General features: G+C 69.7%; 54 protein-coding genes and 1 riboswitch (1 of these 55 running past the window's edge). Of the genes, 29 read left to right on the top strand and 25 right to left on the bottom strand.

Annotation, left to right across the window (positions count from 1 at the left end; all coding sequences use genetic code 11):
• Nucleotides 1-926: 926 nt before the first annotated feature.
• Nucleotides 927-1,595 carry a hypothetical protein gene (locus tag SM452_RS23695; RefSeq protein ID WP_396884520.1) on the bottom strand — a complete coding sequence of 223 codons (669 nt, stop codon included), beginning with the start codon at nt 1,593-1,595 and terminating at the stop codon, nt 927-929.
• Nucleotides 1,596-1,855: 260 nt separating this feature from the next.
• Here SM452_RS23695 and SM452_RS23700 point away from each other — a divergent pair, with 260 nt between their 5' ends.
• Together SM452_RS23700 and SM452_RS23705 are read left to right on the top strand one after the other, a co-directional pair.
• The gene (locus tag SM452_RS23700) at nt 1,856-2,185 is read left to right on the top strand and encodes a hypothetical protein (RefSeq protein WP_396884521.1); all 330 of its coding nucleotides are present in this window, start codon (nt 1,856-1,858) and stop codon (nt 2,183-2,185) included.
• Nucleotides 2,186-2,251: 66 nt separating this feature from the next.
• Nucleotides 2,252-3,058: a hypothetical protein gene (locus tag SM452_RS23705; RefSeq protein ID WP_396884522.1), complete on the top strand. Its 807-nt coding sequence runs from the start codon at nt 2,252-2,254 to the stop codon at nt 3,056-3,058.
• Between the two features lie 134 nt (nt 3,059-3,192).
• On the opposite strand, the gene SM452_RS23710 is transcribed toward SM452_RS23705, so the two are convergent.
• Nucleotides 3,193-3,594, bottom strand: a complete 402-nt coding sequence (locus SM452_RS23710; RefSeq protein WP_463840723.1) for a hypothetical protein — start codon at nt 3,592-3,594, stop codon at nt 3,193-3,195.
• Nucleotides 3,595-3,973: 379 nt separating this feature from the next.
• Here SM452_RS23710 and SM452_RS23715 point away from each other — a divergent pair, with 379 nt between their 5' ends.
• Complete coding sequence (locus SM452_RS23715) at nt 3,974-4,342, top strand: cyclic-phosphate processing receiver domain-containing protein (RefSeq protein WP_463840724.1); 369 nt, start codon at nt 3,974-3,976, stop codon at nt 4,340-4,342.
• 79 nt (nt 4,343-4,421) lie between these two features.
• Here SM452_RS23715 and SM452_RS23720 read toward each other — a convergent pair whose 3' ends face one another.
• The 8 genes from SM452_RS23720 to SM452_RS23755 all read right to left on the bottom strand — a co-directional run bounded on the left by SM452_RS23720 (nt 4,422) and on the right by SM452_RS23755 (nt 13,031).
• Nucleotides 4,422-4,625, bottom strand: a complete 204-nt coding sequence (locus SM452_RS23720) for a hypothetical protein (protein ID WP_396884528.1) — start codon at nt 4,623-4,625, stop codon at nt 4,422-4,424.
• A 970-nt stretch (nt 4,626-5,595) separates the two neighbouring features.
• Nucleotides 5,596-6,558: a hypothetical protein gene (locus SM452_RS23725; RefSeq protein WP_194803540.1), complete on the bottom strand. Its 963-nt coding sequence runs from the start codon at nt 6,556-6,558 to the stop codon at nt 5,596-5,598.
• 902 nt (nt 6,559-7,460) lie between these two features.
• The gene (locus tag SM452_RS23730) at nt 7,461-7,679 is read right to left on the bottom strand and encodes a hypothetical protein (protein WP_181726745.1); all 219 of its coding nucleotides are present in this window, start codon (nt 7,677-7,679) and stop codon (nt 7,461-7,463) included.
• 30 nt (nt 7,680-7,709) lie between these two features.
• On the bottom strand, nt 7,710-8,468 hold the full coding sequence (locus tag SM452_RS23735) for a YwiC-like family protein (protein ID WP_128138805.1): 759 nt from the start codon (nt 8,466-8,468) through the stop codon (nt 7,710-7,712).
• A 5-nt stretch (nt 8,469-8,473) separates the two neighbouring features.
• On the bottom strand, nt 8,474-9,826 hold the full coding sequence (locus SM452_RS23740) for a multicopper oxidase domain-containing protein (protein ID WP_463840725.1): 1,353 nt from the start codon (nt 9,824-9,826) through the stop codon (nt 8,474-8,476).
• Between the two features lie 3 nt (nt 9,827-9,829).
• On the bottom strand, nt 9,830-11,152 hold the full coding sequence (locus tag SM452_RS23745) for a hypothetical protein (RefSeq protein WP_355513415.1): 1,323 nt from the start codon (nt 11,150-11,152) through the stop codon (nt 9,830-9,832).
• Nucleotides 11,152-12,279 carry a hypothetical protein gene (locus tag SM452_RS23750; protein WP_463840726.1) on the bottom strand — a complete coding sequence of 376 codons (1,128 nt, stop codon included), beginning with the start codon at nt 12,277-12,279 and terminating at the stop codon, nt 11,152-11,154. The genes SM452_RS23745 and SM452_RS23750 overlap by 1 nt, the downstream gene beginning before the upstream one ends.
• Nucleotides 12,276-13,031, bottom strand: coding sequence for a helix-turn-helix transcriptional regulator (locus SM452_RS23755; RefSeq protein WP_245254704.1), 756 nt, complete (start codon nt 13,029-13,031; stop codon nt 12,276-12,278). The genes SM452_RS23750 and SM452_RS23755 overlap by 4 nt, the downstream gene beginning before the upstream one ends.
• Here SM452_RS23755 and SM452_RS23760 point away from each other — a divergent pair.
• Both SM452_RS23760 and SM452_RS23765 read left to right on the top strand, forming a co-directional pair.
• Nucleotides 13,030-13,836 (top strand): DUF2249 domain-containing protein, encoded by an 807-nt coding sequence (locus SM452_RS23760; protein WP_355513410.1) that lies wholly within the window; start codon nt 13,030-13,032, stop codon nt 13,834-13,836. The two genes, SM452_RS23755 and SM452_RS23760, sit on opposite strands and share 2 nt — an antisense overlap.
• A gap of 129 nt (nt 13,837-13,965) precedes the next feature.
• A complete protein-coding gene (locus SM452_RS23765; protein WP_013287109.1) occupies nt 13,966-14,406 on the top strand; it encodes a hemerythrin domain-containing protein in 441 nt (146 codons plus the stop codon).
• Here SM452_RS23765 and SM452_RS23770 read toward each other — a convergent pair.
• The gene (locus SM452_RS23770; protein ID WP_463840727.1) at nt 14,378-14,560 is read right to left on the bottom strand and encodes a hypothetical protein; all 183 of its coding nucleotides are present in this window, start codon (nt 14,558-14,560) and stop codon (nt 14,378-14,380) included. The two genes, SM452_RS23765 and SM452_RS23770, sit on opposite strands and share 29 nt — an antisense overlap.
• 327 nt (nt 14,561-14,887) lie before the next feature.
• On the opposite strand from SM452_RS23770, the gene SM452_RS23775 reads away from it, so the two are divergent.
• The 16 genes from SM452_RS23775 (at nt 14,888) to SM452_RS23850 (ending at nt 33,589) form a co-directional block, all read left to right on the top strand.
• Complete coding sequence (locus SM452_RS23775; RefSeq protein WP_184975873.1) at nt 14,888-18,553, top strand: nitrate reductase subunit alpha; 3,666 nt, start codon at nt 14,888-14,890, stop codon at nt 18,551-18,553.
• On the top strand, nt 18,553-20,250 hold the full coding sequence (gene narH, locus SM452_RS23780; RefSeq protein WP_209960724.1) for a nitrate reductase subunit beta: 1,698 nt from the start codon (nt 18,553-18,555) through the stop codon (nt 20,248-20,250). The genes SM452_RS23775 and narH overlap by 1 nt, the downstream gene beginning before the upstream one ends.
• A complete protein-coding gene (gene narJ / locus SM452_RS23785) occupies nt 20,247-20,867 on the top strand; it encodes a nitrate reductase molybdenum cofactor assembly chaperone (protein ID WP_209960722.1) in 621 nt (206 codons plus the stop codon). Before narH ends, narJ begins: the two co-directional genes overlap by 4 nt.
• Complete coding sequence (narI, locus tag SM452_RS23790) at nt 20,864-21,625, top strand: respiratory nitrate reductase subunit gamma (RefSeq protein ID WP_135240896.1); 762 nt, start codon at nt 20,864-20,866, stop codon at nt 21,623-21,625. Before narJ ends, narI begins: the two co-directional genes overlap by 4 nt.
• Before the next feature lie 86 nt (nt 21,626-21,711).
• Nucleotides 21,712-22,905 (top strand): molybdopterin molybdotransferase MoeA, encoded by a 1,194-nt coding sequence (locus tag SM452_RS23795; RefSeq protein ID WP_280841876.1) that lies wholly within the window; start codon nt 21,712-21,714, stop codon nt 22,903-22,905.
• A 142-nt stretch (nt 22,906-23,047) separates the two neighbouring features.
• Nucleotides 23,048-24,274 (top strand): MFS transporter, encoded by a 1,227-nt coding sequence (locus tag SM452_RS23800; protein WP_245254702.1) that lies wholly within the window; start codon nt 23,048-23,050, stop codon nt 24,272-24,274.
• A gap of 8 nt (nt 24,275-24,282) precedes the next feature.
• Nucleotides 24,283-24,585 carry a recombinase zinc ribbon domain-containing protein gene (locus SM452_RS23805; RefSeq protein WP_348531783.1) on the top strand — a complete coding sequence of 101 codons (303 nt, stop codon included), beginning with the start codon at nt 24,283-24,285 and terminating at the stop codon, nt 24,583-24,585.
• Between the two features lie 580 nt (nt 24,586-25,165).
• Entirely contained in the window at nt 25,166-25,873 is a 708-nt protein-coding gene (locus SM452_RS23810) for a GntR family transcriptional regulator (protein WP_082931043.1), read from the top strand.
• A gap of 239 nt (nt 25,874-26,112) precedes the next feature.
• Nucleotides 26,113-27,003, top strand: coding sequence for a dihydrodipicolinate synthase family protein (locus SM452_RS23815; protein WP_463840728.1), 891 nt, complete (start codon nt 26,113-26,115; stop codon nt 27,001-27,003).
• Nucleotides 27,003-27,614, top strand: a complete 612-nt coding sequence (locus SM452_RS23820) for a proline racemase family protein (protein ID WP_463840729.1) — start codon at nt 27,003-27,005, stop codon at nt 27,612-27,614. Before SM452_RS23815 ends, SM452_RS23820 begins: the two co-directional genes overlap by 1 nt.
• On the top strand, nt 27,533-28,006 hold the full coding sequence (locus tag SM452_RS23825) for a proline racemase family protein (RefSeq protein ID WP_463840776.1): 474 nt from the start codon (nt 27,533-27,535) through the stop codon (nt 28,004-28,006). Before SM452_RS23820 ends, SM452_RS23825 begins: the two co-directional genes overlap by 82 nt.
• Nucleotides 28,003-29,409, top strand: a complete 1,407-nt coding sequence (locus SM452_RS23830) for an aldehyde dehydrogenase family protein (RefSeq protein WP_463840730.1) — start codon at nt 28,003-28,005, stop codon at nt 29,407-29,409. Before SM452_RS23825 ends, SM452_RS23830 begins: the two co-directional genes overlap by 4 nt.
• Nucleotides 29,406-30,821 carry an aminopeptidase P family protein gene (locus SM452_RS23835; RefSeq protein ID WP_463840731.1) on the top strand — a complete coding sequence of 472 codons (1,416 nt, stop codon included), beginning with the start codon at nt 29,406-29,408 and terminating at the stop codon, nt 30,819-30,821. Before SM452_RS23830 ends, SM452_RS23835 begins: the two co-directional genes overlap by 4 nt.
• Nucleotides 30,818-31,966 (top strand): NAD(P)/FAD-dependent oxidoreductase, encoded by a 1,149-nt coding sequence (locus SM452_RS23840; RefSeq protein WP_355513386.1) that lies wholly within the window; start codon nt 30,818-30,820, stop codon nt 31,964-31,966. The genes SM452_RS23835 and SM452_RS23840 overlap by 4 nt, the downstream gene beginning before the upstream one ends.
• Nucleotides 31,953-32,207, top strand: coding sequence for a (2Fe-2S)-binding protein (locus SM452_RS23845; protein ID WP_355513384.1), 255 nt, complete (start codon nt 31,953-31,955; stop codon nt 32,205-32,207). The genes SM452_RS23840 and SM452_RS23845 overlap by 14 nt, the downstream gene beginning before the upstream one ends.
• A complete protein-coding gene (locus SM452_RS23850) occupies nt 32,204-33,589 on the top strand; it encodes an FAD-dependent oxidoreductase (protein WP_435154006.1) in 1,386 nt (461 codons plus the stop codon). Before SM452_RS23845 ends, SM452_RS23850 begins: the two co-directional genes overlap by 4 nt.
• 39 nt (nt 33,590-33,628) lie before the next feature.
• Here SM452_RS23850 and SM452_RS23855 read toward each other — a convergent pair whose 3' ends face one another.
• From SM452_RS23855 to SM452_RS23885, 7 genes are all read right to left on the bottom strand, one after another.
• The gene (locus tag SM452_RS23855) at nt 33,629-34,999 is read right to left on the bottom strand and encodes an L-serine ammonia-lyase (protein ID WP_463840732.1); all 1,371 of its coding nucleotides are present in this window, start codon (nt 34,997-34,999) and stop codon (nt 33,629-33,631) included.
• 106 nt (nt 35,000-35,105) lie between these two features.
• Nucleotides 35,106-36,032, bottom strand: a complete 927-nt coding sequence (locus SM452_RS23860; RefSeq protein ID WP_435153933.1) for a proline dehydrogenase family protein — start codon at nt 36,030-36,032, stop codon at nt 35,106-35,108.
• A 92-nt stretch (nt 36,033-36,124) separates the two neighbouring features.
• The gene (glyA, locus tag SM452_RS23865) at nt 36,125-37,393 is read right to left on the bottom strand and encodes a serine hydroxymethyltransferase (protein ID WP_450068280.1); all 1,269 of its coding nucleotides are present in this window, start codon (nt 37,391-37,393) and stop codon (nt 36,125-36,127) included.
• A gap of 6 nt (nt 37,394-37,399) precedes the next feature.
• Nucleotides 37,400-37,777 (bottom strand): glycine cleavage system protein GcvH, encoded by a 378-nt coding sequence (gcvH, locus tag SM452_RS23870; RefSeq protein ID WP_450068281.1) that lies wholly within the window; start codon nt 37,775-37,777, stop codon nt 37,400-37,402.
• Between the two features lie 32 nt (nt 37,778-37,809).
• On the bottom strand, nt 37,810-38,937 hold the full coding sequence (gene gcvT / locus SM452_RS23875; RefSeq protein WP_187693134.1) for a glycine cleavage system aminomethyltransferase GcvT: 1,128 nt from the start codon (nt 38,935-38,937) through the stop codon (nt 37,810-37,812).
• Nucleotides 38,938-39,075: 138 nt separating this feature from the next.
• Nucleotides 39,076-39,165, bottom strand: a riboswitch (glycine riboswitch).
• 105 nt (nt 39,166-39,270) lie between these two features.
• Nucleotides 39,271-40,233 (bottom strand): LysR family transcriptional regulator, encoded by a 963-nt coding sequence (locus tag SM452_RS23880; RefSeq protein WP_187693133.1) that lies wholly within the window; start codon nt 40,231-40,233, stop codon nt 39,271-39,273.
• 108 nt (nt 40,234-40,341) lie between these two features.
• The gene (locus SM452_RS23885) at nt 40,342-42,921 is read right to left on the bottom strand and encodes a collagenase (RefSeq protein ID WP_187693132.1); all 2,580 of its coding nucleotides are present in this window, start codon (nt 42,919-42,921) and stop codon (nt 40,342-40,344) included.
• 275 nt (nt 42,922-43,196) lie between these two features.
• On the opposite strand from SM452_RS23885, the gene SM452_RS23890 reads away from it, so the two are divergent.
• Both SM452_RS23890 and SM452_RS23895 read left to right on the top strand, forming a co-directional pair.
• Complete coding sequence (locus SM452_RS23890; protein WP_463840733.1) at nt 43,197-43,934, top strand: response regulator transcription factor; 738 nt, start codon at nt 43,197-43,199, stop codon at nt 43,932-43,934.
• Nucleotides 43,935-44,035: 101 nt separating this feature from the next.
• Nucleotides 44,036-45,064: an acetamidase/formamidase family protein gene (locus SM452_RS23895; protein WP_435153922.1), complete on the top strand. Its 1,029-nt coding sequence runs from the start codon at nt 44,036-44,038 to the stop codon at nt 45,062-45,064.
• On the opposite strand, the gene SM452_RS23900 is transcribed toward SM452_RS23895, so the two are convergent.
• The 5 genes from SM452_RS23900 to SM452_RS23920 all read right to left on the bottom strand — a co-directional run bounded on the left by SM452_RS23900 (nt 45,036) and on the right by SM452_RS23920 (nt 49,804).
• On the bottom strand, nt 45,036-46,079 hold the full coding sequence (locus SM452_RS23900; protein ID WP_463840734.1) for a LysR family transcriptional regulator: 1,044 nt from the start codon (nt 46,077-46,079) through the stop codon (nt 45,036-45,038). The two genes, SM452_RS23895 and SM452_RS23900, sit on opposite strands and share 29 nt — an antisense overlap.
• A gap of 220 nt (nt 46,080-46,299) precedes the next feature.
• Nucleotides 46,300-46,698, bottom strand: a complete 399-nt coding sequence (locus tag SM452_RS23905; RefSeq protein ID WP_435153916.1) for a universal stress protein — start codon at nt 46,696-46,698, stop codon at nt 46,300-46,302.
• Entirely contained in the window at nt 46,695-48,197 is a 1,503-nt protein-coding gene (locus tag SM452_RS23910; RefSeq protein ID WP_356961807.1) for a tripartite tricarboxylate transporter permease, read from the bottom strand. The genes SM452_RS23905 and SM452_RS23910 overlap by 4 nt, the downstream gene beginning before the upstream one ends.
• On the bottom strand, nt 48,198-48,827 hold the full coding sequence (locus tag SM452_RS23915) for a tripartite tricarboxylate transporter TctB family protein (protein ID WP_463840735.1): 630 nt from the start codon (nt 48,825-48,827) through the stop codon (nt 48,198-48,200).
• Nucleotides 48,824-49,804, bottom strand: a complete 981-nt coding sequence (locus SM452_RS23920) for a Bug family tripartite tricarboxylate transporter substrate binding protein (RefSeq protein WP_435153911.1) — start codon at nt 49,802-49,804, stop codon at nt 48,824-48,826. Before SM452_RS23920 ends, SM452_RS23915 begins: the two co-directional genes overlap by 4 nt.
• A 168-nt stretch (nt 49,805-49,972) precedes the next feature.
• Between SM452_RS23920 and SM452_RS23925 the strand changes: the two genes are divergently transcribed.
• The 6 genes from SM452_RS23925 (at nt 49,973) to SM452_RS23950 (ending at nt 56,925) form a co-directional block, all read left to right on the top strand.
• A complete protein-coding gene (locus SM452_RS23925) occupies nt 49,973-51,616 on the top strand; it encodes a sensor histidine kinase (RefSeq protein ID WP_463840736.1) in 1,644 nt (547 codons plus the stop codon).
• On the top strand, nt 51,613-52,290 hold the full coding sequence (locus SM452_RS23930) for a response regulator (RefSeq protein WP_435153907.1): 678 nt from the start codon (nt 51,613-51,615) through the stop codon (nt 52,288-52,290). The genes SM452_RS23925 and SM452_RS23930 overlap by 4 nt, the downstream gene beginning before the upstream one ends.
• Nucleotides 52,291-52,484: 194 nt before the next feature.
• Nucleotides 52,485-52,712: a hypothetical protein gene (locus SM452_RS23935; protein WP_435153905.1), complete on the top strand. Its 228-nt coding sequence runs from the start codon at nt 52,485-52,487 to the stop codon at nt 52,710-52,712.
• Nucleotides 52,713-52,972: 260 nt separating this feature from the next.
• A complete protein-coding gene (locus SM452_RS23940) occupies nt 52,973-54,055 on the top strand; it encodes a YeiH family protein (protein ID WP_463840737.1) in 1,083 nt (360 codons plus the stop codon).
• A gap of 41 nt (nt 54,056-54,096) precedes the next feature.
• Complete coding sequence (locus tag SM452_RS23945) at nt 54,097-55,020, top strand: LysR substrate-binding domain-containing protein (RefSeq protein ID WP_463840738.1); 924 nt, start codon at nt 54,097-54,099, stop codon at nt 55,018-55,020.
• 267 nt (nt 55,021-55,287) lie between these two features.
• On the top strand, nt 55,288-56,925 hold the full coding sequence (locus SM452_RS23950; RefSeq protein WP_463840739.1) for a hypothetical protein: 1,638 nt from the start codon (nt 55,288-55,290) through the stop codon (nt 56,923-56,925).
• 94 nt (nt 56,926-57,019) lie between these two features.
• Here the strand turns inward: SM452_RS23950 and SM452_RS23955 are convergent, their stop codons facing one another.
• Both SM452_RS23955 and SM452_RS23960 read right to left on the bottom strand, forming a co-directional pair.
• A complete protein-coding gene (locus SM452_RS23955) occupies nt 57,020-57,442 on the bottom strand; it encodes a DUF7144 family membrane protein (protein ID WP_463840740.1) in 423 nt (140 codons plus the stop codon).
• A 193-nt stretch (nt 57,443-57,635) separates the two neighbouring features.
• On the bottom strand, nt 57,636-57,671 hold the final stretch of the coding sequence (locus SM452_RS23960) for a phosphatase PAP2 family protein (RefSeq protein WP_463840741.1). 501 nt of this gene lie beyond the right edge of the window; only the last 36 of its 537 coding nucleotides appear in the window; the start codon falls outside the window, past its right edge; it ends in the stop codon at nt 57,636-57,638.

Below are 57,671 nucleotides of genomic sequence, written 5' to 3' on the forward strand. Positions count from 1 at the left end.
GCCGGCATGACCCGCCGCATCACCCGCGGCCAACCCGCACGCCGCCAAGCCCGCCGCACCTTCACCCGGACCTGATCAACCCGATCTCAAACACGCTCTTAGACGACGGGATCATGGGCAGATCCGGCTGCGTCCGCCACCTGATCGCGTCCCTATGCTCCGCGATCATGCGACGCTCACCGTCTGCCGTCGACCCGCCCTCATGGGGAGCGGGCCGCCGCCCGGCCCGCCACGTCAAGCGCACCTTGACGCACGGACGGACGCTGCCGGGACGGGCGGGGTCGGCTTTCGTGTCACGCACCGCGCACCCGGCGGACACCGCCACAGTGGCGCAGTTGACCTGACCTCGACCGGCACAGACCCGGCTCCTGGGGGTCGGGGCTGGTCATCGACGGCCACCCCTCCCCCTCCCAGGTGAGCAGTTGACCTGACCGTGAGCGGCTGCGGAGCCAGCTCCTGGACGACCGGCATACCCGTCGCGCGGGCACCGCCCCCATGCTTGGGGCTTGCCGCGCGGACCCGGCACGCGCCCTGCCTGCGCCGCGCTGCTCGGGCGCGGCGCGGCCGGCTGCCGGCGACGGACCTCCACCACTCTCAACTACCCCGTTTGCGGCGGCCCCTCCGGGCTTTCCGCTCTCCGCGCCAGCCGACGGGCGTTCTGCGTGGCCGGCGTCGAGCGCCAGCGGAGCGACGGACGCGCGCCCAGGCGGCGGCGCGTGCGGCCCGTTCAGGGCCGCCTTGATAGACGTACAGAAGTCCTCCCACACCGGCCGGCAGCCGGGTGTACGGTCTCGGGACCTGCGCGACACCTCGTGCAGGAACTGCTCCCAGTCGCTCATCACCGCGATGACGCCAGGACCACCCTGCCCACCAGCCAACGAGCCGAACGCCTACTCATCGACATCTGAATCCTTTGCCAGTACGACTCAAAGTCGGTCCTGCGCCTTGTCAGGGCGACGGGTCGACGTCGCCAATGCGAGTGACGAGCTGCTGTTCTGCCGCGTCCAGCCCGGTCCAGAGGTCGAACCACACCCGGCTGCGTGCCTGCTCACCACGGTCAAGTCCGACGACCGCGACGCTGTAGACCCCCATAGGATCTCGTGGGGTCGCGCGGGTGCATCGACCCCGATGGCGAAAGCTGCGGCCAGAGCGGCACGCGTGACGATCAGGCTGTCCGGGTCATCCGCGTCGCGTCGACCGGCGGTGAGAAAACGCGGCTCGTCCGTGATCTTCATCCACCGGACAGCCGCGCCTGGCACCTGTTCGTCGACAACCTCGGCGACCGACTCCCGGATCGTGGCAGCAGGGTCGTGCCCGAGCCACTGCAGAAAATGATCAGTGCTGAAGAGCTTGGTGAAGTCGTCCTGCAGCGGCCCGTACCTGGCGTTCGGTTGGAACTCGCCCGTGAGTTGGCCGGCGTCGTCGACCTTCCACGCACCACGGATCGCCTCTGCCGGAATATAGCCGTCCGGGTCACCGATCAGCGCCCGGTCCAGCTCTGCGACCCACCCTCCCGGCCGCCGCACCGCCTCAGCCACCAGCGCAGCCGGCGGCGTTCGCACCGGCTCCTGACCAGGCGCCGCGAATCCAACCATGATCACCAGCCTTGCACGTCAGCGGCCAAGGTAGCCACACGCAACCTAGATCATCTGTCAAGAAGGTACTGGGACCGGCGGTCGCGGTCCCTATCGCGCAGGCCGGTGCCCGGGTTGACGCTGGACGCGCGGTGCCAAGTCCTCGGCTCTGACGCGGTTGCCGCCTCGCTTTGCACCTGGTCCCGCAGCTCCCAGACCGCTCCCAGGGGATGCCGGGCATGGTCCACTGTTCGGGCGCGTAACACGGGGGGTGGGGTGGAATGCCTGGTACGACGCTTCTGCCCTGGCAGGCGGGTATCTGGGTGGCGGGTTGCCTCGAGCGTCTCGCACCGTACGTGCGCGCGTGCGGCACGCCACGAGCGGCGGCGTTCTATCGAGACAGCGTCGACGCGTTCTGGACGGGGCACGGCGAGCTCGCCGCGCCCGACGCGGACCGGATCGCGGCGGTAGGCGCGAAGCTCAGAGCCCTGTGCGAGGAGTACAGCGCCGAGGCGCAGATCTTCGGGGTCATAGTCAGGCCGGCCGAGGCTAGTCGGCAGGCCACTACCGAACCCATGGAACAGCTTGTCACGCGGACGGTGGACCTCTAGACGGAGCTGGGGTCCGACGACGACTCGGGAGACCGGGAGGCGCAGGCGCAGCGGGACACCCTGGCGATGACGCAGCAGCCTCCCGCGCAGGCGGCGGCCCAGATCCGGATCGTTTCCGCCCGGCTCGGCGCCGAATGGGCAGCCCGACTTGCCAACCACGGCCTGCTGAACGCCGACCCTCAGCGACCGGAGATCGTGATACCCCCGCGCGATCTGCCCTACCAGGTCGGTGACGTGGTGGCGGTGTCATGCCCGTGGACTCCTACGGTGACCACGCGCGCCGGCAAGTACTACGCGGCGGTGCGCTGGCCGTGGGCCGTGCTCGATCCCGACTCGGCGTACGGGCCGAACGGCAGCGTCGCCTTCCCCGTCGACGAATCCACCGAGCCGTGGTGGCCGTACCAGCTGCGCCCGCCGGCGGCCGAACTCGACGAGGGCGACCGGTGCGCGGTTGGCGTACCGCCGACCCGGTGCTACGTGGTGCGGTCCAACCGGTACGACCCGCCGATGGACGACGGCTTCCTGCCGAGACTGACAGCGAGCGTCGCGCTGCTGCCGGTCGGCGGCGGATACGCGGACGCGGCAGACGTGTGGCTGGAGCGTGCCGAGCCATTCGAGATGAAGCTGCTTCACCGCCCATACGGTGCGCTTCGCTCCGGTGACACCGTCGATGACGCGGACGGTCGCCTGCTGCAGTTCGTACCGCCGTTCCTGTTCTACGCCGACAATGGTCGAGTGCGGCCGGCGTGGCCACTAGCTTTGTTGACCCGGGACGGGGTCACGCCACCCCCCGGACGCGGTCGACGCCGTCGCCACCGCGACCGCCGTCGGCAGTCATGCCGACGAAATCGAGTGCTGGCTTACCTACAGTGAGGCGCCGTACACAGCCACGGCGCCGAAGAACTCTTCGACGAAACCTGAGCCGTCCACTTCAACGGTCGGACGCCCGGGCGTTGACCGAGATCAGGTGCACTGATCTGCCGTCGGTAGCTCGGTGCCGCCCGAGGTCATTTGGCGCCGGATTCAATTGGTGGGCCTGGCGGGTCGGCCTTTGCAGTTTTCCCCTTTGGGGTGGGCCGTTCAGTAGCGGCCTCAGTCAGCCAGCGGTGATCGTAGTTCAGGTGGTCCCAGCGGGACCGCAGCCACTGACGCTTGATCGCGGTAGCAGTTCGCCAAAGGTATCGCAGCCCGTCGGCGAGTTGATCTCGTCGCTGCGGCGCGAAAAGCCCTGGAAGCTGGTGACAGAGGTCGGCGATCATATTGGCGTGCTCACGACGTCGGTCGAGTGCGTCCGCCGAACGGGCATCCAGCAGTGGCGCAGTGAGAAACCGGATCTCCAGGAAGCCCAGATGGAGCAGGTCCGCCGTCGCCGCCTCCATCGCAGCCTGGGGCGGCTGATCCGACTCCATGACAACCTCCTCTGACGAGGCGAACAGGATGCCTCACGCCGTCCGCTTCTGCCGCGATTCGCGCGGTCATGCCGCGATCCGGGTGGTTGCAGTTGACGACCCCGCCCCCTGGGGAGCGGGGCGCTGTCCGGCCCGCCACGTCACCGGACCTCGATACCGTCGCCGGCCTCGCCCGCGGGTCCGCCGCGCTGGTCCGCCACCAGAGCACCGAGCAGCACCTCGACACCTGGATCAACCGCGCCCGCCACGCCGGATGCCCCGAATCCGCGGCTTCGCCACCAGCCTGGATCACCGCAACACCCCCCGGACAGCTCTCGGCGCCTGCTCCGCCGGCGAAACCGGATGGCAACGTGTGGCGGTGCCCGCGCATCATGACCGGGTGGACGCCCGACGAGCGATCGCTCTGATCGATGACCTTCGGTCATTCGTCGATGGCCGCCGCGCGGAGGTGGCCCGTACGAGCGCTGCCGGAGTCGAGCTCCTTACCCGCTACCGAGATGGCCGGCTGGACGAGCTGTGGCTGGACCACGACCTGGGCGGCGACGACACCATCTGGCCGGTGATAGAGGTCCTGGAACAGGCCGCCTTCGACGACCGCCCCTTCAACATCAGTGTGGTCGTCGTCCATTCCGCCAACCCGGGCGGTGCCGCGAGAACCGCGCTTGTCCTGAGGCACTGGGTTTACCGGGTCCGCGTCGCGTCGGGTTGCTCAGACGTCGGCTACGACAAAGGTCCCCCGGCGAGCTGATCGATCCGGCTACGCCGTCGCGTACAGTCGTTCTTCATCTGCGGCGGATCCGGAACACTTATCGAGCCCTGGATCTCAGCTACCGACCCATCCAACCTGCGTGCCGGGTTACGCGAGCATGCCGGGTTACGCGGGCAGCACCGCGGTCGACGCACAGTTCGCTGGTCTCGTGATCGATCCAGTAGCTCTGCCCGGTGCCGATGAACGTGGGCTGCCGCAGGTAGAACCAGCGATCCACCACGTTGACGAGGATCAGCCGGTCGGCAGTCACGCGCTCAACCATCCCGCATCTCCCTCAAGCGCCATCGCACCGCACCTACTTGGTCAGCGTACGCCGACCTACAGCCCCCGAGGTGAACGCTTCTCGGCGTGAGTAGACGTCCCCGACTCTGTGGAGCGGGTTTTCGAGGCTGATGCATTCGGAAACGCCGAAGAGGTCACCGCCCAGGAAGCGCTGGTCAGCGCGTTGCTGGTGGGATTCGAGTCTCAGCTCCCACGAGCCTTACCAGCGCCACCAGGACGGCATTCAGAGCCGCATGCCGATACGACATGACGCCCGGGAACCGCATCAGCGGGACCGAGGACGACAGTCGGCATGATCCAGGCGGGGAGCAGCTACCCCTGACCACTTCGGAGTTCTCTGGGAGGTCACGCCAAGCGCTCGCCCACATCGCCGCAGGTGAAGCCATCCGCTCTTCCCGGCATGGGTGAGCACTTCGGGTGCGGTGACCACTTCGACAACCTGCACCCGATCTGCACCCACCTGTAAGGTGCGAGCCGCCACAAGCCCTTTACCGGCCTGACCTGCGGACACTCCCCCACCAGGCGATATTGAGTGCTGTTGACTGCTGTTCACTGCCGTTGAGTGCAGTTGTGTGAAGCAGGACGCTGCACCGACTCTGACCTGCGGAAACGAGAGGGCGCAGGTCGGGGTGGGTGCAGTTGGATGCCGTTCAGGGCAGTTGGACGCTGTTCAACGCCGTTCAGTGCACCCGTCTGCTCCCATCCCGCTCCCCCAATCTCGGCACGACACAGCCGGCGGCTGCCCGGCTGGCACGATCCAGACCTCGCGAACCCCCGATCTCCGGCGCGGAGAGCGCGTCTGCTCAGCAGGATCGATACCCTGAGGCGCCGTGCACGGTCGGCGGCATGAGCGCGCACCTGATCGTGCTCTGCGGGGTTCTGTCGGGCGTTCTCGGACCCGGGTCGATAACGGCTGCCGACCAGGAGAACGCGTTCCTGGATTGGGCTCACTAGTCGTGGTAATGGGGGTCGGCGGCTTCCTTGCGGGCCCAGTCGCGCATGGTGCGGTAGTGCTCGACGGTATGCCACGGTTGCTTGCGGACGAAGTCGCTGCCGATGGCGTCGTAGAGGGTGCAGGCCTGCTTGAAGTACCGGCCGTAGGTCAGCGCGAAGGCGAAATAGTTCCAGAGGATCGGTGTCAGGGTTGTGGTCTCGTAGTCGTCATGCCAGAACGACTGCTCGGCCGCGTCGTAGGTCTCCGACGCAACGTCCGGGCGCTGGTAGTACCGGTTTTCACCATTCTCGCCCTCCCAGCGGAAGTTGCGATGCACCTTCATGATTAATAAGGGGACGTCGGTGGCGGGGCAGGCCGCGGTTCGCTCCCGGGCGAACCGGAAGGCTTCGTCCCAGCTGCCGCCCCACTTGGGCAACAGGCAGTCGAGCATTTCCTCGTGCCCGAACAGATGTGACGGATCGATTTCGATAAGTCGATTGAATCGCCGCCAGCGCTCCACGGTCGGTAGCTGAAGGTACCGGCTCAGGGCGATCTTGTAGCGCCACGCGTCGGCCAGTGCCGGATGGCGGTCCAAGGCCTGATCGAGGAGATTTTCGGCGAGTTCGAGGCGCTGGAACCAGACGGGCCAGGCCTCCTTGGGCACGGTGTTGGCCCAGCCGTCGCCGCGGGCTTCGCCGGCCCAGGAGATCGCGCGGGCGCCGCCGATGAGTAGCGGCAGCGGATCATCCGGCTGGGCCCGTATCGGTCCGTCGATCCACTCCTCGACACCAGGGGTAGCGGCAGCCACCGCTACGTAGTACATGAAATGCTCTTTATCGGCCGCCGCGAGGATCCTGCGGGCCGCGCCCCACTCCCGATCCAGCAGCGCCTCGTTCAAAAGTTCTGACTCGTCGTCGAGGAAGCCGCTGATCGCCAACTCGTCGCCCGAAAGCTCCTGCTTTTTCTTGAAGAACCGCACAGCGATGCAGGGTAGTGGATCTCTCGCGCGTAGCGGATCATGCTTTCGGCCGCTGCCCGGCGGGACAAGGGTCTGCAGCAGCGCCCTGCGCCATCCGCTCATCGGCATGAGCGGATGTCGTCGGCCTATGAAGCGGAGCCGCCGGTGCTGACGCTTTCGGGCGCGCCGAAGATGTCACCGCCCAGGAAGCCCTGGTCAGATGGCTGCCAGTGGGATTCGAGTCTCAACTGCGGGAAGCCCCACCAACTCCGCTATGGCGGGTCTAGAGCCGCACGCCGATGCTGGTTCGTCGCGGCGACTGGCTTCGGCGGGGCGGGCGGCGGGCCCGGGACGACAAGACGGCAGTAGGCAGGCGGAGAGCAGCCAAGGCTGACCACTTCGGTGTTCTCTGGGAAGTCACGCCTATCCAGTCGTCTGTACCGCCGCAGGTCAGAGCACCCGACTCGGCGCGATCTCGATGAGCACTTCGGGCGCGGTGACCACTTCGCCAACGTGCACCCAATCTGCACCCACCTGCAAGGCATCAACGCTTCCGAGGGCCTTACTGATTTGACCTGCAGACACTCTCCTACCAGGAGACATAGAGTGCCGTTGACTGCTGTTCAGTGCCGTTGAGTGCAGTTGTGTGAAGCAGGACGCCGCACCGACTCTGACCTGCGGAAACGAGAAGCCGCAGGCAGGGGTGGGTGCAGTTGCGCACCGTTGGGTGCCGTTCGGTGCGGTTGAGGGCCGTTCAGTGCACCCTGTTGCTCCCAACCTGCTCCCCCAATCCCGGGCCCGTGACCGGGTTGCTGCAGCCAGGCTGGAACGGCGTCCTACAGGTCGTTCGTCAGACATCGTGGCCGCTTGCCCGAGCGGCCTTGGCTGGCGTCGGCGCCGGTTAGCCGCGCCCCGCGTACCGCTCAGACCACCGCCGGCTGGGCTTCGGTCGCCACCCTGCCGACCAGCACGATCCGCTGCGGGTCGAGCAGGAGGCAGCACGTGACGAGCCAACGGGCCAGTTCGTCGACGCGCTGGCGAAACTGCTCGCCGGGCGTCCAGATCGCCTCGGTCGTGACCAGCGAGCCGTACACCGGCAACCGGATCGAGGTCAAGATCCCGTTCAGCGTGCTGCCCGACAACATCTACTCCGGAGGACGGGGGCGCGCCGGTCAGAGCGTCGCAAGCACCCCGGCCAGAACGACCAGGCAGCACCCGATCTCGATCATCCCGACCTGCACAGGGCGCAGTCGGCGTGCCGGCAGCAGCGCGGCCCGGAGCAGGAGCAGCAGGAAGACCGGACCGAGCAGCACATCCAGCAGCCAGACCACGGCGGCCAGGCCGAGCGCGTGGTATCCGATGGAGAGACGGAGGAAGCGACTGTCACCGCGTTGCCGGATCATCGTCTTGACATAGAGGACAGTGCCGAACAAGTAGAGCAGGAGCACTGCGAAGGCCGGGGTGACCCGGGTGACGGACACACCGGCGATGGTCGCCGCGACGAAGACCAGCAGGCAGCTCTGCCCCACCGAGGCCAAGTCGTTGAGCAGTGCCCGTTCCCGGCGATGCCAGGCGTATCCGGCGTTGACCGCCAGCAGCGCGGCGTAGCCCGGGGCGTACCAGAGGACGGCGGGCCGGGCGAGCGCTACAGTCGCCGCGAGCGGCGCCGCCAACAGGCCGTACACCAGCAGCTGGGGGGTAAAGCGGCTCGGCCGACGGCTCTTGATCGCCTGGAAAGCGTAATACGACAGCAGGTAGCCGGTCAGCCAGGCGCCGAGCAGCGGCAGGTGCGGCCAGCGCGGGCCGGCCAAGGCCACCCCCACGGTGTACGGCAGCAGGAGCATCGCCCACGCGCCGTGCTGGGGTGGGACGAACTGGCGCACGCGGCGGCGGCGCGTTACCGGGCGGTCGGCTACGACAGCGGTGTTCATGGTGGTCACCGGACCTCGAACAGGCCACGGGCGCCGCGCTCGGCGTCGACCATGGCGTGACTGACGAACGGGTAGTGCCCGGCTGCGGGGAAGACCGTCTCCACGAAGCCGCCGCCGGCCGGGGTGAGGGACAGCACCTGTGCTCCACCGGGGTCGGTCGGCCGGTTCTCCCAGTGCCCCTCCCGGTAGACGGTGTCCAACTGGGCGCCGACGATGTGGAACGAGCTGTCTCGGTTGGGGCCGGCGTCGAGCAACCAGACTCGGACCCGTTCACCGGCCCGGGCGGGCAGCGGACGGTGCGCGTACTGGGCGGGGTAGCCGTTGAAGACGACGGCGTCGGGGCGCTCCGCCTGCATCGCGGCCAGGTCGCCGGGCTCGCCGTCCGGGCCGAGGTAGAGCTCGGACTGGACGAGCACGAACTCGCGATCGACGCGGGGCAGGTCGGGCGGGTCGACGATGACCGCACCGTACATCCCGTTGCCGATGTGGTGCAGCATCGGCATGGTCGAGCAGTGGTACATCCAGATGCCGGCGCGGGTCGCGGTGAACCGGTAGGTCAGCCGCTGCCCGGGGTCGATCGGGCGCATCACCTCGTCCGGGGCGACGGCACCGGCGTGGAAGTCGATGCCGTGGTCCAGGGTGCCGTCGTTGACCAGGGTGATCTCGAAGGTGTCGCCGACTCGGCCGCGCAACACCGGGCCGGGCACGGTTCCGTCGAAGGTCCACAGCCGCTGCCGTACCCCGGGCGCGACCTCCCGGACGACTTCCCGGACGTGCAGCTCACGCCGGTGCAGCCGGCCGGGCGGCACGGGCGGAGCGGTGGCGTCCCGGGCGACGAAGGCCGCGCCAGGGTCGGCCATGGCATCGAGGCGCGGCCTCGTTCCCTCCGTCGCCGCGGCCGTCCCTGTCGGAGCGGCCACAGTGGCCCCCGTCGGGACGATCCGCAGTGTCATGCCGGCCTGCCGGTGGGCGGGCAGGGAGCACCAGCCCTCCACCGTCGCCCCGATCACGCCGGCGTCCAGCCGGGCGTCGCCGCCCCGCGTCAGCAGCGGTGTCTTCGCCCCGGAGGCCAGGACGAGGTCGTGGCGGCGGTTGTCCCGGTTGGTCAGCTCGATGACCAGTCGATCACCCCGGGGCACGTCGATCCGGTCGGGGTGGAAACGCATGCCGTCGGCGACCACGGTGACCGTGGTGGTGTGCCCGGTCGGGGTGACGGCGGTGGCGGCGGCGGGGACGGGCGCGTCACCGGAGACGCGTTGGGCGGCGACCCCGACGAGGACGGCGACGAGGACGAGGGCGAGACCCGCGGCTGCTCCGCCGAGCGGGCGGGGCACGGGGGCGTCGGTGCGCGCGGACACGGGTTACCTCCGGGCGGTGAGCAGGACCCGCACGGCCGGCACGAGGAACTGCACCAGCGCGGCGAGGATCAGCAGTGAGGTGGTGATGCGGACGAACGGCGGGGTGGGCAGGACGAGGACCAGCAGGGCGGCGTTGGTCATCGCGACGCGCTGCGGGCCGTGCCGCTCCAGCAGCGCGGCGCGGCGGCGCACCGGCGCGGGTCCGCCGCCGAGCACCACGGGCAGCAGGTGGGTCAGGGCTCCGACGAGGACCTGGGCGACGAAGCCGACCAGCAGCGGGAGCAGCACCGCACCGAAGCGGTCGGCCGCGCCGGCCGGGTCCGCAGCGGGCAGCAGCGTCGCGGCGTCCACAGCGAGAGCGACCATCAGCCAGCCGCCGGCCGCGGCGAGCGACCAGGACGCGAACGCGTACGGGGGGCGAGTGCGCGCGACGGCCAGCGCGGGGCGCAGGGCGACCAGCGCGCCGAGGGCGAACAGGCTCAGCCCGGCCGCGGTGACGAGCCGCCACCAGGCGAGCAGGCCGACGCCCAGCAGGACCAGTCCGGTCGTCGCCACCGGCAGCGCGACGGTGGCGGCTCGGACCGCACCGTCGGCCATCCGGGTACGCAGCACGGTGGGCCAGAGTGTCAGCAGTGTCCCGAGGACGGTCAGCGTCACCCAACCGAGCAGGTTCACGTGGGCGTGGAACAGCAGCAGCCGGGGGCGCAGCGGGTCGTCGATCACCAGCATCCCGGCGCCGACCGGCACGCCGGCGAGCAGGGCCACGGTCGCCGCCAGGTAGTAGCGGACCGTGACGGAGAACCGGGCCGGCAGGGCGCGGCGCAGCCGGCGGGTGAGCGCGACGAGGTGGGCGGTCACCGCGACGAAGACCAGCGTGGCGCCCGCCACGCCCAGCCAGGGGCGGTCGGCCGTGCCGCCGGTCAGGACCGCCAGGACGCCCACGTTGAGCGCGGCCAGCCGGGCCGCCTCGGCGCGGCGGCGGTCCGGGGCGGGAGCACGCAGCACGGCGGCGGCGAAGTGGGCGCTCCACACCACGACGGCGTTGCTGACCGCACCGAGCAGCAGCAGGTGGATGGCCGTCCAGTGCCACGCGGGGAGGAACGGATGGACGAAGGCGAACACGACCAGCCCGGCCAGGTAGGCCAACGGCAGCGCAGCGACCCGGCGGTGCCAGCCGGCCCGCCGAAGGCCCGCCGCCACGGCCGGAGCGGTCACCGGGCCGGGGGCCGGGGCGGCGGGACCGGCCGACGCGACTGCCGAGACGGTCGGCCCGGGCCTCGGGCCCGAGGGCGCGGTCGGGGCGGAGTCGCCGCGGGTGCCGGCCATCACCGCACCGCCGGCACGACCGGCGGGACGACCGCCGTCCGGGTCCGCCGCCGGGCGGCGCGGACCAACGCGGCCACCACTCCGCCGACGAAACCGAGCACCGCCAGGACGTTGCCGACGCCGCCCCAGCGCCACCCGGCCGGCACGCCGAGCACGTCGCCGACCAGGACCCGGATCGTCAGGGTGGTGTGCAGCAGGGCGAGCGGGGCGTACAGCCACGGTCCGTAGGGCAGTGGGCGGCGAAGCACAGCCGGCAGGATCACTGGAGCGTGCGCGAAGATCATCGACATGGTGAAGCCCAGGAAGACCAGGTGCAGGGTGGCGTCGTAACGGGAGCCGCCGGTGACCGGCCCGGCGCCGGCCCACAGCAGGCCGGCCAGCGCCAGCCAGGCGTACCCGGTGAGCAGGCCGACCGCGACGTAGCGGGGGAGGCCGACGGCGCGCACCGTGCGGCGGGCGACGTCGCAGACCACCAGCCAGGCCACCGTCGCGAGCAGGCCGACCCCGAAGAGGTACGCCCCGACGGCCGGCCAGAGCGCGGCGGCGGTGGCGCCGGCGGTCAGCGTGCCGAGGGCGGCGAGGAACCAGCCGACGCCGTGCCGGGGCAGCGTGAGGTGAGCGAGTTCCAGACGCTCCCCGGCGATGGTGGCCACCACGAAGGTGGCCAGCCAGGGCACGATCTCCGGCACGCTGAGGCCGGCGAGCCAGAGCAGGGTAGCGGCGTACCAGCTCAGCGCGCCGGTGACCTGGGCCAGCAGCGCCGGGGCGGGCTGCCGCCACCACAGCCGCTGGTAGATCAGCAGCAGCAGCACCGAGGCGAGCATGAGCAGCAGCCGGCCGGGCAGGCTCGGCCCGGTCAGCACCAGCAGCACCGCCCCGGCGCCGGAGCAGGCGGGTGCGAGCAGGGCCCACCGGGTGCCGAGGGCCACCGCGCGTTCCAGCGCCACCAGGGTGCCGACGAAGCCCAGCACCATCAGCGGGCCGTGCACCTGCTCCAGTGGGACGTGAGGCGCGGGCATCGGCAGGCCGAGCAGCAGCAGGGCGGCGTAGAGACCGCTCACCAGGGCGAAGCCGCCCGCGGCGAGGACGGGGAGACGCCATCGTACGGCGACCGGCCGTGGGTTCATGCCGGCTCTTCGGTGATGTTCGGCAGGGCCAGCCGCACCACGCAGGCGTCGGGTGCGCCGAAGGGTTCGAGCACGGCGCCGGCCGGTGAGGCACCGGCGTGTTCGAGCGTGCCGCGGACCACGCCGACGTGCAGGGCGCAGATCGCGTCGGGGTTGCGGTTGACCAGTTCCAGGAAGGGACAGGTGTGCAGGTGGATCTCGGTCGCCCCGTCGGCCGTCCGGTGTCGGCGGGGATTGAAGCCCAGCCCGCGCAGGACGTCGAGCAGCGTCTCGACGGGCTCCCTGCCGGGCGGGGTGGCGGCGGCGAGGTGGCGTCCCCAGGCCTGGCCGGCGCGGGTGGCCTCCGCCCGGACGTCTCCGTGGCCACGCCGCGACAGGTGGTCGAGCAGGGCGGCGGCGAGTGCCCGGTAGGGCGCGGGGGCCGGGGCCTCCGCGACGGCCCGGTAGCGCCACGCCGGCCGTCCGGGCTGGCCCCCACTGGCCCGCGCCTTGACCAACAGTCCGGCGTCGACCAGGCGGTCGAGGTGGGCGCGGGCGGTGGACAGGTGCAGGCCCGTCCGTTCCCCCACCTCGGCGATCGTCATGCCGACGCCGGCGGCGCGCACGAACTCCAGGATCGAGGCCCGGCTGGCGGTGCCGAGGGCCCGGTGGCGTTGCGGGTCGATGGTCTCGCCGGCCGGCCCTGTTCTCGGGGTTTCCACGTTAGATAACGTTACAACGTCGTTCACCCGCAAAACCCTGGAGGGCTCCATGTCCGCCTCACGCTCCCCGGCCGACCACGAGGCCGCGCAGGCCGTCGTCCGGCACCACGCCCAGCTCGCCGCCGACCTCGACCGGCACGTCGGAAACCTGCTGACCGCGGCCGACCAGGGTGACGCCGCCGGGGCGCTCCGGCACCGCGACGAACTGCTCCGATGGCTCCGCGACGAACTGCTGCCGCACGCGCACGCCGAGGAGGAATCCCTCTACGCCGCCGCCGGTGAGCGGGCCGAGGGTGAGCTGCTGGTCCGGGGCATGCTCGACGAGCACCAGGCGATCACCGGCCTGGTCGCCGAGCTGGAGACCGGCAACCGGCCGGTACGCCTCGCCGGCACCGCGCGCGCCCTCGCCGCGCTCTTCGCCGTCCACCTGGCCAAGGAGAACGACCTGGTCGTCCCGCTGCTGGTGGACGCGGCCGACGTCTCGCTGGCGAAGTTGCTGGAGGGGATGCACGATCTGCTCGGCTCCTCGGAAGTCTCGAATGGCGGCGGTTGCGGCGGGGGTGGCTGCGGCTGCGGTGGTGATCGGGCACCGGCCGACGCGCCGGCCCCGACCCTGACCATCGATCCCCGGCTGGACGTCCGGCAGCTCCCGCACGACCAGCGCCACGCGCGGGTGCTGGCGGCGCTGGAGGCGCTGCCGGCCGGTGGAGCGCTGGTGCTGGTCGCCCCGCACGCACCCCGCCCGCTGCTGGCCGAGGTCGCAGCCCGCTACGGCGACGGCATGACCAGCGAGTGGCTGCAGGACGGGCCGGACGTGTGGCAGATCCGGCTCTCCCGCCGGCCGGTGACGGTCTGAGCAGTCTGTCGGTGCCAGGGCGGTGGGGATCAGGGCCCGCCGTCCCGGCGTACCGGGCCGTCCGGCCCTGCTGACGGGGGTTGCCGGTGCGCACGATGGAGTCGCCCACCCTCGTGGTCAGGAGACGAAGTGTGCAACTACTGCGGCTGTCGGGAGTTCCCGCTGATCGGCCGGCTCTCGGCCGAGCACGAGGCGATCGCGAACGCGGCCGGCCGGCTGCGCGGCGCGGTGCGGGCCTCCGGCCCGGACGCCCTGGTGGCGCTGGACGCGCTGCTGGCGCTGCTGATGCCGCACACCTCCACCGAGGAGGACGGCCTCTTCGTGGAGCTGCGGGCCGAGGGCAGCCTGGCCGGGGCGGTGGCGAAGCTCTGCGCGGAGCACGACGACATCCACGGCGTGCTCGGCGGCGTCGACCGGGCCGACCCGGACTGGCCCGCAGTGCTGGCCGCCCTGGACCGGCTCCACCGGCACATCGACAACGAGGAGCACGGTCTCTTCCCGGCCGCGGTGATCGCGCTGCCGATCCCGGCCTGGGACCGGATCACCCCGGCGGAGGCGGCGGCCAGGTGAGCCGGCCCGGATGTCGGCCGCTGCCGACGCCGCCCCGCGGCCACCGGCGGTGCGCCTCGGTGGTCTTGACCGGCACGGTCTCGCCGAGGTCGTAGAGGGCGTCGAGCACGTCCTCGGTCTGCCCGCGTCGCGGCCGCCCAGCGCGGCGCCCCACCCGGCCGGCACCAGGAAGAACACGCTCCACAGTGGCCCCCGGTCCCGGACCTGCCCGGCGAGCGCCTCGCGGGTGAGGGTGGGCGTCCCGGACGGTGACGCCGAGACGGCCGGGCCCCGCTCCGTGCCCTGCCGGTGACCGCCCGACCGGGCCCGAAGTCCCGCCACGGACCCGCAGGTACAAAGCCGATGATCTCGGGACCTTCGGCCCGGTTTCCCGAGGTTGTACGTCGGCACCATGGCCAGGACGCCCTCGCTCGGGGTTGCGCTCCGGCGCATCTGTCGAGAACGTGGGGCAGTACGGCCATCTATCGAAGGAATGAGGCGTATGTCGCGAGCCACCGATAGTGCGGGGCGGGCGCTGCTGGCGGTGGGCGGCCTGGTACGCCGGGCCGAGGTCTCCGCCGACGGCCGGACATTGCACCAGATCGGCGGCCGGGAGGCGGACGCCTTCTACCGGGACCGCTGGTCCTACGACAAGGTGGTGCGCTCCACGCACGGGGTGAACTGCACCGGCTCGTGCTCCTGGAAGGTGTACGTCAAGGACGGCATCATCACCTGGGAGCAGCAGCAGACCGACTACCCGAGCGTCGGGCCGGACCGGCCGGAGTACGAGCCTCGGGGCTGCCCCCGGGGTGCCGCCTTCTCCTGGTACACCTACTCCCCCACCCGGGTGCGCTACCCGTACGCGCGGGGCGTGCTGGTGGAGATGTACCGGGAGGCCAGGGGCCGCCTCGGTGATCCGGTGGCCGCGTGGGCGGACATCCAGGGCGACCCGGAACGACGCCGCCGCTACCAGAAGGCCCGCGGCAAGGGCGGCCTGGTGCGGATCACCTGGGACGAGGCGCAGGAGATGGTCGCCGCCGCGCACGTGCACGCGATCGCCGAGTACGGCCCGGACCGGGTCGCCGGCTTCTCCCCCATCCCGGCCATGTCGATGGTGTCGCACGCCGTCGGCGCCCGGTTCCTGTCCCTGCTCGGCGGCTCGATGCTGTCGTTCTACGACTGGTACGCCGACCTGCCGGTGGCCTCCCCGCAGGTCTTCGGCGACCAGACCGACGTGCCCGAGTCCGGGGACTGGTGGGACGCCTCCTACTTCGTCATGTGGGGCTCCAACGTCCCGGTGACCCGCACGCCGGACGCACACTGGATGGCCGAGGCGCGCTACCGGGGGCAGAAGGTCGTGGTGGTCAGCCCCGACTTCGCCGACAACGTCAAGTTCGCCGACGAGTGGATGCCCGCCCAGCCGGGCACCGACGGCGCCCTGGCGATGGCGATGGGGCACGTCATCCTCAAGGAGTTCTTCGTCGACCGGCGCACCCCACGCTTCGTCGACTACGTCCGCAGGTTCACCGACCTGCCGTTCCTGGTCACCCTGGAGCCGGGTGCCGACGGGGCGTACCGGCCGGGCAAGTTCCTCACCGCCGACGACCTGGGCGAGACGGACAAGGAGGCGGCCTTCCGGACGGTGCTCTGGGACTCGGCCACCGACGCTCCCGCCGTGCCGCGGGGCAGCCTCGGCCACCGTTGGGGCGAGCAGCAGGGCCAGTGGAACCTGGACCTGGGCGACCTGGAGCCGGCGCTGACCTGCCTCGGGGCGGGCGACGCGGTGGAGGTGGAGCTGCCTCGGTTCGACACCGACACCCCGCAGGCGCTGCGCCGGGGCGTGCCGACCCGCACGGTGCGGGGCCAGTTGGTGACCAGCGTCTTCGACCTGGTGCTGGCCCAGTACGGGGTGGGCCGCGACGGCCTGCCGGGCCAGTGGCCGACCGGGTACGACGACGTCGAGGCGCCGTACACGCCGGCGTGGCAGGAGCCGGTCACCGGGGTGCCGGCGGCGCAGGTGGCCCGGGTCGCGCGGGAGTTCGCCGACAACGCGGACCGCTCCGGCGGACGGTCGATGATCCTGCTCGGCGCCGGCACGAACCACTGGTTCCACTCCGACGCCACCTACCGGGCGATCCTGGCGCTGGTCACCCTCACCGGCTGCCAGGGGGTCAACGGCGGCGGCTGGGCGCACTACGTGGGGCAGGAGAAGTGCCGCCCGGCGACCGGCTGGGCCCAGCTCGCGTTCGGCCTGGACTGGGTCCGCCCGCCCCGGCAGATGATCGGCACCGCCTTCTGGTACGTGCACACCGACCAGTGGCGCTACGACACCTACTCCGCCGACGTGGTCTCCTCCCCCACCGGCACCGGCGCGTTCGCCGGCAAGCACACCATGGACCTGCTGGCCCAGTCGGCCCGCTCGGGGTGGATGCCGTCGATGCCCACCTTCGACCGCAGCCCGCTCGACCTGGCCGACGAGGCTCTCGCCGCCCGGCCGGACGACCCGGCGGGCTGGGTGGCCGAGCGGCTCGGCGAGGGCGACGTGACGTTCGCCTGCACCGACCCGGACGCGCCGGAGAACTGGCCACGGGTGCTGACCGTCTGGCGGGCCAACCTGCTCGGCTCGTCGGCCAAGGGCAACGAGTACTTCCTGCGGCACCTGCTCGGCACCGACGCGAACCTGCGCGCCGAGGAGGCGCCGGAGGAGTTGCGGCCCAAGGACGTGACCTGGCGGGAGGAGGCCCCGGAGGGCAAGCTCGACCTGCTGCTGAGCCTGGACTTCCGGATGACCTCCACGACGCTCTTCTCCGACATCGTGCTGCCCGCCGCCACCTGGTACGAGAAGCACGACCTGAGCAGTACCGACATGCACCCGTTCGTGCACGCCTTCACCCCGGCGATCAACCCGCCGTGGCAGACCCGGACCGACTTCGACGCCTTCCACGGCATCGCGAAGGCGTTCTCCACGCTCGCCGGGCCGCGGCTGGGCGTACGCAAGGACCTGGTCGCGGCGCCGCTGCTGCACGACACCCCGGACGCGATGGCGACCCCGCACGGCCGGGTCCGCGACTGGGCGGCGACCGGGGAGACCCCGGTGCCGGGCCGGACCATGCCGAAACTGGTGGTGGTCGAGAGGGACTACGGCGCGATCGCCGACAAGATGGCCGCGCTCGGGCCGCTGATGGACACCCTCGGCACCACCGGCAAGGGCTTCTCGGTCGACGTGCGGCCGGAGGTCGAGTATCTGCGCCACAAGAACGGTGAGGTGCGCGGCGGCGCCGCGGACGGGCGGCCGTCGCTGGCGAAGGACACGCACGCCTGCGAGGCGATCCTGGCGCTGTCGGGCACCACCAACGGGCGGGTCGCCACCGCGGGCTTCCGGGACGTGGAGAAGCGCACCGGGGTACGCCTGGCGGACCTGGCGGCCGAGCACGAGGGCAAGCAGATCACCTTCGCCGACACCCAGTCCCGCCCGGTGCCGGTGATCACCAGCCCGGAGTGGTCGGGCAGCGAGCACGGCGGCCGGCGCTACTCCCCGTTCACCATCAACACCGAGCGGCTCAAGCCCTGGCACACGCTCACCGGCCGGCAGCACTTCTTCCTCGACCACGACTGGATGCACGAGGCCGGCGAGGCGCTGCCGATCTTCCGGCCGCCGTTGGACATGCACAAGCTCTTCGGCGAACCGCGACTCGGCCGCAACGGGGAGCTGGAGATCACCGTCCGCTACCTCACCCCGCACTCGAAATGGTCCATCCACTCCGAGTACCAGGACAACCTGATCATGCTCACGCTGTCCCGGGGCGGACCGACGATGTGGATGAGCGAGGCCGACGCGGCGAAGATCGGCGTCCGGGACAACGAGTGGATCGAGGCGGTCAACCGCAACGGCGTGGTGGTCTGCCGGGCCGTGGTGACGCACAAGATGCCCGAGGGCACGGTCTACATGTACCACGCCCAGGAACGGGTGATCGACGTGCCCAAGTCGGAGACCAACGGCCGGCGCGGCGGCATCCACAACTCGCTGACCCGGCTGCTGGTCAAGCCCACCCACCTCATCGGCGGGTACGCGCAGCTGTCCTTCGCGTTCAACTACCTCGGCCCGACCGGCAACCAACGCGACGAGGTCACCGTGATCCGCCGCCGTTCCCAGGAGGTGCAGTACTGATGCGGGTCATGGCACAGATGGCGATGGTGATGAACCTCGACAAGTGCATCGGCTGCCACACCTGCTCGGTCACCTGCAAGCAGGCGTGGACCAACCGCTCCGGCGTCGAGTACGTCTGGTTCAACAACGTGGAGACCCGCCCCGGGCAGGGCTACCCGCGCACCTACGAGAACCAGGAGCGCTGGCAGGGCGGCTGGGTGCGGACCCGCTCCGGCAAGCTCAAGCCACGCTCCGGTGGCCGGGTGAAGAAGATGTTCAGCATCTTCGCCAACCCGAAGCTGCCATCCATGCAGGACTACTACGAGCCGTGGACGTACGACTACGAGCACCTGATCAACGCGCCGGTCGGCGAGGACACCCCGGTGGCCCGGCCGAAGTCGCTGCTCACCGGCCAGGATACGAAGATCACCTGGAGCGCCAACTGGGACGACTCGCTCGCCGGCGGCAACGAGATCGCCGCCGGTGACCCGGTGCTGGCGAAGGTCTCCGGCCAGGTGAAGCAGGAGTTCGAGAAGACCTTCATGTTCTTCCTGCCGCGCATCTGTGAGCACTGCCTCAACCCGTCCTGCGCTGCCTCCTGCCCGTCGGGGGCGATCTACAAGCGGGCCGAGGACGGCATCGTGCTGGTCGACCAGGACCGCTGCCGGGGCTGGCGGATGTGCGTGACCGGCTGCCCCTACAAGAAGGTCTACTTCAACCACCGCACCGGCAAGGCCGAGAAGTGCACCTTCTGCTTCCCGCGCATCGAGATCGGCCAGCCCACCATCTGCTCCGAGACCTGCGTGGGGCGGCTGCGCTACCTCGGGCTGATGCTCTACGACGCCGACCGCGTCGCCGAGGCCGCCGCCATCGCCGACGAACACGACCTGTACGACGCGCAGCGGTCGGTCTTCCTCGACCCGCACGACCCGGCCGTGGTCGACGCCGCCCGCGAGGCCGGCATCCCGGACGACTGGATCGACTCCGCGCAGCGCTCGCCGATCTGGGACCTGATCATGCGCTACGAGGTGGCGCTGCCGCTGCACCCGGAGTACCGGACCATGCCGATGGTCTGGTACATCCCGCCGCTGTCGCCGGTGGCCGACGTGCTGCGCGAGACCGGCCACGACGCGGAGGAGGCCGGCAACCTCTTCGGGGCCATCGACGCGCTGCGGATCCCGGTGGAGTACCTCGCCGAGCTCTTCACGGCCGGCGACCCGGAGCCGGTGCGCGGGGTGCTGAACCGGCTCGCCGCGATGCGCGCCTACCAGCGCCGGATCAACCTGGGCGAGGAGCGCGACGAGTCCATCGCCGCCGCGGTCGGCATGACCGGCGCGGAGATGGACGAGATGTACCGGCTGCTCGCCATCGCCAAGTACGAGCAGCGGTACGTCATCCCCGCCGCGCACGCCGAGGACGCGCACCGGCTGGAGAAGATCGCCACCGAGTGCAGCCTCGATTACGAGGGCGGCCCCGGGATGGGCGGCGGCGGCCCGTACGGCCAGGGGCCCTTCGGGGAGTCCTCCGGCACGCCGGTGCCGGTCCAGGTGGAGACCTTCCACATGCTGCGCGACCGGCAGACCGCGGAGGGCTTCACCGATCCGGGCGACGAACCCCGCCGGGTCAACCTGCTCAACTGGGACGGCAAGGGCAGCCCGAAGGGCCTCTTCCCGCCCCGCAGCCACGAATCCGCACCCGTCGACGGAGGTAACCGGTGAGCCAGCCGACCTGGCGGGCGGTGGCCGCCCGCGCGGCGTCCCTGCTGCTGCGCTATCCCGAAGAGGAAGTCCTCGCCGCGCTGCCCACCGTGCGGGCCGCGCTCGCCGGCCTGCCGGCCGAGGTCGCCCGGCCGCTGCGCGAGGTGGTCGCCCACCGGGAAGTCGCCGCGCCGGTCGACCTGCGGACCGCCTACGTGGAGGTGTTCGACTTCCGGCGCCGCTGCTGCCTGCACCTGACCTACTACACCTGCGGCGACACCCGTCGCCGGGGTGAGGCGCTGGTCGACTTCGCCGCCGCGTACAAGGCGGCCGGACTGACCGTCGTCGACGGCGAGCTGCCCGACTTCCTGCCCGCTGTCCTCGACCTGGCCGCCGCCGACGAGGACGGGTGGCGGCTGCTGCGGGAGAACCGCGTCGGCCTCGACCTGCTGGTCGAGGCGCTGGCGCGGGAGAAGTCGGTGTACCGGCAGGCCGTCGCCGCCGTCCGGGAGATGCTGCCGCCCGCCCAGCCCGGGGACATCGCCGCCGCCGCCCGGCTGGCCCGCATCGGGCCGCCGGTGGAGCAGGTCGGACTCGAACCATTCGGACTGGTCGACACGACTGGAGGACGCCGATGAACATCCTGCTGTGGGTGGTGTACCCGTACCTGTCGATCGCGATCCTCGTCGGCGGCCTGATCTGGCGCCACCGCTACGACAAGTTCGGCTGGACGACCCGATCCTCCCAGCTCTACGAGAGCAGCATCCTGCGGTGGGGCAGCCCACTGTTCCACTTCGGAGTACTCATGGTCCTGATCGGACACATCGGTGGCCTGTTGGTCCCGAAGTCCTGGACCGAGGCGGTCGGCGTCACCGAGCACACCTACCACCTCATGGCCGTGTTCATCGGCACGGTAGCCGGCTTCTGCACCCTGATCGGGCTGGGCATCCTGATCGCCCGCCGCCGGTTGACCGGGCCGGTCTTCGCCGCCACCACCCGCAACGACAAGGCGATGTACGTGGTGCTGGCGGGGGTGATCGTGCTGGGCCTCTGGGCCACGGTGCGGGCCAACGTCGCTGGCCCCGGCTACGACTACCGGGAGACCATCTCCCCGTGGTTCCGGTCGCTGTTCTACCTCCGCCCGGATCCGGGGATCATGGCCGACGTCCCGGTGGGCTTCCAGATCCACATCCTGGCCGCCTTCGCGCTCTTCGCGTTCTGGCCGTTCACCCGCCTCGTCCATGCGTTCAGCGCCCCGGTCGGCTATGCCACCCGCCCCTACGTCGTCTATCGCAGCCGCGACGACCGGCCCGGACTGCGGCCGACCCGCCCCGGATGGGAGGGGCCGCCCCGGCTGCCCACCCCGCGCGGCGGTCGGACCCGCTCGCGCCGGTGACCACCGCCGCCTCGACCGCCCGGAGACCACCACCGGCTGCCTCCGGGCGGACGGCAGCCCGACGTCCCGGCAGGGAGGAACCACCGGTGACCATCGCACCGCACCACACCGACAGTCACCATTCGTCCCGACCCGCGACGGAGTGGGCCGCGGCGCGGGCGCTGGCCCACCGGCTCCCCGCTCCCCTGCCCGCGGAGTCGGTACCGCTGGCCTCCGCCGCCGGCCGGACCCTCGCGGCGCCACTGGTCGCGGCGGTCCCGCTGCCCGGGTTCGACAACTCCGCGATGGACGGATACGCGGTGCGCGGTCCGGGCCCGTGGCGGGTGGTCGGCCGGATCCTGGCCGGACGCACCCACGCCGTCGCGCCCCTGGTCGAGGGGACCGCCGTAGAGGTGGCCACCGGCGCTCCCGTCCCGGCCCGGGCGGACCGGGTCGTGCCCTACGAGATCGCCGACCGGATCGGTGACGTCCTGCGGGCGGTGCCGGGCGACCGTCGGCACATCCGGAGCGCGGGCGAGTACGCCGCCCGCGGTCAGGAACTGGTGCCGACGGGTTCGCCGGTCACGCCGGCGGTGCTGGGGCTGGCCGCGAGCGTCGGCCTCGACCACCTCACCGTCCGGGCCCGACCCCGGGCCCGCCTGGTGATCAGCGGCGACGAGGTGATCCACGCCGGCCGTCCCCCGTGGGGCAGGGTCCGGGACGCGATCGGCCCGATGCTGACCCCGCTGCTGTCCGCCTGGGGAGCGGACCTCCTGGGTCCTCGAATGATCGGCGACCAGCCCGACTGGTTCGCCGAGGCGATCGCGGACAGCACGCGAGAGGCAGACGTGACGGTCGTCTGCGGGGCGTCCTCCGTCGGCCCGGCGGACGGGCTGCACGCGTCGCTGCGGCACCTCGGGGCCGTGGCGCACGTGGACGGGGTGCGGTGCCGGCCCGGGCACCCACAGGTCCTGGCCCAGGCCGGGGCCCAGTGGATCGTCGGCCTGCCGGGCAACCCGTACGCGGCGCTGGTCGCCGCGCTCACCCTGATCGACCCGCTGCTCACCGGGCTGGCCGGACGGCCGCCGGCCGATCTGGACACCGCCGTCCTCACCGATCCGTTGCGCCTCGACGAGCGGAACACCCGGATCGTGCCGGTCCGGCGCGGCGCGCGGGGCGTGCGGCTGGTCGACGGGGCGCACCCGGGATACCTGGGCGCGGCGGCGGACGCCGACGCGCTGGCCGTGGTGCCGCCCGGTTGGCGTCCCGGCACCCCGGTCGGTCTGCTCACCCTGCCGTGACAGGTGGGGACGTCCTCCTGGCCGGGTCTTCCGGCCCTGCCGGGGTGGGTTGGCTCGAGCGAGGCTCGTACCGGTGAAGCGGACCGCCGCATTCCCCTTTGACGCCGCGACAGCAGCACGACGATCCTGACGGAGTTGAACGATGACCAGCATCCGTGACCAAGCCGGGTCCACCGCCCCGGTCGGGCGTCCCGAGGCCACCTCCGGCGCCGCCCTCCAGCTAGCCGTGGCCACCCTCGGCTTCCTGGTGAACTTCTGGGCATGGGCCCTGCTCGGTCCGCTGGGCCCCGGCATCAAGGAACGGCTGGGGCTCGGCTTCGCCGCGCAGTCCCTGCTCGTCGCGGTGCCGGTGATCGTGGGCTCGCTGGGCCGCATCCCGGTCGGCGCGCTCACCGACCGGTACGGGGCCCGGGTAGTCTTCCCGCTGGTCACCGTCGCCACCATCGTGCCGGTGCTGACCCTCACCACGGTCTCCTCCTACCCGGCGCTGATCGTGACCGGCTTCTTCCTCGGCATCGGCGGCACCGCCTTCGCCGTCGGCGTCCCGCTGGTGTCCGGCTGGTATCCGCCGGCCCGGCGCGGCTTCGCCATCGGCGTGTTCGGTGTCGGCATGGGTGGCACCGCGATCGCCAACTTCACCACCGTCCGGCTGGCCGACACCTACGGGGAGCGGGCCCCGTTCCTGCTGGTCGCGGCGATCCTGGCGGCGTACGCGGTGCTGTCGTTCTTGCTGCTGCGCGACGCGCCGGGCCCGGCCCGGCCCACCGGGTCGGCCTGGCAGCGGCTCGCCGGCGTCGCCCGGCTGACCGTCACCTGGCAGCTGTGCTTCCTGTACGCGGTCGGGTTCGGCGGGTTCGTGGCCTTCAGCGTGTACCTGCCGGCGTACCTGCGCACCGCCTACGGGCTCAATGCCGCGGACGGTGCGCTCCGGACCGCCGGGTTCGTCGTGCTCGCCGTGCTGGCCCGCCCGGCGGGCGGCTGGCTCTCCGACCGGCTGCACCCCGTGCCGGTGCTGGTGTGGTGCTTCGCCGGGGTGGCCGGGTTCGCCGTCGTGCAGGCCTTCCAGCCGGCCCTGATGCCGGTCGCCACGGTCGCGCTGCTCGGCATGGCGGTGCTGCTCGGCGCAGCCAGCGGCGCGGTGTTCGCCTTGGTCGGCAAGGTCGCCCCCGCCGACCAGGTGGGCGCGGTCACCGGGCTGGTCGGGGCCGCCGGCGGGCTCGGCGGGTTCGTGCCACCTCTGGTCATGGGCTGGGTGTACGGGTCGCAGGGCTCCTACGCCATCGGGCTGATGCTGCTCTCCGACGTGGCGCTGGCCGCCGCGGTGTTCACCGCGGTAAAGATGGGAGGCCTGGCCCGCCGCGCCGGTTGACGGTCTCGGTGCGGGCTGACCGGTGCCGGGTCTGGCCACTGACCGCTTCGTCAGGGCCGGGTCCGTCGAATGAACGGTGTGACCCGGGTCGTCGACGACGTGGCCATGGCCCACACCGGGCATCATGTGCTGGAACCCGCAACCCGTACGTCTTCCGCGGCCTCATCTACTGCGCCGCCTGCGACCGTCGCATGCAGGGCCAGTACAACCACGGCGACGCCTACTACCGCTGCCGCTTCCCGCAGGAGTACGCCCTCGCCAACCAGATCCCCCATCCCCGCAACGCACATCGGCGGACAACCCTTGCGTAACGGCTTCCAATGGGCCGACCTGACCAGCTGATCCCGATCGCCCTCACCACGCCGACGCTGTCGGTCGATGCACTGGAGCGTACGGTCGCGGGCATCGGCTCCGCCGCGGCCCGCGCCGTCAGCCGGACGGAGACGGCGTGGCGGCCTCCGAAGCAGGGCGAGTTCCCGGCCATTTCGTCCGGGAACTGGCCGGTCTGCGCGGACGAGCCCGAGGGCGAGGTCGGCCAGCAGGTCCCGCCTGCGACGGCCTCCTGGTCATGTCTGCTGGGCCGGGCGCGGGGTACGACCAGAGCCGGCCCGCCTCGGTTCAGGCCGCCACAGCCAGGAGCGAAACTGAGCCGTTCCCACTCCCGGCCCCGCGGGCACGGCAAGCCCGAGGGGGACGCCAGCAGGCTGCGACCCACCGGCCGCCGCCCGGTAGATGTCGAGACGATACCCACTGGGTAGGCTCCGAGATCGGCGCGGTGGTTGACAGTGGCACTGAGGGACAGGGCCGCCGTCAGCAGGGATGAAGGGCGGGCCCCGGGGGGGGCGGCCTTGTTCTCAGGGTTGGCTCGACGGGACCGGAGCGGATGCAACTGTGAAAGGCAACCAGCGGACTGGCGATGCGAGCGCTGCCGCATCCACGCTGGACCTGAACCCGCTTCAGAGTCGGCAGAGCCTACGCGAGGACGTAGCGCACGCCCTGCGCGCGGCTATCGTGGCTGGCAGCTTGAGGCCGGATTCGACCTACTCCGTCCCGATGCTTGCCGGACGCTTCGGCGTCTCGCCCACGCCGGTTCGCGAAGCGATCCTCGACCTGGCCAAGGAGGGCTTGGTCTCGATCGTCAAAAACAAGGGGTTCCGCGTCAAGGCCCTCAGTGAGCGGGATCTGGACGAAATCACTCAGATTCGGGAGCTTCTCGAGATTCCGGTGGTGGCCGACCAGACAGGCAGACTGTCGGAACCGCAGGTGCGGGAACTGCGGAGGTTGGCGGACAACATCGTTTCTGCTGCCGGACGTGGGGACCTGGTGGCGTACATCGAATCGGACAACGCCTTCCACCTGACACTGTTGCGTGCCGCCGGGAATCAACGGCTGGTCGAGACGGTTGCCGACCTGCGCAATCACACCCGTTTGTACGGTCTCGACGCGCTGGTGGAAAGTGGAGGGCTGGTCGACTCCGCGAACGAGCATCTCGAGTTGATCGAGCTCATCGCCGGGGGTGACCGTGAGGCCGTGGTCGGCCTGATGCGGCACCACTTGCGGCACGTCCGAGGCATCTGGGCGGCCCGTCGTGAAGACTAGGACCAACGTGCTCTGTTAGCACGTCCGCCATGCCGGCTGCCGCCCCCGACCGCCAGCATGGCACCTCGGGCCACACCTACTGTGCTCGCCGGCAGCAGCCGGCCCGCCATCGCATGCGGTCACGCCCTCCGCACGTCATCGACTGACCTCGAACGTGCCAGGGGCGGGCCGATTGCACCTCTTGACGGGGCGGGCGCAGCCACTATGGTGCTGTGTAACATATTACTGATGGAGGCCGCATGGAAATGGCGCCGTGGCGTGGGGTTCTCGTAGCGACCGCTCTACCGTTCCACGCCGACCAGGGCATCGATTTCGATGCTTACGCTGCACATGTCGGGTGGCTCGCTGACAACGGCTGCCATGGCGTTGTCCCCAACGGTTCCCTCGGTGAATACCAGGCGCTCAGCAGCGAGGAACGGGCTTCGGTGGTGCGAACGGCGGTGCAAGCCGCCCCTGATGGGTTCGCCGTCGTACCAGGCGTCTCGGCCTACGGTGCCGACGAGGCACGGCGCTGGACCGAGCAGGCTGCGGAGGAAGGCTGCCCGGCCGTCATGTTGCTGCCACCGACGACGTACCGCGCTGACGAGGCAGCAGTGCTGGCCCACTACCGCGAGGTGGCGAAGGCAGGTCTACCGATCGTCGCCTACAACAATCCGATGGACACGAGGGTGGACCTGACACCCGACCTGCTGCGGCGTCTACACGACGAAGGTTTGATCGTCGCGGTCAAGGAGTTCAGCGGCGACGCCCGCCGGGCGTACCAGATCGCCGAGACGGCGCCTGGTCTCGACATCCTCGCCGGCGCGGACGACATCGCGCTCGAATTCCTGATCGCGGGCGCGGTGGGGTGGATTGGCGGTTACCAGAACGCCATTCCGGCGAGCTGCGTTCGTCTTTACGAGGCCGCGACGGCGGGTGATCTCAGGACGGCCGTCCTCCTCTACCGGGCACTGCATCCGCTGCTCCGTTGGGATTCGCGCACTGAGTTCGTTCAGGCGATCAAGCTTTCCATGGATGTCGCCGGTCGTCCCGGTGGCTTCACGCGCCAGCCGCGCCAGCCACTGGCCCCCGCCGACGCCGAGGTCATCCGTGCCACGACCGAACGGCTGCTCGCGGCAGGGCACCGCTGATGCGCAGCAGCCGCGTCATTCACGTCGTCGACTCCCACACGGAGGGAATGCCCACCCGGGTGGTGACCGGAGGCGCGCCGCTCCTGCCGGGCGACACCATGGCGCAACGTCGGGAGTACCTGACGAACCACCGCGATGACCTGCGCACGTTTCTGATGTACGAGCCGCGCGGGCACTCCGCCATGTCGGGTGCGATCCTCCAGCCGCCCACCCGCCCGGACGCCGATGTCGGTGTGGTCTTCATCGAGGTGTCGGGGTGCCTGCCGATGTGCGGACACGGTGCGATCGGTGTGGCTACCGTACTGGCAGAGACCGGGATGGTGCCGGTCACCGAGCCGGTGACCACGATCCGCCTCGATACGCCGGCCGGACTGGTGGTGGCGTCTGTCAAGATCGAGCAGGGCCGCGCCACCGCTGTCACCATCCAGAACGTTCCTTCCTTCCTGGTGGAACAGGACGCGCTGGTCGACACGTCCCCGGCTACGGCCACGTCCGTTACGACCTCGCGTTCGGCGGCAACTTCTATGCGATCGTCGACCTGCCGGAGCTGGGCCTGCGACTGGATCGCACGGACAAACAACGGCTGCTGGAGGTGGGCCTCAGTGTCATGAGAGGCGTGAACGACACCGCCCGGCCAGTGCACCCCGAACAGCCGCACATCGCCGGATGCCACCATGTCTACCTGGCCGCGGAAGGGGCGACCGCCCGGTTGTCACGCCACGCCATGGCCATCCATCCCGGCTGGTTCGACCGATCCCCTTGCGGGACCGGCACGTCGGCGAGGATGGCGCAGCTCCACGCCCGCGGGTTGCTCCCCCTCGGACAAGAATTCGTCAACGAGTCCATCATCGGCAGCCGGTTTTCCGGTCGGCTGGTCGATACGACCACCGTCGCCGGTCGGCCCGCGGTGGTGCCGACAGTTACCGGGCGGGCGTGGCTTACCGGTACCGCCCAGTTCTTCCTCGACCCCGAGGATCCTTTCCCGGCGGGATTCATGTTGTGAGTCTCATTCAGAGCCGTTCTCCTCAGAAGCCGGACGATGTAGTCGCGGAGCGTGCCCCGGTCACTCCTGATGGGGTGCGGAAGCTCGCCGATTCGGTCCGTGTCGCGCAGGACGCCTGGCGCCGTCGGGATCCGTCCGGCCGCGCCGCGGCCCTGAGCGGGGCGGCGGACCGGCTGCGGGCTCGGGCCGGCGAAGCGGCTGCCCTGATCGTCCGTGAGGTGGGCAAGCCGGTCGTGGAGGCGAACGCCGAGGTCAGCCGGGCCGCTGCGATCCTCGACTACTACGCCCAGTCCTGCTTCGCGGCGATCGGCGACCTGCTGGCGCCGACGCTGCCGGCGAATCAGCCGGGACTGCTGTTCACCGAACGCCGGCCGCGGGGCGTGGCTGGTCTGATCACGCCGTGGAACTTTCCACTGGCCATCCCCCTGTGGAAGGCTGCACCGGCCCTCGCCACTGGTAACGGAGTGCTGCTCAAGCCGTCGCCCGAGGCGCTGGCTTGCGGCGAGTTGCTGGCGGGCCTGTTCGACGGGCTGCTGCCCGACGATCTGCTCCATGTCGTGCCGGGAGGTGCGGACACCGGACAGGCCGTCGTCGGGGCGGCTGACGTCGTGTCCTTCACCGGCTCCGCGACGGTCGGCAGGGGTGTCGCCGTCGCCGCCGTTCGCGCCGGGCTGCCGGTGCAGGCGGAGATGGGCGGACAGAACGCCGCGGTCGTGCTGCCGGACGCCGACCCGGCCACCACTGCCACGATGCTGGCAGGTGCCGCCATGGGATATGCGGGCCAGAAGTGCACCGCGACCCGGCGGATCATCGTGGTGGGCGATGCCACCGCGCTCACCGAAGCCCTGGTGGCCGCGGTGGCGGGGCTACGCGTCGGCGACCCGGCCGATGCCGGCGTCGCAGTCGGTCCCGTCATCACCGACGCCGCGCGCCGTCGAGTTCTGGACGGCGTCGCGGCAGCCCGCGCGGCAGGAGGCCGGGTTCTCACCCGTCTCACGTCCCCGGGTGACGGCCTCTATGTGGCGCCGGTGCTGCTCGATTCGGTCGACCCCGGCCATCCGGTCGCGTGCGAGGAGACGTTCGGCCCGCTGGCCAGCATCTTCACCGTGTCGGACCCGGCCGCTGCGGCCGCTCTGGTCAACCACGTTCGATACGGGCTGGTGACGTCCGTCCACGGAAGCGACATCGGCCGGTTGTTCGAGGTGGTCCGGGCCATCGACACCGGTCTCATCCGGGTCAACACGCCCACTACCGGAGTCGATTTCCATGCACCGTTCGGCGGTGAGAAGGCGTCCAGTCAGGGCCCTCGAGAACAGGGCACAGCCGCACTGGACTTCTACACCTCGTTGCGCACCATCACCCTCTGCACTCCCCCACCCAACCCCGCCGAGGAGGCCGCATGAAACGGGTCGACCTGCACACCGGTAGTCACGATCTGCCGGTCAGCCCCGCGCTGGAGAAGTTCATGCTCTCCGGGTGGGCGGACAGCGAGCGGCACGTCACGCAGGTCGACGAGGTCGCCGGCTGGGCCGCGGCACGCCGGAGACAGATGCACGGCCGTTTCTCCGGGGAACGGCTCGTCGTCCCGGCCGGAAGCTTCAAGAGGCGTTCCAACGACCAGCACTATCGGTTCCGCCCGCATTCTGCCTATGTCTGGCTGACCGGCGACCAGTCCTCAGACGGGGTCCTGGTCATCGAGCCGGACGGTGAGGAGGTGCTCTTTCTTCGCCCCCGATCCGATCGGAGCACGCCCGAGTTCTTCCGTGACCGGATGTATGGGGAACTGTGGGCCGGACGCCGGCCCACCCTGGGAGAGAGCCGTCGGCGGCTGGCCGTGACGACCCGTCATCTGGCCGAGCTGGAGTCGGTCCTGTCCGGGCGGGGCGTCCCGACCCGCGTGCTGCGCGGAGTCGACGTGCACGTGGATGGGCTGACGGCCGACGCCGCGGGCCCGGGCGACCTGGAATTCGCCGCGGTGCTGGATGAGATGCGGCTGGTCAAGGACGACTGGGAGATCGGCCAGCTGGAAGAGGCGGTAGCCATCACCACTCGCGGTTTCGAGGACATGGTGCGTGCCTTGCCGATGGCGAAGCGTACGTCCGAGCGTTACCTGGAGGGGGTGTTCTGGCAGCGAGCCCGCCTGGAGGGCAACGACGTCGGATACCACTCGATCGTGGCCGCCGGTGCGCACGCCGCCACCTTGCACTGGATCGACAACGACGGCGCCGTCCGCGACGGGGACCTGCTGCTGCTCGATGCCGGTGCCGAGACGAGGTCGCTCTACACGGCAGACATCACTCGTGTTCTACCGGTGTCCGGCCGGTTCAGTCCGCTGCAACGCGATCTCTACGAGTTGTGCCTGAAGGCGAACGACGCAGCTCTGGACTGCCTCAAGCCGGGCGCCGACTGGCGTGCGTTCCATCAGGCGGCGATGACCGTGCTGGCGTTCGGCCTCGCCGACCTGGGCGTGCTGCCTGTGCCGCCGGAACGCGCCTTGACCGAGGAGTCGGGGCTCTACCGGCGGTGGACGCTGTGCGGGTCAGGCCACATGCTCGGTCTGGACGTCCACGACTGCGCGGCTGCCCGCGCTGGCAGCTACCTGCACGGACGGCTGGCCGCCGGCCAGGTGCTCACTGTCGAGCCCGGCCTCTACTTCCAGCCTGACGACGAGTTGGTTCCGGCTGAGCTGCGCGGAATCGGGATTCGGATCGAGGAGGACGTCCTCGTCACCGACAACGGCTGTCGAGTCCTCTCCTCCGGGCTACCTCGACGCCCCGACGAGATCGAGGCGTGGATGCACCGGGTGGCGTCGTGATCGACGCCGGCGCGGACGTGGTGGTGATAGGCGCCGGGATGACCGGTGCCGCCTGCGCCTACTACGCCGCACGGGGCGGCCTGACGGTGACAGTGGTGGACCGGGCCGGCGTCGCGTCCGGCACCACCGGGGCCGGCGAAGGCAACATCCTCCTGTCCGACAAATCACCCGGCCCGGAACTCAGCCTGGCGCTTCATTCCGTCGCCCTGTGGCGCGAACTGGGCGAGACCATGGGCGATGCGCAGATCGAACTGGAACGTAAGGGCGGACTGGTGGTGGCGGCCTCGGCGTCAGAGCACGACACACTGTCGGCGTTCGCGGACCGTCAGCGTGCTGCGGGCGTCGAGGCGCACGCCGTCGCCTCGCATGAGTTGCCCAGCTACGAGCCGCACCTGTCCCCCCATCTCGTCGGTGCGGTGCACTATCCCCAGGACATGCAGGTCCAGCCCATGCTCGCCGCCGCACACCTGCTCCGTGCGGCCCGGGCAACGGTACTGACCGGCACCTGCGTCGTCGGCCTGCTCCGGGACGGCACCGGGGGGATTCGAGCTGTGCGGACTGATCATGGCCTGCTGCCGACGACCAGGGTGGTGAACGCCGCCGGCGTATGGGCTGGCAGAGTCGCCGCGTTGGCGGACGTCGAACTGCCGATCCTGCCTCGACGTGGCTTCGTCCTGGTCACCCAGCCGCTGCCAGAGCTCGTGCGGCACAAGGTCTACGCCGCCGGCTACGTTGCGAACGTCGAGCGCAGCACCGCTGGGCTGGAGATCTCCCCGGTGGTGGAGGGGACTCGCGCCGGCACGATCCTGATCGGGTCCAGCCGGGAGCATGTCGGCTTCGACCCGGCCATGTCTCTGCCTGCGCTGAGAGGGCTCGCAGCGGCTGCGATACGCCTGTTCCCGATCCTGGCCGGCGTCTCCGCGATCCGCGCCTACCGGGGTTTCCGGCCGTACAGTCCGGACCACCTGCCGATCATCGGCGCGGACAAGAACGTGCCGGGGCTCTACCATGCCACCGGACACGAGGGCGCCGGTATCGGCCTCGCCCCGGCGACCGGGCACGCCATCGCGGCACTGCTGACCAACCGCCGCCCGCATGTAGATCTACGACCGTTCGCACCGGAGCGTCACCATGTTCACCTTTGACGGCCGCTCGATCCCTCACGACGGGCGGCAGAGCGTAGCCGCGGCTCTTCTGGCCGCCGGGATCCGATCCTGGCGGAGCACACGCGTCGAAGGGCGACCCCGGGGGGTCTTCTGCGGCATCGGCGTGTGCTTCGACTGTCTCGTCACGGTCAACGGTGTGCCGTCGCAGCGGGCCTGTCTGGTGGTCGCCCGCAGCGGTGACGTGATCGAACCTCAGGACGAGCGGCGGGAGAGGGCATGAGCACGTACGACCTGGTGGTGATCGGTGCAGGACCGGCCGGTCTGGCTGCGGCGGTCACGGCGGCCGATGCCGGCTGCCGGGTGGCCGTCCTGGATGCCGGGCCGCGTCCCGGCGGACAGTACTGGCGGCACCGATCCGGAGCGGACGCCCACAGCCACACGGACTGGGCGGTGTTCGCCGGTCTGCGCGCACGGATCGACCAGCTTGGTCACCACCCGGACGCGGCAGTGTGGTTGGTCGAGTCTCGCCCGGACGACGTCGGTCCGCAGTTCGCCGTCCACACGCACTCCACGGTCGTATACGGCCGGCGACTCGTCATCGCCACCGGAGCTCATGACCGGGTTGTCCCTTTCCCAGGTTGGGATCTGCCGGGGGTGGTCACCGCAGGTGGAGCTCAGGCCCTGCTGAAGGGTCAAGGGGTGGTGTTCGCGCGACGCGTCGTCGTCGGGGGTACCGGACCGTTTCTGTTGCCGGTCGCGACCGGCTTGGCCGACGCCGGCGCCACGGTGGTCGGCGTGTACGAGGCGAACGACCCTGTCCGGTACGCACGGCATGTCGGTGCGGTTCTCGGCGCAGCGAGCAAGTTGACCGAGGCAGGCCGGTACGGCTGGCGCATGCTGCGCCGTCGGGTGCCGTATCGGCGGCGTACGGCTGTGGTGGCCGCGCACGGCGACGAGCAGCTGACCGGGGTGACAGTGGCGGCGATCAGCCCGCTGGGCTCGGTGGTGCCCGGCAGCGAGAGACACGTCGGCTGCGACGGTCTCGCCGTCGGCTTCGGCTTCACCCCGCAGGTGGAGGTGGCTGTCGCCCTGGGATGCGAGACATTCATGGACCGCGACGGCAGTCTCGTGGTGAGGATCGGGCCGGATCAAGCGACCTCGGTACCGGGCGTGTATGCAGCGGGCGAGGTGACCGGCGTCGGCGGGGCGAAGCTGGCGCTCGTGGAAGGGCACCTCGCCGGGGACGCGATCGCCCGGTCTCTCGGTCGTGCGGAGCCGCTGCGTGCGGGTGAGCGCAGCAGGCTCCTGCGGATCCGGCGTCGACTGCGTCGTTTCGCGGCGGCTCTGCACGCGGTTCATCCCGTGCCGGCGTTCTGGCCCGACCTGTGTGACGACCAGACGCTCGTCTGTCGGTGCGAGGAGGTGTCGGCAGGCGCTGTTCGGCAGGCGGTGCGTGAACTGTCCGCGGGCGATGCCCGGAGCACGAAGCTGTTGACCCGCGCCGGCATGGGCTGGTGCCAGGGGCGAACATGTGGTTACGCCACAGCATGCCTCACCGCCCGAGAAGCGGCCCGGCCGGTGAGTTCGGTGGATCTTCAGTGCCATGCGTCTCGTACGCTGATGCAGCCGATCACGCTTGCCGACCTCGCCGGCGACGACTGATCTCGCGCACGACGAATCACGGCCGGCGCGGAGGTGCCCTCAGCATTCGATGACGTTGACGGCGAGTCCGCCCCGCGCGGTCTCCTTGTACTTGACCTTCATGTCCGCGCCGGTCTCCCGCATGGTCTTGATGACCTTGTCCAGCGACACGTGGTGCACCCCGTCGCCGCGCAACGCCAGCCGGGCCGCGGTGATCGCCTTGATGCTCGCCACCGCGTTGCGCTCGATGCACGGGATCTGCACCAGGCCGCCCACCGGGTCGCAGGTCAGCCCCAGGTTGTGCTCCATGCCGATCTCGGCGGCGTTCTCCACCTGCTCCGGCGTACCGCCCAGCGCCTCGGCCAGCCCGGCCGCCGCCATCGAACACGCCGAACCCACCTCGCCCTGGCAGCCCACCTCGGCCCCGGAGATCGACGCGTTCTCCTTGAACAGCACACCGATCGCGCCCGCCGCCAGCAGGAACCGGACCACGCCCTCCTCGGAGGCGCCCGGCACGAAGCGGGCGTAGTAGTGCAGCACGGCCGGGATGATCCCGGCGGCGCCGTTAGTCGGCGCGGTGACCACCCGCCCGCCGGCCGCGTTCTCCTCGTTGACCGCCAGCGCGAACAACGTCACCCAGTCCATCGCGCGCAGCGGATCCCCGCTGCCGGTCTCCGCCTCCAGGCCGCGTCGCATCTCCGCCGCGCGCCGCCGGACCTTCAACCCGCCCGGGAGTACGCCGTCGCGGGTGCAGCCGTTCTCCACGCACTCGCGCATCACCCGCCAGATCTCCAGCAGCCCCGCCCGCACGTCCGCCTCGCTGCGCCAGGCCAGCTCGTTGGCGAGCATCACCTCGCTGATCGACAGCCCGGTGCCGGTGGTGACCTCGAGCAGTTCCGCGCCGGTGAGGAACGGGTGCCGTACCCGGGTGCTGTCCGCCTTGATCCGGTCCGCCCCGGCCGCCGCCTCGTCCACCACGAACCCGCCACCCACCGAGTAGTACGTGCGCGACCGCACCTCGCCCCCGGCCGCGTCGTACGCCGCGAACGTCATCCCGTTCGGGTGATACGGCAACGACCGCCGCCGGTGCAGCACCAGATCCGTGTCCGGGTCGAAGTCGATCCCCTGACTGCCGAACAGGTCGAGCCGCCGCTGCGTACGGATCCGCTCCACACGCGGCCCGACCGAGTCGGTGTCGACGGTCTCCGGGACCTCCCCCTCCAGCCCCAGCAGCACCGCCCGGTCACTGCCGTGCCCGTGCCCGGTCGCGCCGAGCGAGCCGAACAGCTCCGCCCGTACCCGCGCCACGTCGGCGAGCTGCCCGTCGGCCTTCAGGCCCGCCACGAACGTACGGGCGGCCCGCATCGGCCCGACGGTGTGCGAGCTGGACGGCCCGATACCGACGCTGAAAAGATCGAAAACACTGATCATCGCGCGCATGCTCCTGTCATCGCCACGGACGACGGTCTTCGGTTCCGCGTGACCGGCCATGGCTGCCTGGTCCGCGGCGAACGATGCCGGAAGCTCCGCGTCGCGCTCAGTCGGCGGCGCCAGGCTTGAAGGATCGAGCCAGGAGGAGCAGGTTCGCGGGCTTCTCGGCAAGCCTGCGGGTGAAATATGCGTACCAGTCCTGTCCATACGGCAGATACACCCGCACGCGGTACCCCTCCCCCGCAAGCCGCCTCTGCTCGTTCGCGCGGATGCCGTACAGCATCTGGACCTCGAAATCGGTGGTGCTCCGGCCACCGGCGCGGGCGAGCCCGATGGCGCTGTCGATCAGGCGGGGATCGTGGGTCGCCACCATGGGATAGCCCTGGCCCTGCATCAGGATCCGCAGGCACCTGTCGAATGCCTCGTCGATTTGACGCCGTCGCGTATATGCCACTGACGCCGGCTCCGCGTAGGCTCCCTTGACCAGGCGCACCCGGCTCCCTGCGTACGCGAGGCGCTGGCAGTCCGCCGGGGTACGGTGCAGGCACGCCTGCAGCGCCACGCCCACCCAGGGAAATTCGGTACGCAGTTCGTCCAGCACGGACAGCGTCAGGTCAACCGTGGTGTGATCCTCCATGTCGAGGGTCACCGTGACGTCGGCGGCAGCCGCAGCGGCACAGATGTCGCGCGTCAGCCGATACGCGTGTCGGCGACCGTCGTGGGGCAGCGCGCTACCGAGCGCCGACAGTTTCACCGACACCTCGGACGTACCGGGCATCCGCATCTCGGAGAGCAGGCTGAGATACGCGTCGCGTACGGCGGCAGCCTGCTCGACTGTCGTCGTTCCTTCGCCGAGATGGTCGATCGTCACCCGCATCCCGGATTCGACGATGCGCCGCGCCACTGCGATCGCCTCGTCGTTCACCTCGCCGGCAACGAATCGTTGCACCACGCCCCGGGTCAGGGGGGATCCGGCGACGATTCTCCGGAGTCGGTGACTGCCGGCCGCCATCAGCAACAGCTTGTTCGGCAATTGGGGTCCTTTCTCGGGGCTGCCGTCGCCCTCAGGCAGCAGAGCGTGACGGAGCGATCTACCACCCGCGGAAGCTCGGGTTCCCCGTACGGTCAGGAGGTGTGGCCGGGATGGACGGGGTGCCGATCGACGAGGCGAGCCACCCGCGTGCGTAGCGACGTGTCAGCCTCCCTGGCGGTCAGAGCACCGGCGATGATGTCGGCCACCTCCATGAAGTCCGCTTCGGAGAACCCTCGGGTGGCGAGACCAGACGTGCCGATCCGCAGCCCGGAGGTGACCATCGGCGGGCGTGGGTCGAACGGCACGGCGTTACGGTTGACGGTGATGCCGACGCCTTGCAGCAGCCGCTCCGCCTGCGCGCCATCGATATCCGCGTGGCTCAGGTCGACCAGCACCAGGTGCACGTCGGTGCCTCCGCTGACCACCCGGATACCGGCCTTCGCGACCTCGGCGGCGCACAGACGATCGGCGACGATCTTCGCTCCGGTCAGGGCGCGCCGCTGCTGATCCTGGAACTGCGGTTCTCCGGCGATCCGGAAGGCCACCGCCTTCGCGGCCACGACATGCGCCAGCGGACCACCTTGCTGGCCTGGGAAGACCGCCGAGTCCAGCCGCCGCGCGAGATCGGTGTACGCGCTGAGGATGGTGCCGCCCCGAGGGCCGCCGAGGGTCTTGTGCGTGGTCAGGGTGACGACATGGGCGTGCGGCACCGGGTTGGGATGCAGACCGGCCGCGACCAACCCGGCGAAATGTGCCATGTCCACGAGCAGGTATGCACCCACCTGATCGGCGATCCGCCGGAACCGGGCGAAGTCGAGCGTTCGAGGGTAGGCCGACCAGCCGGCGATGAGCAGCTTCGGCCGATGCTCGCGCGCCAACTCTTGGACCTCATCCATGTCGATCAGGTGGTTCTCGGCGCCTACGCGATAGCTCACGGCCCGGTACAGCCGCCCCGAATAGTTGATGCGCATGCCATGGGTCAGATGGCCGCCGTGAGCGAGGTCGAGCCCGAGGATGGTGTCACCCGGCTCGATCAGAGCAGCCATCACGGCGGCGTTCGCCTGCGATCCGGAATGCGGCTGCACGTTCGCGTAGGTGGCGCCGAACAGCCGCTTGGCCCGGTCGATCGCCAGGCGCTCGATGTCGTCGACATGCTCGCATCCGCTGTAGTAGCGCCGTCCCGGGTAGCCCTCCGCGTACTTGTTGGTGAGGGCCGATCCCTGCGCCTGAAGGACGGCTCGGGGCGCGAGATTCTCGGAGGCGATCATGCCCAGGGTCTCGTGTTGCCGGCGTAGCTCCCGGCCGATCGCCTCGGCGATGGCGGGGTCGAGGTCGGCCAGATCATCGTCGATGGCTGCCATCGGGGCCTACCGCGACTCGTCGGAGAAGTCGCGGTACTCGTCCGGCGACATCAGGGAAGGCACCTGCGCCAACCGGACCCGCAGGAGCCAGCCTTTGCCGTACGGATCGGCGCCGATCAGGCCCGGATCGGCGATGACCGCCTCGTTGACGGCGACGACCTCTCCGCTGACCGGGAGATACAGCTCCGCGACCGACTTCGTGGACTCGACCTCTCCACACACGTCACCGGCAGTCAGGTGGCTCCCCGGCTCGGGCAGTTCCACATAGATGACATCACCGAGCGCTTCGGCGGCGAAAGCGGTGATGCCCACTTCGGCCGGCTGAACCGAGTCGTTGACCCACTCGTGGTTGAGGCTGTACTTCAGGTGTTCCGGTACGTTCATGACGCTGAACCCTCGCAAGGAATGGCCGCAGATCACCGCGGACGACGGTAGAACGGAAGAGGGACGATCTCGACGGGCTCGGTGGTCCCCCGGATCTGCACGGCCAGCCGGATGCTGTCGCCGGTGCCGGCACGGATGCCGGCCATCGCGATCGGCCGTCGGAGTGTGGGTGAAGGGGCGCCGCTTGTGATGAGGCCGACCGGGTCAGCACCCTGGCCGCCGTCGGTCAGCCTCACCACCTGCTGGCCCGCTCGGGGAATTCTCTGCCCGGACGCGACGAGGCCGACGAGCCGACGGGTGACCCCGTTCTTGTGGGCCTCGGCCAGCGCGGCTCGTCCGACGAAGTCGCCTGGTTTGACGAAGGACACCACCCGCCCCAGCCCGGCATCGAACGGGGTGACGTCACGGCCGATCTCTGCGCCGTACAACGGCATTCCAGCCTCGATGCGGAGAGTGTCGCGGCACGCCAGCCCCGTGGGCGTCAAGCCGTGACGCCGACCGGCCACAAGCGCCGCTTCCCACGTGCGGACCGCGTCTTCGGCGTGTACGAGCAGTTCGAAGCCGTCTTCGCCGGTGTAGCCGGTACGAGCGACGACGGCTGGACGACCGTCGATGTCCAGGAGCGCTGCGGTGTAGTAGCGGAGTCGGGTGAGTCCCGTACCGGTCAGGGCTTCCACGATGGGGGCGGCGCGCGGACCCTGCACCGCGATGATCGCCCGCTCGCTCGTGCGGTCGGCCGCCCAGGCCGCGTAGTCCGCGCAGCGGGTCCTGATGGCCTCATGGACGACGCGTGTGTTGACGGCGTTGACGACCAGCAGGTACCGGTTCGATGCGAGGCGATAGGCAACGAGGTCGTCCAGCACCCCGCCGGCGGCGTCGCAGAGCATGGTGTAGCGCGCGCCGCCGATCGGTACGGCAGACAGGTGCCCGACCAAGGCGTAGTCCAGTGCTGTCGGGGCCTCCGGCCCCGTCACCTCGAGCTGACCCATGTGGCTGAGGTCGAAGAGGCCGGCCTGTTCGCGTACGGCGCGGTGCTCAGCGAGCTCGCTTCCGTAGCGAAGGGGCATCCGCCAGCCGCTGAAGTCGGTGAATCGAGCTCCGTGTTCTATGTGCGATGCATGCAGAGGTGAGCGGAGCAGAGCCGCAGGATCCTGGTACACGGGGGCGCTCCTCGTCCCGACGCACGCGGCGTCGAACGGTCGGTTGCCTCCCGCTCTGTCATTGACCTGAGAGCTTCACCGCTGCGTCAGCGGCTTGCACCGTGGGTGAGACGACGGCCGTCTGCTTTCCAGAGTCACCTCGCCTGCACGGTAATGGGGCCTGAGAGTTTCTTGGGAGTTTGCTCCTTCGGCGCTCCGAATGAACGGAGTCTCTCCCGTGCAGGTTCGAATGGTGTCTATGTAGTTGTGAGTCATTCGCAGGTTAGGTGACCGCACATACCGCGTCAACATCATCCTGCCTATAGCTGACGCCTATACATCGCCGTCGGATCGCTACGACGCTGCGGGATGGGCGTGGGGATTGGCCCGCCACCATCGGGCGAAGGCAGCATTGTCGTTCACGTGATCCAGGTAGGCCCGGGTGATGGCCTGGAACAGGGCGCTGCTCTGTGCATAGGTCAGCGCATCGCGCCGCCAGACGACCATTAGCCTGGCCAGCAACTGCGGCTCCCCGCGCAGCGGCAGCACCCGAGTCCCGGCGGCCGGGGCCCAGGTCGGGTCGACCAGCCGGACACCGTCTCCGGCGGCCACCAGTGGGTGCGCGGCGCCGCTCGGCGCTTCGTACCGGATCTTCGGCTCGAAACCTGCGGCGCGGCAGGCCCGTCGCAGCGAGGCGAGTGAGCCGTCGTCCGGCCCTGGCGGGCACACCCACGATTCGTTTCTCAGGTCGGCCAGCCGCACCTGCTCGTGGTGGGACTGCGGGTGGGAGGCGGACATGGCGACGAAGATCGGGTAACGGGGGATCAGTGGCCGACTGGTGAGCGTGGGACCGATCGGCAGCTCGAAGCCCTCGAGGATGCCCAGCAACGCGGCATCCAACTGGCCTCGGGTGAGCGCCTCCACCAACAGTCGCGAGGACGGCTCGATCTGCAGCGCGATCTCCGGATCCGGGAACGCTTCCGCGACATGGCGTACGAGGCTGCCCGCGCAAGCGATGTGGACGGTGCCGAGTCGGAGCAGGCCTGGAATGGGGTGTCGGTCGCCGAAGTCCTCGACGAGCGCGTCGACCTCGGCCAGCACGACGCGGGCGCGCTGGAGCACCTGCTTGCCGAGTTCGGTCGGTTGCATACCGGTACGGCTTCGGACGAACAGCGGCCCACCGACCGTCTTCTCGATCCGATGCACCTGGGCTGTCAGCGCGGGCTGCGACAGGCCCAGGCGGGAGGCGGCGCCGGTCACGCTTCCGGCCTCGGCGATGGCACTGATCGCCCGCAGGTGGCGCACATCGATGCCCATGACCGAGATTATGCACGCGACCGCAGGCAGTGCGGCGGCCACAGGCCAGGCGGGCGCGCCGCCCGGCGACTCTCGCCGGGCGGCGCGCTCATACCCATCACATGTGGTTCAGTAGCGCGTGCTCACCGTGGCGCCAGAGCAGGCGGTCTTCCCGTAGAGGCTGATGTAGTGGTACCCGGCGGCCGGGCTGGGGATGGCCAACGACTCGGTGTTGCCGGCCCCGGCGGAGGAGCGGGTGGCGTTGCTGGTGGTGGCCCAGCTCGACGGACTGTAGTAGAGATCGCAGTTGCCCGTGCCGCCGACTACGGCAATGGTCAGGGTGCTGACGCCGGCGGGCAGGTAGATGTACAGGTAGTCGTAGTTGCCCGCGGTCGCGGAGCGTCCACTGCGCTGACAGTTGCGATCGAGGGTGCGCGTGTCGGTGCCGCTGCATTCCGGCACGGTGGTGCCGCCGCCCGTCGTGACCGAGATGGTCTGGGACGATCTCGCGGTCGCTCCCTGGTTGTCGGTGACCGTCAGCGAGACGGTGTAGGTGCCGGCCGTAGCGTAGGTCTTGCTGGGGTTGACGGCCGGCGAGGTGCTCCCGTCCCCGAAGGCCCACTGCCGGGACGCGATGCTGCCGTCGGCGTCCGTGGACCGGTCGGTGAAGGTGGCGGTGAGCCCACTGGTCGTCACGGTGAACGAGGCGGACGGGGGCTGGTTGGTCGGGGGCGGCGTGGTGCTCCCGCCGCAATCCCCTGCCGCGCAGCGCGTCAGCCAGGCGTCGAAGTCCGCGTCGTAGCGCGAGCCAATGGTGCTGGTGAGGTACGTGCGGGCGGCGTTGAATGCCCCCGATCGGTAGTATCCGAGCACTGTCGTCATGTCCGGCCGATGGGACTGCATCATGTACCGCACGGCCAGGTAGCCCCAGTTGTAGATGCGCGTCTGGTCGTTGTTGTAGGTGGTGTCGAACAACGTACGCAGCGCATAGGTGTGGTTGCCCGCCTGGTTCTGGGCGCTGGTGTAGGTGACGTTCCGGTAGGAGTAGGAGACGTACTCGGCGAAGCCTTCGATCCACCAGATGGTCGGTGTGGTGATGTTGGCGCTGAAGTCGCCGTACATGTTGAACCGGCCATCGAGGTAGTGGGTGTACTCGTGGTTGAGGTTCCAGATCTGGAAGGCCGGCCGGACCCACTCGGCTTCGTAGGCGATGAACCTTGCCTGGTTGTTGGGGTCTGACGGGTTGCCCTCCAGGTACATACCACCGTTGTTCGTATCGATGCCGTAGATGGCACCCGCGTAGGTCTGGTAGTCGGTGCTCGAGTTGAAGACGACCACCTCGATGTCGGTGTTGACATCGCCTGCCACCGGCCCGCTGTCTGCGACCAGGCTGTGGAAGTAGGCGTCCTGACCCTTCAGACTGGTGCAGGACTGGCTCAGCTCAGCCGAGGTCATGTCCTGCGCGACGATCTTGATCGATGGACTGCATGTGTAGTTGATCGTCAGGACAGAGCTGGTCAGCTGTGCGGAGAGGTTGCAGGTGGTGTAGTAGGAGCAGTTGGCGACGTCGTATGCCTGGGTCATCTCTGCGACGCCGACCCAGAGCGGCGCCGTCGGGCCGGTCATGTTGCTTCGCGAGAGAAGCGCCGACGCCATCGGCCGCACGATGGGACTGAGCGGGGCGTGCTGCAGGAATCGTCCGAGTTCCCGGCCCGCGTTCGACGTGAGGTAGCCGTTGTCGGTGCCGAGGAGACCGGCGTGGGTGTTGGCGAAGTTGTACAGGTTGTCGAGCACGGTGCGGTCGGCCTGCACGGCGGAGACGAACGCGGGCACCTGGTGGCCTCGGAACAGCACCGTGTAGACGTTGTTGACCGCGTTGAGCATGTACCAGGACGAGGTGTACGACGAGTTGAAGCCGGTCAGGAGCCGGTTTACCACGAACAGGTATCGGGCGTTCTCCTGTGCGCTGTCGATGAGCGTCACCGCCTCCGCCAGGGTCTCACCGTTGGCGTCGGTCACGTCCCAGGCGCGCGGGTTCGCGAAGAAGGCGTCGAGCGCTGAGCGGATCGCGGTCTGCAGTGCCGGCCCGTAGGTTCCGACGCTCGTGTCGTACCACTGCACGTAGTAGCCGGCCCGCAGGTAGAGAACGAGCTGGGGCATGCCGGTGGAGGGGTTACCCGGGTAGCCGGGCGAGCCGTCGCGCACCGCGTACGCGACGCTTGCCATCTGCGCCTCGCGGAAGGCGTTGTAGGCATCGCTGCCGGAGAGGCTGAACAGGCTGTTGATGCAGTCGACCGTGGATCCCTTGATCTGGCTGACCAGCGCCGACCCCGTTCGGCTGGTGAAGTCTGCGGTGCTGCAGGCGGCAGCGGCGGCGCGAGACCCGGCGTCCGACGGCCGAGCGCGTCGCTTCGGGGTTGCCGGGCGGTCGTAGTCGACACGGGCGGCGTCCTTCGCGGCCGGCTGCGGCGGGCGCTTGTGTACGGGGAGCGCCTGCTCGCTCACATGGTCTACCCGGTTCTTGCCCCGAACAGTCGCATCGCCCGCTGCCGGCGGTGCCGCATCGGCCTTCCTGGCCTGCTGCCCGGGTGGCACGGGGCGCGCCGAGTTCGCGGCGGCCGGCGGCGCGATGACGCCGCAGGCGAGCGTCAGCGCGGTGAGCGCGCCGAACAGCTGACCTAGTCTTCGCCGCAATGGGTGTCCAGACATGCTCTCTCCTCATGGGCGAGGGTGTGATCCAGCAAAGGCGCTGACGCACTTCGATGGATGCTTGGGGGGTGGACGCTAGCCAGGCGGCTCCGGCGGCCACAACGAGTCCACAGCGGGCGGTCAGGGTGGCCCGCCTGGGCCTTACCGGAACCTGTGAGCGATGCGTCGAGGGTCGTCGGACCGATCAGGCGACGTGATGGACAGATGACATGAAAGCGGGCGGTCCGGTCGTGCGATCGTCCAGGTGTTCACGATTCAGACACCGGACGGCAACCATGGCGACCATCTTGCTCATCGACGAAGACCATCGCTATCGGCGGCTACTCGGCGATCAGTTGACGCGCTTCGGTCATCTGGTCACCGAGATCGCCCTCCATGAGAGCGGGCGGACGTTGTCCGACCTGACCTGCCACACCCACCGGAGGCCGGATGTCGTGATCGTGGACCCGGTCGTGCCGGCGGTGGACGGGCTGCTGCTGATGCGCCTGCTTTGTGTCGCGTCCCGCCGCCCGGTTCTGGCACACAGCATCAGGAGTATCGATGATGACGCCGTCCGCATGCTGCGCGCCGGCGCAGACGGATTCCTGCCGAAGCCGTGTCCACCCGCGGTGGTCGACGCCTCCGTCCGCGCTCTGCTGCGCCGGGTTCCGCCGGCACCGCCTCCGGCGCCGTCCGAGGTCGGCGCTCTTCGCATCGATGTGGCAGGTCGCAGCGTCTCAGTGGATGGACGACCCGTGGCGCTGACGCGTAACGAGTTCGAGCTTCTCGCCTATCTTGCGGAGCACCCCGGCCGGGTGGTGCCACGGTCGCAGCTCCGGACGAGGATCCGCGCGGAGGGCCTGCCGTCGGCGGCGTCCCTCGACGTCCTGCTGTCCCGTCTGCGGCGCAAGCTGGGCGAGCGCTCGACAGGCACGAAATACCTGCACACCGCTCGGGGGCGGGGAGTCTCGTTGCGACCGGTGCCGGCGCGGGAGCAGATCACGCAGACATCCGGGAGCGATGCGGCGCGTTGATCGCCGATCGTTCTGGGCCGCGCCGCGGCGCACTTCATTGAGGACCGCGATGCGTTGCGGCAAGGGACGTGGTCCGACGGGCCGTTACCAGACGAAGCAGCATGACGAGGGACGAGTGTGATGTCATGGGGAAGATCGGTCATCGGCCCGCCGAGCGACAACTCGCCTACACGTTCGGGGGTCGGATACCAGTCGCGCATCTGCGCTCCGGCGATGTGCTGGAGGTGTACACCGAGGACTTCTTCGGCGGCCGGCTTCGCAGTGCGTCCGACCTGTCGCCCTGGACGCCGGAGACGCCGCATCTGAATCCGGTCTCCGGCCCCTTCCTGATCGAGGAGGCCGAGCCCGGTGACACACTCGCCATCCACATCGTCTCGATCGTTCCCGCGCGAGACTGGGGGGTGTCGTCCACGGCTCCACACGTCGGCGTGCTCGGATCCGGTGTACGAGCGGTTGCGCTCGGCGCACCGGTCGAGGATCGGGTCTGGTTCTACGAGATAGATCGTCGGGCCGGAACGGTCCGGTTCCAGTCGACGAGAACGGACCATGCGATAGACCTGCCGCTGGAGCCGACAATCGGCACCATAGGCGTGTCTCCCGGGAGACTCGAGGCTCGGTCCACCATGGTGCCTGATTTCTACGGCGGGAAGCTCGACATCCCCGAGGCGCGTGCGGGCGCGACCCTGTACCTGGGTGTCAACGTTCACGGGGCGATGCTTGCGCTCGGTGACGGCTACGCTCGCCAGGGGCACGGCCAGACCTGTCCCGCCGGTGTGGCGATCGCTACCGTCACCACTGTCGCCATTGAGGTGATCAAGGGATGGCAGACCAGTTGGCCACGGTTGGAGACCGACCTCGATCTCATGTCGATCGGCTGCGCCCGTCCTCTCGATGACGCATATCGAATAGCTCACCAGGATCTGGTGAGCTGGGTCGGATCCTTGGCGGGGCTGGAGCTGCTGGACGCTCATCAGCTCGTCTCGCAGGCAGGGCGGACGGCCCTCGGCAACGTGCGCGACGCGAACTACACGCTTCTCGCCGCGATCGGGAGACAACTGGTACCCCATCCTGCTGCCGCATACGACGACGCACACGATCGGCTCAAGCGGACCGCCGCCTCGGCGGGATAGCGGTCGTCGATCCCTCCGCGCACCGGGGCGTGCTTGCTGGTCGATGAGAGTGCTGTTCGTCGTCGCGAGGCGCCGTCAGACAAGCTGATGGGTGCCTCGACCAGCGCGGCTGGAAAACGGGACTCTCCATCGCGAACGTCGAGTAGGTGCCGAGGATGACCTCGAAGAGGCGGTCGGCCTGTTCGGCACTCATGCGACGGCGATGCCACCAGAGCGTGAGGTGCATGCGCAGCGGTTCCCCGGCGAGGGGAACGACTGCGACTCCCGGACCGCCATGGGAAGTCGGCTCCACCAGCTGAACGGCGCGTCCGGAGCCGACGAGCTGCCGCCCGCCGCCGCTGGGCACGTCGAACTGGATTCGCGGGGCGAAGCCTGCCTTGCGGGCCGCCTGCCAGAAGGCGGACAGGGAACCGTCCTCTCCGCCGGGCGGCCTGATCCATGCCTCTTCTTTGAGCCCTTCCAGGGGGATCTCCCGAAGACCCGCCGCCCGGTGGGCGCTGGAGACAGCGACGTACACCGGGATTGCCGACGCGAGCACCCTCTCACCTAGTTCCTGGGGAAGTGGAATCTGATGGGACTCCGCAATCGCCAGCACTGCCACATCGAGGTCGCCGTGCACCAGTCGCTGGGCCAGCTTCAGGCTGGACGGCTCGACGCACATCGAGAAGGAGATATCCGGGAAGCTCGTCTCCAGACGCTGGAACAGAGATGAGACGCACTCCATGTGCACAGATCCGAAGCGGATTGTGCCGACCGGGCCAGCGATCTCTCCCCCCAACGCGTCCATTTCGGCGACCAATAGGCGGGCTCGTTGGAGGAACTGCTCCCCGAAGGTGGTGGATCGAGCGCCACCGCGCCCACGCTGGAATATCTGATGACCGACCATCCGTTCGACACGCTGAAGCAGGGTCGTGACGGAAGGCTGCGAGATCCCCAGTCTGGATGCTGCTTTCGAGATGCTTCCGGTATCGGCGATCGCGCAAACGACTCTCAGATGCCGGATTTCCAGATCCATGCGTGCACCCTATCCATCCGGGTTCAGGCCGGGTAGGCGCTACTCCCCCGTCCTCGAGCGAGGGCATGTCGTCAAGAAAGCGTCGCAGTCTCGGCGGCAATGGCGGGCGGAAGCTTCGCGCGCATTCATGAACCGTCAGGGGGTTCGGGGTGGTGACCCGGCGGCTACGGCTCATCGGGGGATAGGCCAGCGGGACGGCGCCCGCTGGCCGAAATATCCTTCATGGTGTCGCGGCCTTCACCGCGAGGACCGGACAGGAGACCCGGAGCAGGATCTCCTGTGCGGTCGAGCCCAAGATCAGCTTGCCGATCGGGCTTCGATGCCGGATTCCGATGACTACCAACGACACGTCCTGCGCCTCGGCGAGGTCGGCTATCTCCTCGGCGGCGTCCCGACCCTGCATGAGCTGCCTGATCGCGAACGGTACCCCGGACGCGGTCAGCTCGCGGGTCACCGCGTCCAGGTCGGGCTGCTGGGCGAAGCAGGGATCGACGTAGGCATCTCCCCGCGAGGTGTTCACCACGAGCACCGGCTCGTCGCGGAATCGCGCTTGTCCGATCGCGGCCTGCAGGGCCGCCATTCCCATCGGGGATGGAACGTATCCCACCAGAACGGTCACCCTGTCACCATCCTTGCACGCCGGCGGAGGACGAACCGCCGGACCAACGGCCAGAAGAGCACCACCAGTACGGTGGTGTAGATCAGACCCGACACCCAGCCGCCCAGCAGCCCGTGCCACTCTCCACCGGACAGCTGCAACGCCCGGCGGCCCTGCAGTTCGGCGCGCGGAGCCAGGATCACCCCGACTATCAGCGGCAGGATCGGCAGCCCGAACCGGCGCAGGCCGAAGCCGAGCAGGCCGAGTACGAGCAGCAGGAAAAGGTCGAACGGCTGTGCGTTGACGGCGTACGCGCCCATCGACGCGAAGAAGAGGATGCCGGCGTAGAGATACGGTCGAGGAATCCGAAGCAGCCGCGCCCAGGCGGGCGCGAGCGGGAGATTCAGCACCAGCAGCAGCAGATTCCCGACGAAGAGGCTGGCGATGAGCGTCCAGACCAGACCCGACTCCCGCTCGAAGAGCAGCGGGCCGGGTTGGATGCCGTACTGCTCGAAGGCGGCCAGCATCACCGCGGCGGTGGCATTGGTGGGCAGGCCGATGGCGAGCATCGGTACCAGCGTGCCGGCGGCGGACGCGTTGTTGGCCGCCTCGGGGCCGGCAACGCCTTCGATCGCTCCCCGACCGAACTCGTCCCGGTGCTTGGACAACTTCTTCTCGGTGGCATACGACAGGAACGTGGGTATCTCAGCGCCGCCCGCGGGTAGCGCCCCGAACGGGAATCCGTAAGCGGTGCCGCGCAGCCAGGGCTTCCAGGACCGGCGCCAGTCGTCGCGGCCCATCCACGGCCGGCCGACCGGGATCACCTCGGCCGGACGGCGTCGGAGGTGCGCGGCGATCCAGAGTGCTTCGCCCACGGCGAAGATCCCGACAGCCACCACAACCACGTCGATGCCGTCTGCGAGCTGCGGCACACCGAAGGTGAGCCGCTGTTGACCGGTCACCCTGTCGATCCCCACCACTCCGATGACCAGGCCGATCAGCAGCGAGGCGAAACCGCGTATCCGGGAGGCGCCCAGCACCGAGGTGACGGCGACGAACGACAGCAGCATCAGGGCGAAGTAGTCCGGCGCGCCGAGGCTGACCGCGAACCGGACCACCGGCGGGGTGATGACCACAAGCAGCAGGGTGGCGATGGTTCCGGCGACGAACGACCCGATCGCGGCGGTGGCCAGCGCCTGCGCTGCCCGGCCGGCCTTTGCCATCTTGTTGCCCTCGATCGCGGTCACCACCGACGAGGACTCACCGGGAGTGTTGAGCAGGATCGACGTCGTCGATCCGCCGTACATTCCGCCGTAGAAGATGCCGGCGAACATGATGAAGGCCTGGGTGGGCTCCATGCCGTACGTCACCGGCAGCAGCAGCGCCACTGTCATCGCGGGGCCGATGCCCGGTAGTACACCGACCGCTGTGCCGATGGTGACACCGAGAAGCGCGATGAGCAGGTTCATCGGCGTCGCCACGTGGGCGAACCCGTCGAGAAGCGAATGGAGGTTCTGCATCTAGAGGATTCCTCGCAGCACGCCGGCGGGCAGGCTGATGCCGAGCCCGATGGCGAATGTGTAGAACGTGATGAGCGAGAGTCCCACGGCGATCAGCAGGTTCCGGACGTGGCCGCGGCTGCCGAGCGCGAAGGCCGTGCCCCAGAAGAGCAACGTGCCACTGATCACCCAGCCGAGCGGCTCGATCAACACTGCGTTGGTCAGGAACGCCGCGACGAGAAGCAGGACGGTGCGCCAGTCGACAGGGGTGGCCAGGTCGACGTCCTCGCCGGCCTCCGGCTCGCCGACGCCGCCACGAGCCACATCCACGGCGTAGACCACCGCGACGACCATGAGCAGCGTTCCGAGCAGGATCGGCACCGGCCGTGGGCCGAGCGGGTCGGTGCTGCTCACCGCCTGACCGATCTGGGTCGCGTCGACGACGACCATGATCCCGACCAGCGCCAGGAAGATGCAGACGACGTACTGTGCGCGGTCCGGCTTCGACGCATCCGCTGCGGAACGCGGAGCGTCGGCCGCTCGTACCGCGTCCGACGGCTCAGGCGCGGGCTGGATCGGAATGTCAGACAACGCCGGGAACCGAGACGGCGAACCGCCGTCCCGATCCGATCGGCTCGGCCGGCCGGTCATGCCAGGCCGAGCTGCTTGAGCAGGTCAGCCACCGACTTGTCCTGCTGGGCGAGGAAGGCGGCGAACTGATCGCCTGTGACGAACGCATCGGTCCAGCCCCGCTTGGTGAGTTCGGTCTTCCACTCGGCGGAGTCGTGCATCCTGGTCAACGCATCGATCCACAGCTTCTTGTCGGCGTCGCTGATGCCGGGCGGTGCGACAATGCCCCGCCAGTTGGTGAAGACGAGGTCGATACCCGCGGACTTCAGCGTCGGTACCTCCGGAAGCGCGCCGACAGGCGCTTCGCTGGTCACCGCGAGAACCCGGAGCTGCCCGGCCTCGACCTGATCGAGGAACTCCCCGAACCCACTTGCGCCGAAGGCCACCTTGCCTCCGAGCAGGGCTGGCAGTAGCTCGCCTCCACCGTCGTACGAGATGTAGTTGACCTGTCGCGGGTCGATGCCGATGGTCTTGGCCAATTGCATCGGCAGCAGGTGGTCGGGGCCGCCGGGGGACGAGCCGCCGCCGACAGCGAGGCCCTCCGGGTTGGCCTTCCAGGCCGTGACCAAGTCGTTGATCGTCCGGTACGGCGAGTTCTTCGGCACGACGACCGCGCCTGCTTCCTCGATCATTTTGGCCAGCGGGGTGGTATCGGTCAGAGTGGCCGACGACTTCGAGGTGTACGAGGCGCCGACCACCCCCAGCCCCATCTGCATCGCGAGCTTGCCGTTGCCCTTCTCGTTCACGATGCGCTGCAGTCCGACCGTGCCGCCTGCACCGGGCAGGTTGAACACCTGCACGCCAGCGGCGATCTTGGCATCTTCCATCACCTTCGCCGCCGTGCGGGCCGTGGTGTCGTATCCACCACCGGGGCTGTTCGGCACCATGATGCGTAGACCGGTGATCGGCTTGCCGTCGCCGCCGGCGCCCGCCTCGCCCTCTTCTGCCGTGGCGCCGCAGCCCACCAGGGCAAGCGCCATGGTTACGGAGACGCCCACGAGTAGCGCATTTCTTTTGGTTGCCATCAGGTTTCTCTTCCGTTTCGATTCAGACCGGCGGCAAGATGATGACCCCGACGCCGGCTCCCCGTCTGCCTTGTGTCACCAGCGGAAGTTGAGGTCTTTGTGGTCGCGGTCACGCCTCGGCGTCGTACGCTCGCCGGGCAGTTGCTCGCTCTCCAACTCGCGATCATCGTCGTGGTGCTCGCAGCGGTGGCGGCCGTGTCGCTGGCGCAGTCGGCGGCTACCTTCAACCGGGTCGAAGGCCGCCGTGTTGCTGCCCTCGGCGAACAACTCGCCGGAAACCCGCTGCTACGGGACCGCCTCGACCGGCCGGCGCCCGGGGAGACGATCGCGTCCCTGGTGCAGAACCTGCCGGTTCAGGCGAACGTGACCACCGTCAGCGTCGCCGATGACAGCGGACGGATAGTCACCTCCACCAACCCGACGCTGGTCGGCAGCCTCATGGTGCTCGGTGATCCGAGGGTCGCCGGCGGTCGAAGCTGGTTCGGCGAGCTGGCGGTGGGCGGAACACGCGAGCTGGTGGCACAGGTACCGGTCCTGGGCGACCGCAAGAAGGAGAACCTCGGACGGCATCTGGGCGTGGTGATGGTCGGCGAGGCACTTCCGTCCTGGTGGCAGCGACTGGTCGGCGCTTCGTCCTACCTCTTCACCTACCTCGGCATAGCCAGCGCCCTCGGAGTACTCGGATCATGGCTGCTGGCCCGGCGCATCAAGCGGCAGACCCTCGGCCTCGAACCGCGGGAGATCGCCGGTCTGGCGGAGCACCGGGAGGCGCTGCTGCACGGCATAGCCGAAGGAGTCATCGCACTCGATCCGCAACACCGGGTCACGCTGGTCAACTCTGTCGGCCGCCGATTGCTCGACCTGCCCGAACATTGCCTCGGCCGCAGCCTGTCGGAGCTTAGGATTGAGGGCCGGTTACGCGACGTACTCGCGGGGGCGGGCAGCGCGCGGGAGACGCGGGACCAGGTCGTGGTTCGGGGCGGCCGGGTGCTCGTGATGAGCCGGATGACGGTGAACAAGGACGGCCGGCGGCTCGGCTCGGTCACCACACTGCGGGACCGGACCGAGCTGGCCCGCCTGGAGCAGGAGATCGGTTCCTTTCGCAGTACCACCGAGTCACTGCGCGCACAGACACACGAGTTCGCGAATCAGCTGCACACCATCTCCGGGCTGATCCAGATCGGTGAGCACGAGGAGGTGGTCCGGTATGTCGAGGCGCTCAGCCGGCATCGCGCCTCCCTGGACCTCGCGGTGACGAGCCGGATCCACGACACTGCGGTGGCAGCTCTGCTCACGGCCAAATCGGCGGTCGCCGCCGAGCGCCGCGTGGAACTGCGGATCTCTGAGCGGACCAGGTTGGGCCGGCTGGACATGGCGGTATCGGCCGATGTGGGTACGGTGTTGGGCAACCTCGTGGACAACGCCGTCGAAGCCGTCGCAGGAGGCCGGAATGTCTCCCCCGCGGATTCCGGCGCCGGCCCGGACATCAACAGCAGGCCGGCCGCCGGGAACCAGTGGGTGGAAGTCGAGTTGCGTCAGGATTCCGCATCGATCGAGATCGTCGTCCGTGACTCGGGGCCGGGGATCGCTCCCCGACTGGCACAGGAAGTGTTCGCCCACGGTTTCACGACGAAAGCGGCAGAGGGCGGTGAACGGGGTATCGGCCTCGCGCTCACCCGCATGGTCTGTCACCGTCGCGGCGGAGAGGTCGCAGTGACGAACACCGATGAGGGCGCGATGTTCACAGCGCGAATGTCGGTAGCTCCGCTGGAGGCAGGGCCGTGATCGACGTGCTGATCGTTGACGACGACTTCATGGTGGCCCGGATCCATCGCGGTTTCGTCGAACGTCTCGAAGGTTTCCGGGTCGTGGCGACCACGAGCACCGGTGAACAGGCGATCGCCGCGGTGGAGCAGTTACGCCCCGACCTGGTGCTGCTCGACTTGTACCTTCCGGACATGTTCGGCCTCGACGTCGTCGCCAGGCTGCACGCCACCGGGCATGACTGCGACGTCCTCGTCATCAGCGCTGCCCGGGAAGTCGACACGGTACGGAGGGCCGTCCGGTACGGCGCGGTCAACTACCTCCTCAAACCGTTCAGCTTCGAGGAACTGCGAGGCAGGCTCGAACAGTACGCGGCCCGGCGTAGCACTTTCTCGAACAGCGTGGTCTGCGACCAAGCGGATATCGACCGGGCGCTCACGTCCAGCAGCCCGATCACCGGCGCGCCCGCCCTGCCCCGTGGCCTGAGCCCGGAGACTGCTGGACTGGTCGAACAGATCCTCCGGGAGCAAACGGGCACCGTTTCCGCTGCGGAGTGCGCGAATCAGATCGGCATCTCCCGGGTCAGCGCCCGCCGCTACCTTGAGCACTTCACCACAGCCGGCCAGGCCGCGGTTACTCTCAAATACGGAAGCACCGGACGGCCGGAGCGCCGTTACCGCTGGACTGGCCGTTAGCCGAGGCGATGTCGACCCAGCATCCGAAGACCTGCAGCACGTTCGGCCCGTACTCCATCAAGGGCTGAACCGGGTCCGGGCCGGGCGGAACGGCGCAGCGCCAGCACGGTGGGGCGACGACCGGCACGGCGGACAGTCCGGCGTCCTACGACATCGTCCTGACCTTCGCGCGCGGCACCGGACTCTCGGGGCCAGTGGAGATCAGCCCTGCCGCGGAGTCCGGCCTGGCATGGACCGTCGCCCAGGTCGACAACACCTGGCCGGTCGGGAAGGACCGAATCGCCGTCGACTCCACCACAGGCGCGGTCACCGCCCGCAGCGACTTCGCCGACTGGCCACTGCTCGCGCAGCTCAGCAGCCTCGGCATGCTCACCCGTCGGCGCCGCCGGGCCATACCCGTCTCACCCGCCCCCTGCAGGTAGCCGACCCGCACAGCTGTCCGGCCGCCACCGCTGCGGGGCGGCCGGACAGCTGTGGTCGCGTGTCGGTCAGCGGGGCCAGGACCCGGTCACCGGCGGAACGGCGCCCGGCATGTCGACCGACTCAAGGCTGTCAGCCTGCCACGCCAGGCCCGGAACGCTTGGCTTACGACGCTCCGTGCAACCCCAGGAGGACCGACCTTTACCGATGAACGGTCCGGGAATCCGCGTCGGCAAGTGAGGGCAAGCCATAGGCGTTGGCTATGACTGAAGTCCGGGAATGCTCACTACCGCCAGGCGCCGCGTACGCGAAGCCTGAACGGGTGATCGTTCTCGCTGACCTGCCCGGCCGTCGCCGCGTACCCGGAGCCGCCGGGCTCGGCGCGGCGGTGTCGCTGGGGCTTGCCGCGACGGTGGCCGCCACGTCGGTTCCCGTGGTCGGCGCGCCCGTCTTCTCCGTTGTGGCCGGGGTCTTGCTGAGTCCGCTGACGCGGCGCCGGTCCGAGGCGATGGCGCCGGGGCTGCACCTGGCCAAGGGCTGGCTGCTTCAGGTGTCAGTCGTGTTGCTCGGCGCTGAGTTGTCGCTCGCCGAGGTGCTGTCGGTGAGCGCGGGATCGTTGCCGGTGATGCTGGGTACGCTCGGGCCTTGCCTGCTGTTGGCCTGGTTGGTGGGCCGGGCGCTCGGTGTTCCTCGCGATCTGCGCACCCTGATCGGTGTAGGCACCGGCATCTGCGGTGCCTCCGCCATCGCGGCGACGACCCCGGTGATCCGGGCGAAGAGCAACGACGTGGCGTACGCGATCTCGACGATCTTCCTCTTCAACGTGGCAGCCGTGCTGATCTTTCCACCGCTCGGGCACGCGCTGGGGATGAGCGCGCACGCGTTCGGTCTCTTCGCGGGCACCGCCGTCAACGACACGAGCTCGGTGGTCGCGGCGGCGAGCGCGTACCACCAGGACGCCACGGAATACGCGGTGGTCGTCAAGCTCGCCCGCACCCTGATGATCATCCCGATCGTCCTGGTGCTCGCGGCCCTGAACCACCGCCGCGAGGTCCGGCCGGAGACGTCGAGGGTCCGGCTCGCGGTTTCTGTCGTGCCCTGGTTCCTGGTCGCGTTCCTCGTCGTGGCCGCGCTGAACACGGGTGGGCTCATCCCCGCCGCCATCCAGACCACCGCACACCAGGTGGCGCTGCTGTTCATCGCGATCGCCCTCGCCGCCGTCGGTCTGTCCACCGACGTGGCCGCCCTGCGGCGCACCGGTGCACGGCCGTTGCTGCTCGGCCTGATCCTCTGGGTCGCGGTCAGCTCAGCCAGCTTGGCCACGCAACACCTGCTGACCTGCTGACGAAGGCGGTACGGCGAGTTGCCTGTGACAGACTGCGCGAGATGCCACTGCCCGCCTGGATAAGCGACCTGCCGGCGCTCGACCTGCTGCTGTCCGTTGCCGAGACGGGGAGCGTAGGGCGGGCGGCGCGGGCGCACGGGATCACCCAGCCCAGCGCCAGTGCTCGGCTTGCCAGGCTGGAGCGCCGGCTCGGCGTACCACTGCTGATGCGTTCGCGGCGCGGCAGCCTTCTCACACCCGCCGGCGAGACGGTGGTCGTCTGGTCACGTACCGTAATCGACGCCGCGCAGAACCTGGCCGACGGAGTTCTGGCGTTGCGCGCCGACCGGCAGGCGCGACTGCGTATCTCGGCGAGTCTCACCGTGGCCGAGTACCTGCTGCCGGCTTGGCTGCTGACGCTGCGCCGCGTCCATCCCGAACTGGATATCTCAGCCCACGTATCGAACAGCCGCGGCGTCGTCGAGGCCGTCCGCTCGGGCGCGGTGGACGTGGGGTTCGTCGAGTCACCCGACATCCCGCCCGATCTGGGCGCCCGCGCCGTGGGCGACGACCGGCTCGCCCTTGTCGTCGCCGCCGACTACCCGCTCGCCGCGCACGCCTGGCGCGCGTTGCGGCCGACCGACCTCGCCGATCAGCCCCTGTTGCTGCGCGAGCCCGGCTCCGGCACCCGCGACACGTTCCTGAACGCTGTCGAGTGCGCCCTCGGCTTCGCGCCGTCGCTGCCGCATGCCATCAGCCTCGGCTCGACCACCACGATCCTCTCCACGGTCCGTGCCGGGGGTGGCATCGGTGTGGTCAGCGCGCGTGCGGCCGCGCCCGCCGTAGCAGCGGGCGAACTGGTCGAGCTCCGCGTCGAGGGTCTCCCGCTGACACGCCCGTTGCACGCCCTGTGGCTGGGCCGTAGCCCGACCGCCGTCGCGACGGAACTGCTGGCGATCGCCGCCGCTCCTGCCACCCGGCGATAGCACCCAGCGGCGCGGCGCCTGCCACGCCGGCCCATTGTCGTCGCGCCGGACCGTGCGGATGCGGAACCTCAGGATATGCCCGAAGAAATGCAGCCACACGGGTGACGTCGCTTCCGTATCGGCGGCACAGCCGTCGGCAAGCGCGGTCATGGTTTGTCGGGTCCTGGCGGTGCTCGTTCCTATCGGGTAGCGATGTTGCGGGATACGCCTCCGTTTGGGCCTGGTGTGCGGAAATCTTCATGCAGAGGGCAATGGTGAGGAGGCGGCGTGCTGGTCGCGGACCGCAGACTGGTGGGCCTGCTGCTGCTGACCGCGGTGTCTCCGACGGTCGAGGCCGTCGTCTTGGTCTCGCTGGGTTTCGTCGCGGCGCGGGGCCTCGCGCCGCAGGCGGCGGCGGTATGGCCGTACGACACCTACCACGACCTGCGGTGGCTGTATGTCTACCACGACTCCTGGCCATCATTCGTGTTCTGGCTCAGTTTGCTGGTGGTGGCCCGAGGGCTCTTCCACACACTGCTGGTGATGTTGGCATGGCCGGCTGAGGTGCCTCGGCCATCGGCGCGGTGGCTGATGAAACGGAATGTCGGGCTCGCCGCGTTGGTGGCGGTCTTCGTAGCCCCGTGGGCCTTGATCTCGGTGGCCGCGTCGGTGGTGGCGCTGTCCTGGGTCCTGCTGGCCTCCCTGGTGCCGTTGTTCCTGCTGGCGCCCTTCCTGCAACGGGCAGCTGTGGTAGGGCCGTGGTGGCGAGGCCTGCCATCGGTCTCGCTGGTGGGATGGTCGATGCTGAACTTCGTGGTCCTGACCGTGGCCGGCGCGTTGTGCTGGAGTCTGCCGGGCTGGTGGTCGGTGCCGGTGGCCGCCGCGGCCGGGGTGGTCAACGGGCTGCTGTGGAACCGGACGGTCCGTACCGCGCTGATCAATCCATCGACACGGTGGGTGAGGTTGCCGGCGACTCCCGTCGCGGCGGTTCTCGCCCTCGCGGTGCCGTTGCTCATCCCCCCGATGGTGGACGCCGTGCCGGACAAGAGCCTGCGGGCCGAGGCGGTGGTCCTCGACCATCCGCTGCCGCCCGACGTGCCGCAGGCAGTCATCGTCCTCGCAGGTTACGGGTCGTCGTACGAAGGCGAGCAACCTCTCGACAATCGTGTCGAGAGGTTCTCCTACCGAGGGTTGAGCCGGGACGGCACACCCCTGCCCTACCAGCCGCACGACACCACGATCTCGGTGACGGACAGCGTGGGACTCCTCGACGAACAGGTGCGACGACTACACCAACGCACCGGCCGGCCGATCGCCCTCATCGGGGAAAGCGAAGGCGCCATCGTCGCCCGAACCTACCTTCAGCAGCGAGCGCACCCCGCCGTCGACACACTGGCCATGTTCAGTCCCCTGATCAACGCGGGCCGCGCCTACTACCCGCCTCCACGTGAGAACCACGGCTGGGGCGTGGCGACTGGATCGCAGCTACGTATCGTGTTCGGCGCGATGCGCCTGTTCGGTGGCCCGCATGCCGGTCCCGACGAACCGTTCATCCGCTCCCTGGTCGACGACGCGCCGTTCTACCGCAACCAACTCATGTGTCCGGTGCCCGGAATCCGGATGGTGGCTTTCATTCCCACCACCACGGCCGCAGAGGCACCGCCCGGCGAGTACAGCCGGATCCCCGTCTTCCAGATGCCCGGCGTGCACGGAGGCCTTCTCAACCGCAGCCTGGTCGAAGACCGGCTCCTGGCCTTCCTCTCCGGCGAACCGATCCAGCAGGAACGCGAGGAGTACCCCTACCTTCAACGTCTCGGCGCCGCCTGGCAGGCCCCGCCCCTGCCCATCGCCGCCAATCCGGCCTGGTCCGCATTCCGGCAACCCGATCCCGTTTTCACGGGAAAGGTGTGCCAGCCAACCGACTGATCCGCCCTCGTATGTTGACAGCCCACCGCGGAGCCGGCGGAGCCCGAGTCACTCGCCGGGGCAGACGGTGCTGGTGCTGGGTCGAGCGCGAACCTTACGTGCGCCTGCGGGTAGCGTCACCCGGACTCTCTCGAGCCACAGCGCGAGGTCGATTGATGATCAGCAAGCGGGCGGCAGCCAGTACCAGTCCGAGCACCAGCACCGTGCGGACCGGGTAATAGGTGAGGAAGAACAGGTGGAGCCCGACGAAGATCACCACCGCGGCCACAGCCAGGAACGTCGACCAACGCCGGCGGAGCGGTCCGAGGGCTCCGGCCAGTGCCGTGAAAACCCCGACGGCCAGATGCAGCCAGGCCCAGCCGGTGAGGTCGTGCTCATGCACTGCACCTTCGGCAACGGAGACGTAGCGGGCGCCACTCAGGTCGGCCGCACCAGCTACCGCGTCGAAGATCCCGGCCAGGCCCAGCAAGACAGCCGCCAGCCGTAGGCCCCGGTCACCTGCGTTCCCGTCGGCCACCACACCTCCCATTGATGCTCGCACCTGCTGGTAAGAGCGTCGATGTGGCGGGCAGACACGTATTGGGGCTCTCTGCTGTGCCTGCGCCGCTCCGATCCTTGCGGGGCCGAGCCAGTCCCAGCGGCCGGTGCGAGACTTCCCTACGAGCGTCACCGCTGCGGGCGGCCTCTGGCGGGTCGAGAACTGTGCCCCGCTACGTTCTTCGATGCGGGACGCCGAGGTGATGCCG

Source organism: Micromonospora sp. SYSU B005, from assembly GCF_055362685.1.

Coding starts and splice junctions, on each gene's coding strand:
- SM452_RS23695 (WP_396884520.1), bottom strand. CDS start 1,595: ATGGTTGGATTCGCGGCGCCTGGTCAGGAGCCGGTGCGAACGCCGCCG.
- SM452_RS23700 (WP_396884521.1), top strand. CDS start 1,856: ATGCCTGGTACGACGCTTCTGCCCTGGCAGGCGGGTATCTGGGTGGCG.
- SM452_RS23705 (WP_396884522.1), top strand. CDS start 2,252: ATGACGCAGCAGCCTCCCGCGCAGGCGGCGGCCCAGATCCGGATCGTT.
- SM452_RS23710 (WP_463840723.1), bottom strand. CDS start 3,594: ATGGAGTCGGATCAGCCGCCCCAGGCTGCGATGGAGGCGGCGACGGCG.
- SM452_RS23720 (WP_396884528.1), bottom strand. CDS start 4,625: ATGGTTGAGCGCGTGACTGCCGACCGGCTGATCCTCGTCAACGTGGTG.
- SM452_RS23735 (WP_128138805.1), bottom strand. CDS start 8,468: ATGAACACCGCTGTCGTAGCCGACCGCCCGGTAACGCGCCGCCGCCGC.
- SM452_RS23745 (WP_355513415.1), bottom strand. CDS start 11,152: ATGGCCGGCACCCGCGGCGACTCCGCCCCGACCGCGCCCTCGGGCCCG.
- SM452_RS23750 (WP_463840726.1), bottom strand. CDS start 12,279: ATGAACCCACGGCCGGTCGCCGTACGATGGCGTCTCCCCGTCCTCGCC.
- SM452_RS23760 (WP_355513410.1), top strand. CDS start 13,030: ATGTCCGCCTCACGCTCCCCGGCCGACCACGAGGCCGCGCAGGCCGTC.
- SM452_RS23755 (WP_245254704.1), bottom strand. CDS start 13,031: ATGGAGCCCTCCAGGGTTTTGCGGGTGAACGACGTTGTAACGTTATCT.
- SM452_RS23775 (WP_184975873.1), top strand. CDS start 14,888: ATGTCGCGAGCCACCGATAGTGCGGGGCGGGCGCTGCTGGCGGTGGGC.
- narH (WP_209960724.1), top strand. CDS start 18,553: ATGCGGGTCATGGCACAGATGGCGATGGTGATGAACCTCGACAAGTGC.
- narI (WP_135240896.1), top strand. CDS start 20,864: ATGAACATCCTGCTGTGGGTGGTGTACCCGTACCTGTCGATCGCGATC.
- SM452_RS23800 (WP_245254702.1), top strand. CDS start 23,048: ATGACCAGCATCCGTGACCAAGCCGGGTCCACCGCCCCGGTCGGGCGT.
- SM452_RS23815 (WP_463840728.1), top strand. CDS start 26,113: ATGGAAATGGCGCCGTGGCGTGGGGTTCTCGTAGCGACCGCTCTACCG.
- SM452_RS23820 (WP_463840729.1), top strand. CDS start 27,003: ATGCGCAGCAGCCGCGTCATTCACGTCGTCGACTCCCACACGGAGGGA.
- SM452_RS23835 (WP_463840731.1), top strand. CDS start 29,406: ATGAAACGGGTCGACCTGCACACCGGTAGTCACGATCTGCCGGTCAGC.
- SM452_RS23845 (WP_355513384.1), top strand. CDS start 31,953: ATGTTCACCTTTGACGGCCGCTCGATCCCTCACGACGGGCGGCAGAGC.
- SM452_RS23850 (WP_435154006.1), top strand. CDS start 32,204: ATGAGCACGTACGACCTGGTGGTGATCGGTGCAGGACCGGCCGGTCTG.
- SM452_RS23855 (WP_463840732.1), bottom strand. CDS start 34,999: ATGATCAGTGTTTTCGATCTTTTCAGCGTCGGTATCGGGCCGTCCAGC.
- glyA (WP_450068280.1), bottom strand. CDS start 37,393: ATGGCAGCCATCGACGATGATCTGGCCGACCTCGACCCCGCCATCGCC.
- gcvH (WP_450068281.1), bottom strand. CDS start 37,777: ATGAACGTACCGGAACACCTGAAGTACAGCCTCAACCACGAGTGGGTC.
- SM452_RS23880 (WP_187693133.1), bottom strand. CDS start 40,233: ATGGGCATCGATGTGCGCCACCTGCGGGCGATCAGTGCCATCGCCGAG.
- SM452_RS23885 (WP_187693132.1), bottom strand. CDS start 42,921: ATGTCTGGACACCCATTGCGGCGAAGACTAGGTCAGCTGTTCGGCGCG.
- SM452_RS23890 (WP_463840733.1), top strand. CDS start 43,197: ATGGCGACCATCTTGCTCATCGACGAAGACCATCGCTATCGGCGGCTA.
- SM452_RS23895 (WP_435153922.1), top strand. CDS start 44,036: ATGACGAGGGACGAGTGTGATGTCATGGGGAAGATCGGTCATCGGCCC.
- SM452_RS23900 (WP_463840734.1), bottom strand. CDS start 46,079: ATGGATCTGGAAATCCGGCATCTGAGAGTCGTTTGCGCGATCGCCGAT.
- SM452_RS23910 (WP_356961807.1), bottom strand. CDS start 48,197: ATGCAGAACCTCCATTCGCTTCTCGACGGGTTCGCCCACGTGGCGACG.
- SM452_RS23915 (WP_463840735.1), bottom strand. CDS start 48,827: ATGACCGGCCGGCCGAGCCGATCGGATCGGGACGGCGGTTCGCCGTCT.
- SM452_RS23940 (WP_463840737.1), top strand. CDS start 52,973: ATGACTGAAGTCCGGGAATGCTCACTACCGCCAGGCGCCGCGTACGCG.
- SM452_RS23945 (WP_463840738.1), top strand. CDS start 54,097: ATGCCACTGCCCGCCTGGATAAGCGACCTGCCGGCGCTCGACCTGCTG.